The 55,916-nt window shown below is 61.0% G+C and carries 56 protein-coding genes (2 of these 56 running past the window's edge); 21 read left to right on the plus strand and 35 right to left on the minus strand.

What is annotated here, in order from left to right; translation table 11 throughout:
* The 5 genes from egtB to ACFOW7_RS03305 all read right to left on the minus strand — a co-directional run.
* Positions 1-806 carry the 5' portion of an ergothioneine biosynthesis protein EgtB gene (gene egtB / locus ACFOW7_RS03285; protein WP_378160983.1) on the minus strand. Its footprint begins 481 nt before the window's first position, so only the first 806 of its 1,287 coding nucleotides appear in the window; its start codon is at positions 804-806; the stop codon falls past the left edge of the window.
* Positions 803-1,837 (minus strand): L-histidine N(alpha)-methyltransferase, encoded by a 1,035-nt coding sequence (gene egtD, locus ACFOW7_RS03290; RefSeq protein ID WP_378160985.1) that lies wholly within the window; start codon positions 1,835-1,837, stop codon positions 803-805. The genes egtB and egtD overlap by 4 nt, the downstream gene beginning before the upstream one ends.
* Before the next feature lie 153 nt (positions 1,838-1,990).
* Positions 1,991-2,548 (minus strand): type 1 glutamine amidotransferase domain-containing protein, encoded by a 558-nt coding sequence (locus ACFOW7_RS03295; RefSeq protein ID WP_378160987.1) that lies wholly within the window; start codon positions 2,546-2,548, stop codon positions 1,991-1,993.
* Positions 2,549-2,573: 25 nt separating this feature from the next.
* Positions 2,574-3,458 (minus strand): SDR family oxidoreductase, encoded by an 885-nt coding sequence (locus tag ACFOW7_RS03300; RefSeq protein WP_378160989.1) that lies wholly within the window; start codon positions 3,456-3,458, stop codon positions 2,574-2,576.
* Positions 3,459-3,551: 93 nt separating this feature from the next.
* On the minus strand, positions 3,552-3,977 hold the full coding sequence (locus tag ACFOW7_RS03305; RefSeq protein WP_378160991.1) for a PRC-barrel domain-containing protein: 426 nt from the start codon (positions 3,975-3,977) through the stop codon (positions 3,552-3,554).
* Positions 3,978-4,333: 356 nt separating this feature from the next.
* Here ACFOW7_RS03305 and ACFOW7_RS03310 point away from each other — a divergent pair, with 356 nt between their 5' ends.
* Positions 4,334-5,158 carry a hypothetical protein gene (locus ACFOW7_RS03310; protein WP_378160993.1) on the plus strand — a complete coding sequence of 275 codons (825 nt, stop codon included), beginning with the start codon at positions 4,334-4,336 and terminating at the stop codon, positions 5,156-5,158.
* 131 nt (positions 5,159-5,289) lie between these two features.
* On the opposite strand, the gene ACFOW7_RS03315 is transcribed toward ACFOW7_RS03310, so the two are convergent.
* The 5 genes from ACFOW7_RS03315 to ACFOW7_RS03335 form a co-directional block, all read right to left on the minus strand.
* Positions 5,290-5,922 (minus strand): response regulator, encoded by a 633-nt coding sequence (locus ACFOW7_RS03315; protein WP_378160995.1) that lies wholly within the window; start codon positions 5,920-5,922, stop codon positions 5,290-5,292.
* Between the two features lie 82 nt (positions 5,923-6,004).
* Positions 6,005-7,105 carry a sigma-54 interaction domain-containing protein gene (locus ACFOW7_RS03320; protein ID WP_378160997.1) on the minus strand — a complete coding sequence of 367 codons (1,101 nt, stop codon included), beginning with the start codon at positions 7,103-7,105 and terminating at the stop codon, positions 6,005-6,007.
* Between the two features lie 254 nt (positions 7,106-7,359).
* Positions 7,360-7,722 carry a hypothetical protein gene (locus tag ACFOW7_RS03325; RefSeq protein WP_378160999.1) on the minus strand — a complete coding sequence of 121 codons (363 nt, stop codon included), beginning with the start codon at positions 7,720-7,722 and terminating at the stop codon, positions 7,360-7,362.
* The gene (locus ACFOW7_RS03330) at positions 7,719-8,120 is read right to left on the minus strand and encodes a phage holin family protein (RefSeq protein ID WP_378161001.1); all 402 of its coding nucleotides are present in this window, start codon (positions 8,118-8,120) and stop codon (positions 7,719-7,721) included. Before ACFOW7_RS03330 ends, ACFOW7_RS03325 begins: the two co-directional genes overlap by 4 nt.
* Positions 8,121-8,388: 268 nt before the next feature.
* Positions 8,389-9,768, minus strand: a complete 1,380-nt coding sequence (locus ACFOW7_RS03335) for a sensor histidine kinase (protein ID WP_378161003.1) — start codon at positions 9,766-9,768, stop codon at positions 8,389-8,391.
* A 526-nt stretch (positions 9,769-10,294) separates the two neighbouring features.
* On the opposite strand from ACFOW7_RS03335, the gene ACFOW7_RS03340 reads away from it, so the two are divergent.
* Positions 10,295-10,843, plus strand: coding sequence for a DUF883 family protein (locus tag ACFOW7_RS03340; protein WP_378161005.1), 549 nt, complete (start codon positions 10,295-10,297; stop codon positions 10,841-10,843).
* Between the two features lie 106 nt (positions 10,844-10,949).
* Positions 10,950-12,896 carry an AsmA family protein gene (locus tag ACFOW7_RS03345; protein ID WP_378161007.1) on the plus strand — a complete coding sequence of 649 codons (1,947 nt, stop codon included), beginning with the start codon at positions 10,950-10,952 and terminating at the stop codon, positions 12,894-12,896.
* 246 nt (positions 12,897-13,142) lie between these two features.
* On the opposite strand, the gene ACFOW7_RS03350 is transcribed toward ACFOW7_RS03345, so the two are convergent.
* Positions 13,143-13,391: a hypothetical protein gene (locus ACFOW7_RS03350; RefSeq protein ID WP_378161009.1), complete on the minus strand. Its 249-nt coding sequence runs from the start codon at positions 13,389-13,391 to the stop codon at positions 13,143-13,145.
* Between the two features lie 683 nt (positions 13,392-14,074).
* Here ACFOW7_RS03350 and ACFOW7_RS03355 point away from each other — a divergent pair.
* Both ACFOW7_RS03355 and ACFOW7_RS03360 read left to right on the plus strand, forming a co-directional pair.
* Complete coding sequence (locus ACFOW7_RS03355) at positions 14,075-14,515, plus strand: glycine zipper 2TM domain-containing protein (RefSeq protein ID WP_378161011.1); 441 nt, start codon at positions 14,075-14,077, stop codon at positions 14,513-14,515.
* A 66-nt stretch (positions 14,516-14,581) separates the two neighbouring features.
* Entirely contained in the window at positions 14,582-14,836 is a 255-nt protein-coding gene (locus ACFOW7_RS03360; RefSeq protein ID WP_378161013.1) for a hypothetical protein, read from the plus strand.
* A gap of 251 nt (positions 14,837-15,087) precedes the next feature.
* Here ACFOW7_RS03360 and ACFOW7_RS03365 read toward each other — a convergent pair whose 3' ends face one another.
* The 12 genes from ACFOW7_RS03365 to ACFOW7_RS03420 all read right to left on the minus strand — a co-directional run bounded on the left by ACFOW7_RS03365 (position 15,088) and on the right by ACFOW7_RS03420 (position 23,369).
* Positions 15,088-17,757: a cation-transporting P-type ATPase gene (locus ACFOW7_RS03365; protein WP_378161015.1), complete on the minus strand. Its 2,670-nt coding sequence runs from the start codon at positions 17,755-17,757 to the stop codon at positions 15,088-15,090.
* Between the two features lie 187 nt (positions 17,758-17,944).
* Positions 17,945-18,244: a hypothetical protein gene (locus tag ACFOW7_RS03370; RefSeq protein ID WP_378161017.1), complete on the minus strand. Its 300-nt coding sequence runs from the start codon at positions 18,242-18,244 to the stop codon at positions 17,945-17,947.
* Positions 18,231-18,815 carry a ferritin-like domain-containing protein gene (locus ACFOW7_RS03375; protein WP_378161019.1) on the minus strand — a complete coding sequence of 195 codons (585 nt, stop codon included), beginning with the start codon at positions 18,813-18,815 and terminating at the stop codon, positions 18,231-18,233. Before ACFOW7_RS03375 ends, ACFOW7_RS03370 begins: the two co-directional genes overlap by 14 nt.
* Before the next feature lie 24 nt (positions 18,816-18,839).
* Positions 18,840-19,115, minus strand: coding sequence for a hypothetical protein (locus ACFOW7_RS03380; protein WP_378161021.1), 276 nt, complete (start codon positions 19,113-19,115; stop codon positions 18,840-18,842).
* A 41-nt stretch (positions 19,116-19,156) separates the two neighbouring features.
* On the minus strand, positions 19,157-19,318 hold the full coding sequence (locus ACFOW7_RS03385) for a DUF1328 family protein (protein WP_378161023.1): 162 nt from the start codon (positions 19,316-19,318) through the stop codon (positions 19,157-19,159).
* Positions 19,319-19,348: 30 nt separating this feature from the next.
* On the minus strand, positions 19,349-19,528 hold the full coding sequence (locus ACFOW7_RS03390) for a hypothetical protein (protein WP_378161026.1): 180 nt from the start codon (positions 19,526-19,528) through the stop codon (positions 19,349-19,351).
* Between the two features lie 19 nt (positions 19,529-19,547).
* Entirely contained in the window at positions 19,548-19,871 is a 324-nt protein-coding gene (locus ACFOW7_RS03395) for a BON domain-containing protein (RefSeq protein ID WP_378161029.1), read from the minus strand.
* A 90-nt stretch (positions 19,872-19,961) separates the two neighbouring features.
* Positions 19,962-20,162, minus strand: coding sequence for a CsbD family protein (locus tag ACFOW7_RS03400; RefSeq protein ID WP_378161031.1), 201 nt, complete (start codon positions 20,160-20,162; stop codon positions 19,962-19,964).
* 198 nt (positions 20,163-20,360) lie between these two features.
* The gene (cls, locus tag ACFOW7_RS03405; RefSeq protein WP_378161033.1) at positions 20,361-21,770 is read right to left on the minus strand and encodes a cardiolipin synthase; all 1,410 of its coding nucleotides are present in this window, start codon (positions 21,768-21,770) and stop codon (positions 20,361-20,363) included.
* Positions 21,771-22,111: 341 nt separating this feature from the next.
* Positions 22,112-22,348 (minus strand): putative cation transport regulator ChaB, encoded by a 237-nt coding sequence (gene chaB, locus ACFOW7_RS03410; RefSeq protein WP_378161035.1) that lies wholly within the window; start codon positions 22,346-22,348, stop codon positions 22,112-22,114.
* A gap of 30 nt (positions 22,349-22,378) precedes the next feature.
* Positions 22,379-22,891 carry a BON domain-containing protein gene (locus ACFOW7_RS03415; protein ID WP_378161037.1) on the minus strand — a complete coding sequence of 171 codons (513 nt, stop codon included), beginning with the start codon at positions 22,889-22,891 and terminating at the stop codon, positions 22,379-22,381.
* A gap of 181 nt (positions 22,892-23,072) precedes the next feature.
* Positions 23,073-23,369: a hypothetical protein gene (locus tag ACFOW7_RS03420; protein WP_378161039.1), complete on the minus strand. Its 297-nt coding sequence runs from the start codon at positions 23,367-23,369 to the stop codon at positions 23,073-23,075.
* 665 nt (positions 23,370-24,034) lie between these two features.
* Between ACFOW7_RS03420 and ACFOW7_RS03425 the strand changes: the two genes are divergently transcribed.
* Positions 24,035-25,342: a hypothetical protein gene (locus tag ACFOW7_RS03425; protein ID WP_378161041.1), complete on the plus strand. Its 1,308-nt coding sequence runs from the start codon at positions 24,035-24,037 to the stop codon at positions 25,340-25,342.
* A gap of 160 nt (positions 25,343-25,502) precedes the next feature.
* Here the strand turns inward: ACFOW7_RS03425 and ACFOW7_RS03430 are convergent, their stop codons facing one another.
* The 3 genes from ACFOW7_RS03430 to ACFOW7_RS03440 all read right to left on the minus strand — a co-directional run bounded on the left by ACFOW7_RS03430 (position 25,503) and on the right by ACFOW7_RS03440 (position 28,734).
* Positions 25,503-26,147 (minus strand): BRCT domain-containing protein, encoded by a 645-nt coding sequence (locus tag ACFOW7_RS03430; protein ID WP_378161043.1) that lies wholly within the window; start codon positions 26,145-26,147, stop codon positions 25,503-25,505.
* Positions 26,148-26,308: 161 nt separating this feature from the next.
* On the minus strand, positions 26,309-27,808 hold the full coding sequence (gene rpoN / locus ACFOW7_RS03435; RefSeq protein ID WP_378161045.1) for an RNA polymerase factor sigma-54: 1,500 nt from the start codon (positions 27,806-27,808) through the stop codon (positions 26,309-26,311).
* Between the two features lie 653 nt (positions 27,809-28,461).
* A complete protein-coding gene (locus tag ACFOW7_RS03440) occupies positions 28,462-28,734 on the minus strand; it encodes a hypothetical protein (protein ID WP_378161047.1) in 273 nt (90 codons plus the stop codon).
* 172 nt (positions 28,735-28,906) lie between these two features.
* Between ACFOW7_RS03440 and ACFOW7_RS03445 the strand changes: the two genes are divergently transcribed.
* The 7 genes from ACFOW7_RS03445 (at position 28,907) to ACFOW7_RS03475 (ending at position 36,750) form a co-directional block, all read left to right on the plus strand.
* A complete protein-coding gene (locus ACFOW7_RS03445; RefSeq protein ID WP_378161049.1) occupies positions 28,907-29,383 on the plus strand; it encodes a hemerythrin domain-containing protein in 477 nt (158 codons plus the stop codon).
* Positions 29,384-29,468: 85 nt separating this feature from the next.
* Positions 29,469-29,789, plus strand: coding sequence for a BON domain-containing protein (locus ACFOW7_RS03450; protein ID WP_378161051.1), 321 nt, complete (start codon positions 29,469-29,471; stop codon positions 29,787-29,789).
* A 337-nt stretch (positions 29,790-30,126) separates the two neighbouring features.
* Entirely contained in the window at positions 30,127-31,308 is a 1,182-nt protein-coding gene (locus ACFOW7_RS03455) for an AI-2E family transporter (RefSeq protein ID WP_378161053.1), read from the plus strand.
* A 78-nt stretch (positions 31,309-31,386) separates the two neighbouring features.
* Positions 31,387-32,316, plus strand: a complete 930-nt coding sequence (locus ACFOW7_RS03460) for a hypothetical protein (RefSeq protein ID WP_378161055.1) — start codon at positions 31,387-31,389, stop codon at positions 32,314-32,316.
* A gap of 272 nt (positions 32,317-32,588) precedes the next feature.
* Positions 32,589-32,978: a hypothetical protein gene (locus ACFOW7_RS03465; protein WP_378161057.1), complete on the plus strand. Its 390-nt coding sequence runs from the start codon at positions 32,589-32,591 to the stop codon at positions 32,976-32,978.
* 288 nt (positions 32,979-33,266) lie between these two features.
* The gene (locus ACFOW7_RS03470; RefSeq protein WP_378161059.1) at positions 33,267-35,231 is read left to right on the plus strand and encodes a B12-binding domain-containing radical SAM protein; all 1,965 of its coding nucleotides are present in this window, start codon (positions 33,267-33,269) and stop codon (positions 35,229-35,231) included.
* 424 nt (positions 35,232-35,655) lie between these two features.
* Positions 35,656-36,750 (plus strand): sigma-54 interaction domain-containing protein, encoded by a 1,095-nt coding sequence (locus ACFOW7_RS03475; protein WP_378161061.1) that lies wholly within the window; start codon positions 35,656-35,658, stop codon positions 36,748-36,750.
* Between the two features lie 184 nt (positions 36,751-36,934).
* Here the strand turns inward: ACFOW7_RS03475 and ACFOW7_RS03480 are convergent, their stop codons facing one another.
* The 4 genes from ACFOW7_RS03480 to ACFOW7_RS03495 form a co-directional block, all read right to left on the minus strand.
* Positions 36,935-38,245, minus strand: coding sequence for a cation:proton antiporter (locus ACFOW7_RS03480; RefSeq protein ID WP_378161063.1), 1,311 nt, complete (start codon positions 38,243-38,245; stop codon positions 36,935-36,937).
* Positions 38,246-38,318: 73 nt separating this feature from the next.
* The gene (locus ACFOW7_RS03485) at positions 38,319-38,897 is read right to left on the minus strand and encodes a nucleotidyltransferase family protein (protein WP_378161066.1); all 579 of its coding nucleotides are present in this window, start codon (positions 38,895-38,897) and stop codon (positions 38,319-38,321) included.
* The gene (gene trpE, locus ACFOW7_RS03490) at positions 38,897-40,360 is read right to left on the minus strand and encodes an anthranilate synthase component I (protein WP_378161068.1); all 1,464 of its coding nucleotides are present in this window, start codon (positions 40,358-40,360) and stop codon (positions 38,897-38,899) included. Before trpE ends, ACFOW7_RS03485 begins: the two co-directional genes overlap by 1 nt.
* Positions 40,361-40,485: 125 nt before the next feature.
* Complete coding sequence (locus tag ACFOW7_RS03495; protein WP_378161070.1) at positions 40,486-41,151, minus strand: phosphoglycolate phosphatase; 666 nt, start codon at positions 41,149-41,151, stop codon at positions 40,486-40,488.
* 175 nt (positions 41,152-41,326) lie between these two features.
* On the opposite strand from ACFOW7_RS03495, the gene ACFOW7_RS03500 reads away from it, so the two are divergent.
* Positions 41,327-41,995 carry a hypothetical protein gene (locus tag ACFOW7_RS03500; protein WP_378161072.1) on the plus strand — a complete coding sequence of 223 codons (669 nt, stop codon included), beginning with the start codon at positions 41,327-41,329 and terminating at the stop codon, positions 41,993-41,995.
* A 5-nt stretch (positions 41,996-42,000) separates the two neighbouring features.
* Here ACFOW7_RS03500 and ACFOW7_RS03505 read toward each other — a convergent pair whose 3' ends face one another.
* The 3 genes from ACFOW7_RS03505 to rpe form a co-directional block, all read right to left on the minus strand.
* Complete coding sequence (locus ACFOW7_RS03505; protein ID WP_378161074.1) at positions 42,001-42,909, minus strand: DUF6999 family protein; 909 nt, start codon at positions 42,907-42,909, stop codon at positions 42,001-42,003.
* A gap of 103 nt (positions 42,910-43,012) precedes the next feature.
* A complete protein-coding gene (locus ACFOW7_RS03510) occupies positions 43,013-44,902 on the minus strand; it encodes an iron-containing redox enzyme family protein (protein WP_378161076.1) in 1,890 nt (629 codons plus the stop codon).
* 109 nt (positions 44,903-45,011) lie between these two features.
* Positions 45,012-45,701, minus strand: a complete 690-nt coding sequence (rpe, locus tag ACFOW7_RS03515; protein ID WP_378161079.1) for a ribulose-phosphate 3-epimerase — start codon at positions 45,699-45,701, stop codon at positions 45,012-45,014.
* 168 nt (positions 45,702-45,869) lie between these two features.
* On the opposite strand from rpe, the gene apaG reads away from it, so the two are divergent.
* The 3 genes from apaG to ACFOW7_RS03530 all read left to right on the plus strand — a co-directional run bounded on the left by apaG (position 45,870) and on the right by ACFOW7_RS03530 (position 50,127).
* The gene (gene apaG, locus ACFOW7_RS03520; protein ID WP_378161081.1) at positions 45,870-46,253 is read left to right on the plus strand and encodes a Co2+/Mg2+ efflux protein ApaG; all 384 of its coding nucleotides are present in this window, start codon (positions 45,870-45,872) and stop codon (positions 46,251-46,253) included.
* Positions 46,254-46,919: 666 nt separating this feature from the next.
* Positions 46,920-48,647 (plus strand): DUF1800 domain-containing protein, encoded by a 1,728-nt coding sequence (locus ACFOW7_RS03525; RefSeq protein ID WP_378161083.1) that lies wholly within the window; start codon positions 46,920-46,922, stop codon positions 48,645-48,647.
* 10 nt (positions 48,648-48,657) lie between these two features.
* Positions 48,658-50,127 (plus strand): DUF1501 domain-containing protein, encoded by a 1,470-nt coding sequence (locus ACFOW7_RS03530; RefSeq protein ID WP_378161085.1) that lies wholly within the window; start codon positions 48,658-48,660, stop codon positions 50,125-50,127.
* A 211-nt stretch (positions 50,128-50,338) separates the two neighbouring features.
* Here ACFOW7_RS03530 and ACFOW7_RS03535 read toward each other — a convergent pair whose 3' ends face one another.
* A complete protein-coding gene (locus ACFOW7_RS03535; RefSeq protein ID WP_378161087.1) occupies positions 50,339-51,247 on the minus strand; it encodes a recombination-associated protein RdgC in 909 nt (302 codons plus the stop codon).
* 202 nt (positions 51,248-51,449) lie between these two features.
* On the opposite strand from ACFOW7_RS03535, the gene ACFOW7_RS03540 reads away from it, so the two are divergent.
* The 4 genes from ACFOW7_RS03540 to ACFOW7_RS03555 all read left to right on the plus strand — a co-directional run bounded on the left by ACFOW7_RS03540 (position 51,450) and on the right by ACFOW7_RS03555 (position 55,607).
* A complete protein-coding gene (locus tag ACFOW7_RS03540; protein WP_378161089.1) occupies positions 51,450-52,439 on the plus strand; it encodes a Fe(3+) ABC transporter substrate-binding protein in 990 nt (329 codons plus the stop codon).
* Between the two features lie 82 nt (positions 52,440-52,521).
* Positions 52,522-54,147: an ABC transporter permease gene (locus ACFOW7_RS03545; RefSeq protein WP_378161091.1), complete on the plus strand. Its 1,626-nt coding sequence runs from the start codon at positions 52,522-52,524 to the stop codon at positions 54,145-54,147.
* A complete protein-coding gene (locus ACFOW7_RS03550) occupies positions 54,144-55,190 on the plus strand; it encodes an ABC transporter ATP-binding protein (RefSeq protein WP_378161093.1) in 1,047 nt (348 codons plus the stop codon). Before ACFOW7_RS03545 ends, ACFOW7_RS03550 begins: the two co-directional genes overlap by 4 nt.
* Before the next feature lie 291 nt (positions 55,191-55,481).
* Positions 55,482-55,607 (plus strand): DUF4276 family protein, encoded by a 126-nt coding sequence (locus ACFOW7_RS03555; RefSeq protein ID WP_378161095.1) that lies wholly within the window; start codon positions 55,482-55,484, stop codon positions 55,605-55,607.
* 22 nt (positions 55,608-55,629) lie between these two features.
* Here the strand turns inward: ACFOW7_RS03555 and ACFOW7_RS03560 are convergent, their stop codons facing one another.
* A protein-coding gene (locus ACFOW7_RS03560; protein WP_449252212.1) for a YnfA family protein crosses the window boundary here: on the minus strand, positions 55,630-55,916 show its 3' portion. The gene runs 82 nt beyond the window's last position; 287 of the gene's 369 nt are visible here — the last part of the coding sequence; the start codon falls outside the window, past its right edge; the stop codon is at positions 55,630-55,632.

Raw genomic sequence — 55,916 nt, forward strand, 5'->3', positions numbered from 1 at the left:
TTGCTCGAAGCAGTCGGCCGGCAGTACAGCGGCGCCTGCCAGTTTTCGCGGCAACGTTGCTCCCAGCCATCGGACAGCCACAGCTCGGGCCGTTGATAGCCGCCGTCACGGATGAATTCCAGATACTCGGCATTGCTGACCAGCCGCGAGGCCAGCGAATAGGGTTGCAGCCAGACCCGATGGGTCGGCGTCTCGTTGTCGAAGGCAAAATCCCGGCCGCTGTAGCCGATATCGACCAGTCCGCCCGGGTAGTCGAAATAGCGCAGCGGCGCCAGTACCCGTTCGAGCGGTTCGGGTGGCGAAGGCCGGTAGGCCGGATGAAGTGGATTGCTCCAGAAGTGATGCTTGAGGTCGGTCAGGATCAATTCCTGATGCTGCTCTTCGTGCTGAATGCCCAGTTCGATCAACTCAAGCCAGCGCGGCTCGCAGATCGGCGATTCGAGCAGAGCCAGAATCTGCTTGTCGACCGTCTCGCGATACACCATCACCTGGCTCAGCGTCGGCCGCGACAGCATGCCGCGCTCGGGCCGTGGCATCCGCTCGCCCACGCCGACGTAATAGGAGTTGAACAGCATGCGGAACTGTCTATCGAATGGCTGAAAACCCGGCACCGCCGCTTCGAGCACAAAGGTCTCGAAGAACCAGGTGACATGGGCCAGATGCCATTTGACCGGGCTGGCATCGGGCATCGACTGCACCATGCAATCTTCGGCGCTCAGGCCGCTCACCAGGGCTTCGGTACGCTGGCGCACGGCCAGGAACGCAGTCCGCAGCGCAAACACGCGCGCATCGACCGGGATATTCATTGCGGGTCTCCTTCGAGCGGCGCAGCCACATAGAGATGGAACCAACCGCGCTCGTCGCTCCAGCGCCGCAGCATCGCAAAGCCGGCCTGGGCGAGCAGGGCTTCAAAGCGCGCAGGCGTGTATTTATAGGAATACTCGGTAATGATGGCGTCGCCCGGGGCGAAATCGCGCAGACGCGAGCCGATCCGCACATGCTGCAAGCGATCGGCCACCAGCAGCATCTCGACCCGGCTTTCGGCTTCGTTGAACCAGGCGCGGTGACGGAAATGGCGTGGCTCGAAGTCACAGTCGAGTGCGCGATTGACCACCCGCAGCACATTGCGGTTGAACGCGGCGGTGACGCCCAGGGCATCGTCGTAGGCCGCTTCGAGGATGGCTGGGTCTTTCGGCGCATCCACCCCGATCAGCAGACGGCCCTCGCGCCCCAGATGGCCACGGATGCTGGTCAGCAGCGCCAGCGCGGCGGCAGGCTCGAAATTGCCGATCGAGGAACCCGGGTAGAAGAACACCGGTGGCAATCCGCTGTTAGAGCGCAGGATGGCCTGTAGATGAAGCGGCCGGGTGAAGTCGGTGACGATGCCGAGAAACTCGACCTGCGGAAACTGGCGCATCCCGCTGCGCAGCGTCTGGCGCAGCCATTCGGGCGCGATATCGACCCCGACATAGCGGGTGGCCATGGTCACGCCCAGCCACGGCCAGGATTTGTGTCCATCGCCACAACCCAGATCGACCCATTGCCCGGCGCTGGGCAGATAGCTGGCAATCTCGGCGCGATGGGTGGCGCAAATGGCGTTTTCCAGCCGGGTCGGGTAGTACTCCGCCAACTGGCAGATGGCGTTATAGAGCGCGCAGCCCTGTTCGTCGTAGAAGAATTTGGGGGAGATCCAGGCCGGCTGTGCCAATAGTCCCGCTTCCAACCCGGCCAGCCGCTCCTCGACCGGCTCCAGGGCTTCGACCACCACCCGAGGTCGGGCCTGGGTACCCGTGGCCGGCCGGGTGGCAAGAGAAGAGGGAGAGAGATCCGCCAACATGGTATTTCCTTTCCAGGCAAGAAAGAGCGGCCGCACGGACGCTCTGGAACGACAAGGCAAGGGAATGCGGAGTAAGAAGATTTATTTTTCTTTTGGCTTGGCTCCTATATTGGCAGTAAATTTCCTGATTTTTTCTATTTGTACTCAGGCCGCTCAAGTCGGCTCGACCCTCGCCAAGGCATTGAGCAGGGCAGCATTGAAGGCCGGCAGATCGTCGGGGCGGCGGCTGCTGATCAGCGGGCCGTCGCACACCACTTCCCGGTCGACCCAATGGCCACCGGCGTTGCGAATATCGTCCTGCAAGGAAGGCCAGCTGGTCAGGGTGCGGTCGGCGACCAGGCCGGCCGAGACCAACAGCCAGGCGCCATGGCAGATCACCGCGATCGGCTTATGGGCCGCCGCCATCGCCACGGCCAGCGACCGCGCCTGGGGCAGCAGGCGCAGGGCATCGCTATTGACCACGCCGCCCGGCAGCACCAGGGCGTCGTAGCGGTCGGCCCGGGCTTGGTCGAGTGCGCAATCGACCGTCACCTGACGGCCTGGCTCGGTATGCTGAAAGCCCTGCACTTGAACGGGGCGGTCCGACACCACATCGACGGTGACGCCCCGGGCTTCGAGCGCGGCTTTGGGGGAAAGCAGTTCGGATTCCTCGAATCCATCGGTGACAAGAATGGCGACGCGCCGGTGCGCCAGAGGAGTCGCAGTGTTCATGGGCAGCTCCTGAGGTGGGTCATGCTCAGCCATTGACCACTTCGCCACCGTTGGGGTGGATCACCTGACCGGCGATATAGGAAGAGTCGCGACTGGCCAGAAACACGAAGGCCGGGGCAATCTCATCGGGCTGGCCGGGTCGTTTCATCGGCACATCGTCGCCGAAATGGCTGACTTTCTCGGCATCGAAGGTCGAGGGAATCAGCGGCGTCCAGACCGGTCCCGGTGCCACGGCATTGACTCGGATATCCTCCTTGATCAGCGCCTTGGCCAGGGAACGGGTAAAGGCCACGATGGCGCCCTTGCTGGCCGAGTAATCGAGCAGTTTGGGACTGCCACGGTAGGCGGTGATCGAGGCGGTATTGATGATCCGGCCGCCGCCCTTGAGATAGGGCAGGGCCGCCTTGACCAGATAGAACATGGAAAACAGATTGGTGCGGAAGGTCTTTTCGAGCTGTTCGGCCGAAATATCGCCGATGCTGTCCTGCGGATGCTGTTCGGCCGCGTTGTTGACCAGGATATCGAGCCGCTCGAAGCGGTCGATGGTCTGCTCCACGGCATCGGCGCAGAACTGCTCGTCGCCGATGTCGCCTGCGAGCAGCAGGCAGCGCTGACCGGTCGCTTCGATCAGTTCACGGGTACGCTGGGCGTCTTCCTCTTCGTCGAGATAGACCACCACGATATCGGCGCCTTCCTTGGCATAGGCCACCGCCACTGCCCGCCCGATACCGCTGTCGCCGCCGGTGATCAGGGCCACCTGGCCTTGCAGTCGGCCGCTGCCGACGTAGTCCTGCATTTCCGATTGCGGCGGCGGATTCATCAGGGTTTCCAGGCCAGGCTGGATGGTCTGATGCTGGGGCGGCAGGGTGGTGGATTTATCCGTCTGGGCTTCGTTCAAGGTGACGCTCATCGGTGTTTCTCCTCACATCGACGACGCCGGCATCATCGATGCCGGCGCCTGGGACGCACGGTTGCTCAGGCCCCGAAGGCCCGCTGGCCGGACTTATTCCCAATAAGGACGGACGTCGTAGTAGGTGTGCACCTGATCGGCCCAGCGCGTATCGGCCATGCTCGGCCAGTGGTCCTTGTCAAAGCCCGGTGCGTTTTCCAGCACTTCCTTGCTGGCATTGAGGATGAACTGCTTTTGATCGATATCAAGCGTCAGCGCTGCCCACGGCAGGGCGAACAAACGGTCGCCCATGCCGAGGAAACCGCCGACCGACAGCACGGCATAGGCAATTCGGCCGCGTTGTACATCGAGCATGATGCCCTTGATATCGCCGAGCTTCTCGCCCGCCGGATTGACCACGTCGTTGCCGGTCAGCGTGTCGGCCAGCATCAGATAAGGGCCGGGGCCATCGGCACTGCTGAGCGAATGTTGCGAACCGACGATACGGGCGCCACCCGTATTACTGGATTGTTGAAGCATGATGGGCCTCCTGTAGCGATAGAAAGAAAACACCGCCTGTTGACCGACGCATTGAGGCGTCGGGGCTGGCTGTCCGTTTCCTGGCAAGTGCCATGCCTTGTCGATTCGCAGCAGGCCCAATAAGTGGAATAAAATTAATTGGGTGGGAATTTCGGTAAGAATTGCACGAAAAATGTAATTTTTATATGAAATGTTTTTGTTGAAATAATTGATATTTAGTTCAATTTAAAGAATCGCTATTGAGGATTTGCCGCGCCGATTATCCGCATCAACACAAAAACTTTTCTGTTCAATCGGGTCAAAATGCGGTTTGCCGCATCTTCTTGGCGGAAAAAATAATCAGGAGGATCACGCAGATGAACAGCGATTCGGCAAAATCACTTGCCGTGCCACCGACCCGGATGCGCTTGCGCTGGGGGGCCATCAGCGCCGGTCTGATCGTCGCCTTGGCCTTGCAACTGCTGCTCACGGTGATGGGCATGGTGGCCGGGCTGGCGATTGGCCGGGTGGAAAGCGAACAGGTCGAATCTATCGTGCTGCCCTTGTCGGTATCGGTCTGGCAGGGTTTCAGCATGTTGGTGGCGGTATTTCTGGGCAGCTATATCGCTGCCCGCACCGCCGGCCCGTTGCGCCGCACCGAGGGCATGATGCATGGCTTCATCAGCTGGGCCGCCACCGTGGTGGCACTGGCCTGGCTGGCCTGCACGCCGGCCAGTCTGTTGCTGGGCGGGGTATTTCACAATGTCGCGACATTTACCGCCCAGGCCAATGTATTCGAGAAAGCGCCGCCCGATAGCGGGGTACTGGCGACCGAGCTGGAAAATCTGCTGCGGCAGAATGCCCGCAGTCTGGTGCTCAATACCGTCACCCCGCATGGCATCAAGGAGTGGCAGATCCAGATCAAATCGGGCGAGCGTGAACAGGCGATTGCCTATCTGGTACGCAATATGGGCTTTCCTCAGCTCCGCGCCACAGTGCTGGTTGACCAGGCATTGATTCTGTCGGGCAACCCCGAACGCGCTTCGCGTGAGGCACGCCAGGGGGCGGAACGGACCCTGGCCAATCTGACGCAACTGGGGCAGACCATGTTGCTGGCAGTTGGGTGCTCCTTGCTGCTGGCGCTGCTGGGCGGCCTGTTCGGTGCCCTCGATGGCCGCCGTTTGACGCCACCTGGGAGATGACAGCGCTGCGGAGTCTGTTGGTATCCGGTCGACAGTTCGGGAGCGAGAGCAGCAGCGGCCTACTGACCAATGAAGACGGCGTCTGAGGACGCCGTTTTGTCATGGGAGACCGGATTCAATCGATCAGGCCATCAATCGATCAGCTTGTTCTTCAAGGCATAGGCCGTGACATCGGCATTGCTGGTAAAGCCCATCTTCTCGAACAGCCGGGTGCGGTAGGTACTGATGGTCTTGACGCTCAGCGACAGCGTCTGGGCAATGCTGGTGATCGATTCGCCCTTGGCGAGCTTGCACAGGATCTGGAATTCCCGCTGCGACAGCGCGTCGTGCGGGTTTTCCACGGCTGGGGCGCCGATCTGGTCGAGCAGTTTCTGGGCGACGGCCGGGCTGACATAACGTTTGCCGGCAGCCAGTGTGCGCACTGCGCTGATCAGGTCTTCCGGTACGCATTCCTTGTTGAGGTAGCCGCTGGCGCCGGCCTTGATCAGGTTGAGGGCGTATTGCTCCTCGGGGTAGCCGCTCAGCATCAGGATCGGCAGATTAGGTCGCAGCGCCTTGATCTGCCTTAGCGCATCGATGCCGGTTTTCTTGGGCATCGAAATATCGAGCAGGACCACATCGAGTTCTTCCTCGCGCACGCATTGCACGGCGTCGGCCCCGTTGTTGGCCATCCGGACGACCAGCATTTCCGGGTCTTCGGCCAGAAACTGTTTCAGTCCGGCGCAAACGATGGCGTGATCGTCTGCGATCAGGATTCTTATCATTAAGCGTCACCTCAATACGCGCAGGCAATCCGACGCCCCGTCCGGACTGCCAATCTTGTTTACCGCTTGGTTTTTACCCATCTCAACTCGGATAGCACGCCTCGGAGGGCAATCCCAGGTTGTCCGCTTCACCGGGCTTGCTGGCGTCGTAGCCGTTGAGCCGGTTGTAAATCGTTTTCAGGCTGACCCCGAGGATTTCCGCCGCCCGCCGTTTATTGCCCTGGCAACAATCGAGCGTGGCGAAGATCAGGCGGCGTTCCACCTCTTCAAGCGTGGTGCCCACCTCGAACTGCATCATCTTGCCAAAGCCGCTGCGTGATTCCGTCTGCAAGGGGGTTGGGGTGTCGATATCGAGCTGATCCTCGGCCAGGATATAGGCGCGATGGATACAGTTTTTCAATTCTCGCACATTGCCCGGCCAATGATGGCGGCGCAGCTTGTCTTCGATACCCGGGGCAAAGGTTTTGCAGGTGTTGTGCTTGCGGTTGCGCTCTTCAAGAAAATGCTGGGCCAGCAGCACCACATCGTCGCCGCGCTCGCGCAGCGGCGGCAGCACGATGGGGAAGACGGCGAGCCGGTACAGCAGATCCTGGCGCAGCATGCCGCTGCGTACCGCTTCGAGCGGATCACGATTGGTGGCGGCCAGCACCCGTACATCGCAGGCAATCTCGCGGTCGCCGCCGACCCGCACCAGTTGGCCGGTTTCGAGTACCCGCAGCAGGCGGACCTGCAAGTCAAGCGGCATCTCGGTGATTTCATCCAGAAACAGCGTGCCGCCCTGGGCACGCTCGAAAAAGCCCTGATGGGTGCGGATCGCCCCGGTAAAGGCGCCTTTCTCGTAACCGAATAATTCCGATTCGATCAGATTGGCGGGCAGTGCGCCGCAGTTGATGGCGACAAACGGTTGTTCGGCGCAGGCGCTCTGTTCGTGGATGGTGCGGGCGACCAATTCCTTACCGCAGCCGCTTTCACCGATGATCATCACCGACACATCGCTCGGGGCCACCCGCTCGATCAGGCGAAACACCTCAAGGAGCGCTGGTGAATTACCGTGCAGCAGGCCGAATTTGCGCGGTGGTTCGGCCGGTGGACGGAGATGACGGTCAGGGATGAGGTAGGGAGGGGAACGGGTGGGCGAATGGCCGGTAGGCGGGACAGTCTCGTAGTGGATAGACTCGAACATGCGCTTCACTCCTTCCTGAGGCCCCAGGCGGGGCTAATTGGCTTGCTTGTTATGCTTGCCATCTTAGCCCCTCACCGGGGTGGATCAAGTAAACAATGGCGCATTCTCGTGTAGGAAAATTCCTACATGCCGCAAACCGGCCATGGATGAGCCGGACGATGTCAGATGTCCGCTCCTTTGTGGGAAAAATGTCAATAATCAGTCAATTACCCGATCTGACGAACGGCGGCGGCGGTTTGCTCGGGTGCCTGCACTCAGACTGGCAAAGCGCCATTGGCGCTGGCGGCCTCTTCGGCCGCCTTGGCCGCCGCGGCCGCCTCGCTGGCCTGACGGGCCGACCACAGCAGCATCGCCACCCGGCCCAGTGCCGGCCAGCCCGGCCAGAGCCGGGCAAATAGAGGACGGCGCCGCAGGCCGATCAACAGGCCAGTGCCGGCGGCAATGCCGATCAGCACGGGCGGCGAGCTGATCCGGGCACTGACCTGATGCTTGATTTCGCACCAGCTATGAGTCACCACCTGTTCGCGTTCATGCACACTCAGGCTCAGTCTGTCGCATTCCTGACGCAACAGCGCCCGACGCTGGCGCGAACTGAGCGATTCGGTCTCGGGCGTCATGGCTGGCCTCCGAGCAGACGACGTGTTCGGGTAAAGCGCATATCGCCAAAGCAGCGGGTGGCCAGGACATAGGCATACCAGGCCAGCACCGCATCGAGCACGCTGACGATCAGCGCGGCGGCCGGCAGCGGCATGTCGATCGAGACCAGCAGGGCAATCAGGGCCACATTGAGGCCGAACCAGCAGGTAATGGCCGCCACCGCCGCCAGGGTCAGCCAGCGGCCGGCTTCCATGCTGCTGACCAGGGCCAGCCGTGTTTCCTGTCGCATCAGGTCGGCCGATTCCTCCACGATATGGCTAAGCTGCTTGAGCAGGGTTTCGCCGTGACCGACCAGCGCTGCCAGCGAGTCGGGTGCCGGCGCTGCGGGCTCCGACGGGGCTGAGTTGTTGTGATCCATGTCGAACACTCCGGGAACAGGGTGGCTGATTTGCGCTCGACTCAGCAATCGTTATGCCCGGGAGTGGAGATTGGAGAGGAAAGGGGGAGGGAGGGAAAAGGAAAATTTTATGAAAAACCTTTGCTAGGCAACGGTAATATATAATCTGAATATATTGAAATGTGACAAATATTCTATTCCCCTGTCCGAACCCCTCCCAATCACCCCCTCGCGCTTACCTTGCCACCTGCACAAGCCTACTGGTCGTTTTTACAGTGCCATGACGGACTCAAGCCGGCTGATCGCTCACCATGGCCATCGCGCTGGTGGCCTGGGCGGGCACTTCGACCATGATGGTGGTGCCGCTGCCGGGCGTGCTGGTGATGGAGAAGCTGCCGCGCAGGCCGACCACACGCTGGCGCATGCCGGCGATGCCATGCGACAGCGGGCTGTTGATGGCGTCGTCGGTGAGTCCGATGCCGTTGTCGCGGATGGTGAGCTGGTAGCCGCCATCGGGGTTGGCATCGAGCGTGACCGCCACGTCGGTGGCCTTGGCGTATTTGACGATATTGGTCAGGGCTTCCTGGGTGATACGGAACAGGGCGATGGCCACCTGTTCGCTGGGCTCATGCATTTCTTCGGGTAGATCGAGCCGGGCAGTCAGTCCGGCCCGTTCGCACACCTGCTGCACCTGCCACTCGATGGCCGGGGCCAGACCCAGGGTGTCGAGTGCCGAGGGGCGCAGTTCCTCGATGATGCGCCGTTTGATATCCACGCTGGCGTCGAGGCTCTGGATGGCCCGTTCGAGCTTCTCGGCCAGGACGGTGTCGAGCTTGCGCAGCTTGAACAGCACATAGGTGACGTCCATCCGGGCCGAAATCACCAGGCTGCCCAGTTCATCGTGGATATCGTGGGCGATCTTGGCCTTTTCGCGCTCCTGTTCGATTTGCAGGTCCGACGACAGCTCGGACAGCACCGCAGTGCGTTCTTCGACCAGCCGTTCGAGCTCATGCTGGCGTGCCTCGTTGGTGGTGTCCTCGATTTCCTTGCGGCGCAGTTCCTGTTGGGCGCGGCTGTAGAGCAGCACCAGCAATACCAGGTTGACCACGGTCAGGATGCCGATGCCCATCCGGGTCAGCGAGGCATCGGCTTTCCACTGCGCCATGCCGGTCTGGTAGCGCTGGTTTTCCTTGCCCAGCACGATTTGCAGTTGCTGCTTGAGCCGGGCGGTCTCTTCCTGACCGAGTCCTGCCCGTACGCTGGCCGGCTGGCCGGGCCGATAGCGGGCCAGATTGTCGCGCAGACCGCGCAGACGGGCCTCGACGCCAGCATTGATCGGCCGCAGCAAGGCAAGCCGCTCGGGGTCGTCGGCCCACAGCTCGTGCAGGCGGCTTTGCAGATTGTTCAGTTTGTCGGGAATGGTTTGCCAGGTTTGCAGATATTCCTGGCGGCCACTGAGAAAGTAGCCGCGATGGGCTGCCTCGGCCTCGCTGATCGCCGCGCCGATCTCGCGCAGCAGACTGCGCGCTTCGAGCGAGCGGGCGAAGTCCTGAGTGGCATCGGCCAGCCGGCGCTGGGCCAGCTCGGACACGATCAGAAAAGTCAGGGAAAAGCACACACCCAGGGCGAGGAAGACCGCCGTATTGAAACTGCGCCGTAACCGGTTCATGGGATACCTTGGATTTCTTGTTCTCGGAGCGGGACAGTGCCATGGCGACGGCCCCATGGTCGAACCATGGGGCCGCAGTGTAGCGCCGCCATTCTGCGGCTTTCAAGCTGCCGACGGCCTAGCTGCGAGCGCCTTCCCTGCCGCTGACCGGGCAGTTTTCCAGTTGTCCCTTGGCGGCCAGACACTTGACCCCGTATACCACGGCCGCGATGGCCGCTGCCCAGATGATCCGTTTCATAAGCTACCTCCTTGCTTGATGGGTCGAAAAGCGATGCCGCATCGCTTGGACACGGCCTGCACAGGCCATTGGAGGCAGGAAATGTGCCCTCGGGCGACTACAGCAGCGTTTACATCCTGCGATGTAAATCCTCTATGCCAAACAGGGTTCTGGGCGGTTTTTTCGGGGGGATCAGGCCGATATGGCTGGGCACGGTATATGCCGGATAGGGGCGAGGACCGCTCGGTCCTTGGCAATGAAAACTTCGATTTTGTTCGACTTTCGCCTTCCCTTACCGGAGAACTCACCATGAACGACACCAATATGACGGGCAGCAATGACAAGAGGTCCAGCGCTTCGAACGGGGCCGGTATGCCATCGCAAAATGCGCCGCTCCACTCGACTACCGATCAGGAAAAGCGCGCCCACCATGCCCCGGAAAACGCTGGCGCCCGCAAAGAAGGCTCTTCCCAGGGCTCGTCGCACGGCTCGCAGGGTAATCAGTCGGGCAACCGCTCGGGTCAGATGCAGCACACCCAGGAACGCGACAAGTTCCAGGCCGATTTCAGCAGCTTCATGAGCGATGTGGAAAACCTGCTGAGCCGTGGCAGCACGCTGTCGGGTGAGGCGCTCGACGCCTCCAAGGCCGAGTTGAGCGCCCGCCTACAGAGCTTCAAGAACCAATGGAGCGATCTGAGCGAGAAGACCAGCGAGAACGCGACCCATGTGGTAGCCGTCTGCCAGGACTATGTCCGCGCCCGGCCGCTGCAATCGGTGGGGATCGCACTCGGTGTTGGCGCCCTGATCGGCTTCCTGTTGCGTGGTAACGGCGGTCGGCGTGAAACCGACGAAATGTAAGAAAGGTGCAAAAGCCGTCCATTATGTGGGGCGGCTTTTGCTTTAAATGGAAATAACTGATCAAAAGGGGCGCTGGCGCCCATGGGCCAGGCAGGCCACGGGCAAGGTGGCTCGGACCTCGAATGGCCGTCGGAAATGGCTGATTGCAGCGGCGATCGTCACGGCGCTGATTGCACTGGCGGTCTATCTGTTTTCCTGGAATATGCTGCGGCCCTATATCGAACGCCGGGTCGAGGCAGCCACCGGCCGCTCGTTCGAAATGCGTGGCGATCTCGATGTCAGCCTGTCGCTGCAACCGCGTATCACGGCGCGCGATCTGGTGCTCGGCAATACGCCGTGGAGCGACGCCGACGCCATGGGCCGGATAGGCCAACTCGACTTTACCCTCGATCTGCCGGCGCTCTTCAGCCGCCGGGTCGAGCTGTTGCGCTTGGAGCTGGCCGGTGCCCAGCTGCTGCTGGAGCAGAATGCCCGCCATGGCAATAACTGGCAGTTTCCCGCCAACGATCCGTCTCCCTCGCCGTGGCAGTTCGATATTGCCGAACTTCATCTGCAGGATAGCGAAGTGCGTTTTCGCGATCCGTCCACCGACACCTATCTGCTGATCGATCTGATGACCGTCGCCGATGGCGGCAAGCTGCCCGTGCGTGCGGCGATCAGCGGGAGTTTCCATGGGCTCGACAGCCGGATCAGCATGCAGGGCGCGCCCTTGCTCCGGCTGCGTGATACACGGCGTGCCTATCCCTTGCAGGGCGAAGGGCAGATGGGCAGTACCCGTTTCGAAGCACAAGGCACCGTGACCGATCCGGTCCGGCTCAGTGGCCTGGCGGTCAATTTCAGGCTTGCGGGGCGCAGTCTCGATGAGCTGTACCGCATTCTCAACCTGCCGCTGCCGCCGACCCCGGCCTACGAGCTGGCCGGGAGCCTGCGTCATAGCAATGCGCTGTGGGCGCTACAGAATTTCCAGGGGCGGGTCGGCAAGAGTGATCTGGGCGGCGATTTCAGCGTCGATAAAGGCCGGCAGCCACAATTCATCAAGGCCGATCTGCATTCGCGCTCGCTCGATCTGAAAGACCTGTCGGGCTTTCTGGGCGGCCGTGAGGAAAACGACCAGCCGCCGGCCCAGCCTGCCGGCAAGGTGCTGCCTTATACCGAATTCAATCTGGACAAGCTGCGTGCGGCCGATGCCGATGTGCGCTTTCGCGGTCAGCGCATCATTACCGAGAGCTGGCCGTTCGATGGTCTCAATGTCCATCTGCGCAGCGAAAAGCAGCGTCTGCGGCTTGATCCGCTCGACTTTGGCTTTGCTGGGGGCAATATCGTCTCGACTATCGATATCGATGCCAACAGCCCCAATCTGACTACCCGGGCCGATATCACCCTGAAGCGGCTGCAATGGCAGAAGCTGTTCCCCAAGTTCAAGTTTCAGCAGGCCAGCATCGGTCTGATCGGCGGACGCGCCCAGCTGGCGATGCGTGGCAATTCAATGGCCAAGATGCTGGGCGGCGCCAATGGCAATGTAACGGTGCTGATGAACGGCGGGGAGGTCAGCAAGCTGCTGCTGCGGCTGTCCAATCTCGATATTGCCAATACCCTGGCGACCCTGCTGACCGGCGATGAGCAGGTGCCGGTGCGCTGCATGGTGGGCGATATGGAGGTCAAGGACGGCGATATGCGCGTCCGCACCCTGATCCTCGATACCGACAAGCAATTCATCAGCGGCTCGGGCGGTGTCGATTTGGGCAAGGAGCAGTTCGACCTCAAACTGCGTTCGCGGCCACGCAATCTGAGTCTGGCGGCGCTGCGCGGGCCGATCCTGATCGAAGGCACCTTTGCCCAGCCGGCGGTGCGGCCTGATCTGAAACAGGCGGCGGGCCGGGTGACGCTGTCGGCACTCCTGGGCGGGGTATCGGGACCGCTGGCCATCCTGCCGCTGCTGCAATTGGGCGAGAAGGACGGCGCCGATCAATGCAGTCGGCTGGTGGCCGATGCCAAGGACCACAGCGACGATAGGCCCAAGCTGCCAAGCAAGCCCGGCAAGCCCGGGAAATAGCCCACAGCGCGTCAGCTTCGCCGCGTCCCTTGCTCTCTGTCTATCTCGCCCCCTGTGTCCAGTTCCTCTACGGCGCGACTGATGAACGATGCAATGGTGGGTCAGCGCTGAGGCCGTGGGCGCGAAGCCGGAGACGCGTCGAGGTAGGAGCGGCTTGGTGGGCTTGAGGAGCGGCGGATCGGTTGTGGCGCCACCAAAAGAAATACCCGTCCGGGCGACGGGTATTTCTGGATGCCTGGCGTGGTTCTAGCGGAACGCCGGAACCGGGGCTGGCGAGCCAGGGCGGGGAGGAGGTTCAAACGGCGGATGTTGCGGGCAATGGTAAGGCGGGTCGCCTATCGGCCGGTGATAGTGCTCCAGCTCCGGATCGGGCACATGGATGGGCTCGATATCGCGGGTCGGCAGGGGCTCGTCCGGCCAGGTCGCGGGTGGCAGTCCGGGGGAAGCATGCCAGGCGGTCGACGGACGGTCTTGGCATGAATCGGGGTTGTACATAGTCGGCTTCCTTTCGGCTGCGGCGGTTTCGCCAAAGCGGCAGGGCGGTGTTGAATCGAATCGCCCTGTCGGAACAAGTTCTCTTGCCCTGATAAAGCAAAAGCGGTTCCTGCATCGTCGTACCACCTAGTAAAAACCCTTGGAAGCAGCTTGCCGGCTTGAACTCGGCAATTTTCCCGCTCGCAACGTCTGGCCGCAAAAAAGCCCGTGTTTTGCAAATTTTGCAAAATCCGACTTGTAAGAAATACAAAACCCTGAGGAAGCTCGACGCTTCGGGTGGGATGCCCGGCTGAGCCTGTGCCATGAAGGCAGAAAGGTGCGGGGCCAGGAGAGGGAGGAGAAGCGGAAAGGAATGGATTTAAAATATCAAGCAAAACCTTTTCAATCTCTGGCGCAGCTTTTAAATAAAAAGGAAAAATTTTAGATTTCAGTAAGGGAGAGTGCGGGCAGTGTCCGTCTGGCTCGGCAGAAACGCTGATGTTTCCAGAATTTGCAAAACCCCAGCAGGCCATCTCAGACAAACCGCCCCATCGAGCAGGGGGGGTAGCCAGATCGTGCAAAATCCGCTCCAGCTTGCGGCATAAATCCTGCGAAGACCTTGGGTATCGGTGCGCGTCCAGCAGGGATGCGTTGACTTTCCGTCCCGTTCTGCACTGAGCGGAACCTTCGAAGGAGTATCCATCATGAAAGCGCTTATCGCCGCTCTGGCGGCGCTTCCCTTATTGCTGGCCAGTGGCTGTTCCACGCCACGCGCCAGCGACTCCAATATCATCGCCAGTCAACGTCTGTCGCAGCAGTATGGAGTGGTGACTGCCGTGTCCGAAGTCGAGGCACCCAAGCGTAGCGGGATCGGCGCAGGGGCCGTGATCGGCGGGGTGGTCGGCGGCGTGCTGGGCAACCAGGTCGGCGAAGGCCGTGGCAATACGCTTGCCACCATCGCCGGTACGGTTGGCGGGGCGGTGGTCGGTGACAAGATCCAGCGCAATAACGAAGCCAACCGGTTGGCCTATCGGGTCGAAGTCCGCTTCGAGAACGGCAACCGCGAGGCGTTCATCCTTGATGACGACGATTTCCGGGTCGGCGACCGGGTTGTCCTGAGCGAGGGGATATTGCGTCGGCGCTGATCCGGACTGCTGTCCGGCCCTGTCCCGGCCATCCGGCCGGGACTGATCCTGCCAAGGAGACCCATCATGGATCGTTGTGAGAAGTGTGGTAACAGTTACAAGAAATGTTTCGCCGTGGAAATCGATGGCCAGCGCCATCTCTTCGACAGCTTCGAATGCGCCATCTCGGCCCTGGCGCCGACCTGTGCCCATTGCCAGTGCCGGATCATCGGCCACGGCGTCGAAGGCCCGGACGGCAACGACTACTGCTGCGAACACTGCGCCAAGGGCATGCAACAAGGTCTGGGCAATACGCAGCAACAGCAAGTGCAAGCTCATTGAATGAAGCCGAACGTTGGTGCCAGCGGCCATGAAAACCGGGACCCAAGGGTCCAGGCTGACCGAAGAAGCAACCTCATCTCCGGTTGATCCACCAGCCTCATGAAGCGCCGCTGCACCAGCCATCAGACAGTGCAAGGCACCGTCTGGGTCCCCATGCCAGACGGCCACCCTGGTGGGTTACGGTCCTTGGCCTAACCCACCTTTCTGCTCTGGGTCACTCGGACGTCTTATCCAGAACGCAACGAAACGGTTCAGCGGGCGGCCGACTTGGGCTGCCAGCGCTTGTCGATTTCCACCAGCAACAGGCAGAACAGGCCGAACAGGACGATATGCAGCCAGTCCTGTGCGTTGATGGCTGCGCTGTGAAAAACCTGCTGGAAGGCTGGCAGATAGGTGAAGGCCAGTTGCAGCGCCAGCATGGCCGCGCTGCCGACCCAGACCCAGGGGTTGTTGAACCAGCCACAGCGCCAGAACGGCCGATAGAGCGAACGGCAGTTGAACAGATAGAAAGTCTCGACCAGCACAAACAGATTGGTCGCCACCGTGCGCGCCTCGGCCAGGGTGCGTCCCTGGCTCAGCATCAGCTCGAACAGGCCAAATGTACCGGCCAGCAGCAACAGGCTGACCAGGACGATGCGCCGCAGCAGCATCCGATCGAGCAAAGGGGCGGTTGGCGGTCGTGGCGGCCGCTGCATGATGCCGCGCTCGGTTGGTTCGAACGCCAGCATCATGCCAAGCAGAATGGCGGTGGTCATATTGATCCACAGAATCTGCAACGGGGTGATGGGCAAGGTGGTGCCAGCCAGGATGGCTGCCAGAATCACCAGACCTTCGCCGCCATTGGTCGGAATGGTCCAGGTGATGAATTTGACCAGATTGTCGTAGACGCCGCGTCCTTCCTCGACTGCCGCTTCGATGGTGGCGAAATTGTCATCGGTCAGCACCATATCGGCCGCTTCCTTGGCCACATCGGTACCGCCCAGCCCCATCGCCACACCAATATCGGCCTGCTTGAGCGCTGGGGCATCGTTGACCCCGTCACCGGTCATCGCCACCACCTCGCCATTGGCTTGCAAGGCTTTGACCAATCGCAGCTTCTGTTCCGGCTCGACCCGGGCGAACACATCGGTATCGGCTGCAACCCGGCCCAGTTCCGCCTCATCGAGTTCGGCCAGTTCGCGTCCGGTCAGCGCCCGGGCATGGTCGTGGGCGATACCGAGTTGCCGGGCGATGGCCAGTGCCGTGCCGGGATGGTCACCGGTAATCATCTTGACCCGGATCCCGGCTGCATGGCAGGTCCGCACGGCAGCAACCGCGTGAGGACGTGGGGGGTCGATCATGCCGATCAGGCCGAGAAACACCAGATCGTGGGTGAGATGGTCATGCGCCAGGGTCTGGCCTGGACTGAGGGCGGAGCGGGCCAGCGCCAGCACGCGCAGCCCGGCTTCGGTCATCCGGGCTGCTGCGTCCTGGACCGACTCCAGATCGAGCTGCCGCTCCCGGCCGTGCCGGTCCAGCGTCGCGCGGCAGGCCGGCAACAGCCGCTCCAGTGCGCCTTTGACATGGACGATGGCCGCGCCTTCGATCTGGTTGAAGGTGGCCATATATTGGCGGTTGGCGTCGAAAGGCAGTTCGTCTTCGCGTGTCAGGACCCGCTGTAGCGTCGCCGGATCGAGACCGCCCTTTTGCGCGGCAACCAGCAAAGCCGCTTCGGTCGGGTCGCCGACGATGTCCCAGTGATGGCCTTCACGTACCAGACGGGCATCGTTGCACAGCACGCCGGCCAGCAGGGTTTCGCGCAGGGCGCCACTGGTTTCGGCCGGGAGATCGTCACGCCGGATATCGCCGCTTGGCGCATAGCCTTGGCCCGACACCACAAAGCGCTCGCCGCCTGCCCAGATCTCCCGCACCGTCATCGCGTTCTCGGTCAGGGTGCCGGTCTTGTCCGAACAGATCACCGTGGTGCCGCCCAGCGTCTCCACCGCGGGCAGCTTGCGGATAATGGCGCGACGCCGGGCCATCCGGGCAACGCCGATGGCCAGCGTCACCGTCATCGCAGCGGGCAGGCCCTCGGGAATCGCCCCGACGGCCAGTGCGACCGCTGCCATGAACATGGCGAACGCCGATTCGCCGCGTAATACGCCGACCACGAAGGTCACGCCCGCCAACAGCAGAATGATGATCAGGAGCCGCTGGGCAAAGTCAGCCAGCTTGCGGGTCATCGGGGTCATCAGCGAGGGAGCGGCGGCGATCAGCTGGGAAATCCGTCCGGTTTCGGTCGCGTTGCCGGTGGCGACGGTGACGCCGATGCCTTGGCCACTGAGGACCAGGGTGCCGGCATAGGCCATATTGGCGCGCTCGGCGAGCACGGTTTCCTGTGCCAGTGTCGCGACGGTCTTCTGCACGGGCAGCGATTCGCCGGTAAGGGCGGCTTCGCCGGTCTGGAGTTCCTTGCTGCTCAACAGGCGCAGGTCGGCCGGCACCTTGTCGCCGCTGGCCAGCACCACCACGTCGCCGGGCACCAGTTCGGCTGCATCGAGCCGGCGCCGGTTGCCGGCACGCAGCACGGTGGCCTCGGTCGCCACGGCGCGGGTCAGTGCCGCCAGCGCCGCTTCGGCTTTGCCTTCCTGGATGAAACCGACCAGTGCATTGATCAGCACCACCCCAAAGATCACCCCGGCATCGATCCATTCACCCAGCAGGGCGGTGACGGTGCCGGCGATCAGCAGGACCAGGACCAGCGGCTGGATCAGCTGGTCCATGAACCGCGCCAGTACGCTGCGCCCTGGCGGAGCGCTGGGGCGGTTGGGGCCGTGGCGTTGCAGCCGTTCGGCGGCTTCGGTCTCGCTAAGTCCGGCGGCCGGGTCCACGGCGATCTGCTCGGTGACCTGGGACGGCGCCATGGCGTGCCAGTGCTGCATGGTGGGAGCGCTCCTCCGGTAATGGGGAAAACCGGTCTGCCGCCCCTTGTACCGGGCAAGGTCAATGGCTGCCTTGCGCCTGATCAAAGGTCGACGTGGCCGCTCCGTTATAGACGGCAGAACCGGACAGCAAAAAAGACGGTCCGTACTGCGACCGCCAAGCCTGCTTCCCGGCAGTTATCAAAAGTCAGTGAATGCTGTTTTTAGGTCCGGCCCAGTCGGAGCTGGCCGGCATTGCAGATGAAGAGGGTGCCCGGGAAGCAAGGGGTGCCTCCGCCGGTCGCGGCGTCGACACTTCGGGGACGTTGCCGCCTTCGCCTTCCCAGGTCTGCAACTGCTGCGGCTCGACCTTCTTGGGCGGACGGGGCCGGTTCTGTTCGGCCAGCCGACGCCGTTCGGCATACCAGACGCTGCCGAGAAACAGCGCCAGACCGGTACCGAGGGCGATGGCGAGGCCTGTGCGGGTGGGAAGTCTATTGCGGTTCATAGTAGCGCTCCTTTTCACTGGCGCCTGTAGGGCCGGCCGGCAGATTGCCCAGCAGACCCGCCATATCGTCGGCGTGTTCTTCCTCGACAGCCAGGATGTCCTCCAGCAGACGCCGGGTGGTCGGGTCGTTGTTGCCGATGAAATTGATCATTTCACGATAGCTGTCGATGGCGATCCGCTCGGCCACCAGATTCTCGCGGATCATGTCGTAGAGCGAATCGCACTCGACATATTCGGCATGACTCTGGCTCGACAGCCGGTCAGGGCAGAGATCGGGCTTGCCGCCCAGTTGCACGATGCGGCGCGACAGGGCGTCGGCATGTTCCATTTCCTGCTGGGCGTGTTCGAGAAACTCGGCCGACACGCTTTCGGCATTGAGGCCGGAGGCCAGGAAGTAATGCTGTTTATAGCGCAGAACGCAGACCAGCTCGGTGGCCAGCGCCTCGTTGAGCAGACCGATCAGCCGCTGGCGGTCGCCGCGATAGTTCTCGGTGACCGCACCGCGTTCGATATGCTGCCGCGCCTGACGTCGCAAGGTGGCGACGTCGCTGAGCTGCGGGGATTGGGTCATGGTCGGTTCTCCAGGGCTGACGGGCTAGGACTGCTGGGGCTGCGGCCGGCGCGGGCTGCCCAGCAGATAACCGACCGCGAAGCTGGCGCCAGCCACCAGCAGCAGGGTCAGTCCCGGCCGTCTGATCACGGTGTTGTAGCTGGCGTCGGCAATCGACTGACAGTGACCTTGCAACTGCTGCGGGGTGCAGCCCAGCCGCTCGGCGGTGGAGTGGGCGGTCCGCATCACCGCCGCCTGTGCCTCACGCGCGGCCTGGCTGAGATCGCGTTTGAGGTTTTCCTTCAGGTTGACATCACTCATGTTGGCGTCTCCTTGTGTACGACGGGAAGCGCGGCCCTGGCCTACCTTCGGATCAGTCCCATGATCAGCGTCACCACGAACACGATCAGAAACACAAAGAACAGCACCTTGGCGATCTCGGCGGCGCCGGCGGCGATGCCGGTGAAACCGAGCACGGCGGCGATCAGCGCGATCACGAAAAATACAGCGGCATAGTGCAGCATGATGTAGCTCCTTATCCTGAACCGGCCAGATCAAGGCCCGGCCGGGCTGTGCGAGGCGGGCAAGGCGGGAAGGACCACAGCAACCGTCACCACCTGGCCGGTCTTGGGCTTCGGTGGTTGGGCCGGTTGCCGTTCGACACGGTCACAGCCGCTCAGCACGCAGCCGATCAGACCGATCAGCGCCATCTGTACGGCTATGCCCGTGTCCATGTCCGCGCTCCATGCCGGCTTATTTCTTGACTTGAAGGTCGTTCTTGATCGATTTGACCCCCTTGACGGTGCTGGCGACATCAGCCGCCCGGCTGACGGTCTGGGGATCGTCCACGAAACCGCTCAACTGCACCGTGCCGCGATAGGTCTCCACATTGATCTCGTTGGCCTTGAGATTGGTATCACCGATCAGTGCCGCCTTGACTTTGGTGGTGATCACCGCGTCATCAAGGTATTGGCCGGGAGTTTCTTCGGTCCGGGGCGGGTCATCGGCCAGTACCGGGGCGCCGGCCGTGGCCAGGGCGAACAGAAGGTAATAGATGCCTTGTTTGAGGAATTTCATGATGGACTCCTTGCGGCTTTATTGGGATGGCTGTACCGGGAAGTGGATGGGACGACCCGGAACGAGTCGTCACTACGCAATGACACGAAATCAGTGCAAGGTCGATTCCCAGTCCTTGATCTGCTTTTCTGCTTCGTCCTTGCCGATGCCGTAGCTCTCCTGGATACGCCCGGCCAGTTGATCGCGACGACCGGCGATCTGATCGAGATGGTCGTCGGTGATCTTGCCCCAGCGTTCTTTGACCTTGCCGGCGAACTGCTTCCAGTTGCCTTCAACGATGTCCCAGTTCATGGCTATCTCCTTGATTAAATGCTGGAAGTTGCTTGTCTCAACGCTCAGGCGTTGTGCCTTTACTTCCGCAATGGGCGTGCCAACACCGGAAATTCCTTGCAATTCATTAAAAATCAATAACTTGCGTTTTTTGCAAAAAGTCCTGTGCCGAAACAATACGGCGTAAGACTTGCCAAGCGCTGCTGTAAAAACTGCGCGCTATAGCCAATACGACCATAGCTGCGAGGCCCATTCTTTGAAGCGTTGCCACGGCGAGCGTCTGGCCCAGTTGGCGGGCTCGATCCGATCGGACGCGGCCTGGTCGTCGGCGAACATCGCCAGCATCTGGCGGGCAAAGTCGCGCCCGAGCACTTCGGCATTGAGTTCGTCGTTATGCAGAAAGCTGCGCCAGTCCAGATTGGTTGACCCGACCGTCGACCAGACCCCGTCGATCACCGCGTATTTGGCATGCAGCAGGGCACCGCGCCGCTCGTATATCTTGACCCCGGCGTCGAGCAAGGTGGCGTAATGGGCCCGACCCGCTTGCAGCGTCACCCAGGAGTCGGTGCTGCCAGGCAGGATCAATCTGACATCGACCCCGCGGCGGGCAGCGCTACAGAGCATCTCGACCAGTTGCGGGTCAGGGACGAAATAGGCATTGGTCAGATAGATCTGCTGCTCGGCGTGCTGTACCGCAGACAGCAGGGTCAGATAGATCGGGCTGTGTGGCTGCTCCGACGTGCTGGCCAGCGCGCGCACCAGCTCATTGCCCTGCCGTGGCAGCGGCGGGAAATAATCACGCGGCGGCAGCGGCTCGCCGGCCTGGCGCTGCCAGGTGTCGAGAAAGCTGCGCTGGAAGTCGGCTACCACCGGACCTTCGATGCGGATATGGGTATCGCGCCATGGAATCGGCTCGCGCCTGCGGCTCAGATTGAACGAGAAGGGGCGCGAGCCGCGCGAATACACCTCGCTGATATTGATGCCGCCCAGAAGGGCCAGCCGGCCGTCCACCACCATCAGCTTTCGATGATCGCGGTTATTGAGCAGCCATTCACCGCGCGTCTGCAAGGGGTTGATCGGATTGAATTCAAGCACCCGCACCCCCGCTGCCCGCAGCCGCTCGAAGAAGCTGCGCGGGGTCTTGAGCGAACCGACGCTGTCGTAGATCAGATTGACCTGAACGCCCTGGGCCTGCTTTTCCAGCAACTTGGCGGCAAAGCGCTGGCCGACTTCGTCGTCTTCGTAGATATAGGTTTCCAGGTTGATATGGTCGCGCGCCTGTTCGATCGCGCTGAACATGGCGCTATAGGTGGCGCTGCCGTCAAGCAGCAGACCGACCCGGTTGCCGGTCACCAGCGGCGTGTCGAGCAGCGCCTCTTCAAAGGCAATATGGCGGTCGAGAATATCGGTGTCGCCGCGCCGACGCAGCGTTTCCAGAATGGCTTCGCTCTTGGCGGCGGTAAGCAGGCCATTGCGGCCCTGGATGCGGGTCTGGACCTGCGGTGTCTGTTCGGCGGTTTGCTGGAAATCGGGCAGGGTACGGCAGGACAGCAGACAGGCAATCGAAGCCAGCAGGGCCAGGAGCAACAGATACAGGGCAAGCCGGCGGAGAGGAAAAGTCGATTTCATCGGCAGTAACCGGAAAACAGCAGGTCTTGCCTGGAAATCGATCCGCAGCGCAGTGAGCGATTCCGGCTCAACCGGTCTGATCGGCCTTGTCCCACCTGAGCGGGAAAGGGTAATCCCCGTTCTGTTTCAGCCTGAGGTCCGGCCAGGCTGGCAGCCACGGAGGGATCGGGCTGCGGATGATCGGTCCCTCTGCATGGCTGACGAGATCGGAAGCAAAAGAGCGAGGTTGCCGCTGATCTTCCGGATCTGGACGCCGTTTCTGAGCAGAGTAGGGAGAAGGCGGGATCGTTCTCAGCGAGACGATCCCGCCAGGTCGGCTGGTCTGGCCGTGTTGCCTGTCCTCAGTCGGAACGCGGCTCCCAGTTGCCGGAGCGTTCGTCCTTCTGATAGCGATGCTTGACCGCTCCCCAAGCCACCTTATGGGCGGTTTCCTCGCGGCTGGCATCGCCACGGCGGTCGTCCGGGTCCTTGTATTGGTCCCAGGCATGATTGAACGCTTCGCGATAGATGCGTTGCGCCGGCTCGGGCAGGACGTTGCGGACGTTATCAGGCAGGTCTTTCAGGGTGGAGTAGGGCATCTCGGCCTCCTGCGCTACGTCAGGCGGTCTTCAGGGCCGGACCGTGACGTTGTTCTGCACCGAACGGACCCCTTCCACTCCGCGCACGACCTGGTTCACGCTGTCGCTCATCTGCTGCGAGGGCACGGTACCGGAAACGGTCACCACGCCATCGTTGCTATCGACGTTGAGGGTCAGGGTTTTCAGGCCGGCGTCGCTGGCCAGGGCTGCCTTGACCTTGCCGGTCAGGGTGGCGTTGTCGATGGCTTGGCCGGTGGTGCGTCCAGCGGTGTCGGCGTTACGGTTGGTATCGGCCTGGCTGGTCGCGTCGGTGGTCGAGGTGGTGCCGCTCGTGCTGGTGGTCCCGGTGGTATTGCTGGTCGTGTTATTGGTGTCGGGAGTCGTAGCCGGCGGTGTGGTAGTGGTGGTATCAGGGGCAGTCGTCGAAGTCGGGCTATTCGGCTCAGGGACTGCGATCGAGTTGGTGTCTTCCCGGCTGCATGCAGCCAAGCCGGTGGCAAGCAGAACGGCCAGCAGGCCACTGGTAAGAAGGGGGCGTTTCATCAGGATTCTCCTTTGAGGGTTCAAGGGGAACTACGAACGATCCGGTGGATTCGATAGGGCAACGGCTGCCCCGGGCAGACCGATCACCGGACCCGTCTGCCGATGCAACCGTCGTGCCTGACAGACACGCTGGCAGGGCACCGCGCTGTGGAATCACTCGTCCCGCGCTGGTCGGGACAAATCATTTATTCCGGTTGACCTGGGGGTTTTCCGACAAGGTCTGGTTGCTCTGCGAGGGGCCGGCGCCTTTGGCATTGGTGGCCTGGGCATTGGGTCTGCGCATACCGTGGTTGTCTTCGTTCTCCAGATCCTGTTCGAGCCGGGTGCGTTTTTCCTCGGGATTACCCGGGTCATTGCCCCGTCCAACCGAGCTGCGTTCACGCCCATCCACAGCCTGGCTGGTCTGCTGGCGCTTTTGCCCTTCGCGGTTGTTGTCCTGGTTCTCCTGTTTGCTGTCCTGCTGTTTATCGCGGTTCATGACGCTTTCCTTTTGCCTTCGGGCCGGCCCAACGCCGGCAGAGCCGATGTACTGCTTCGGGCAATCGCCGTGCCGACAAAACCTGCAAAAGTCAATTTTTCGATTCATATCGAGTGGACGCTTGTGCTGACAAACAAATCGATTTCCTTATCAGGCACTGAGATCGGTCAAATCTCCCGGAGTTTTTGCCGGAATTAAATGCTTTGTGAAAATTTCATGATTTTATAAAAAATGTGCATTATATGTGTCGGATGTGGGGTGTGATTTAATTAAAAAAGAAATATTTAGGATATTTTCCGATGGATGTTGCGGGGTTGAATATCCTGGCGGCGCCAATGGTTTCCTTATGTAATTTTTTCCGTCGGGAAGTAATTTCTACGCGGCAGCCGCCGGCTTTCATTCAAATGAAAAAGGGCCAGCTCAGCCGTTTAAATCAGACGGGCTCGGCATGATTTTTTGCAAGTCGGCTTTACGGCAAGCTCTAGCGGTCAAATATCATGACGGAGGGTGAAAAATACCGAAGTGGGAATACGCTTTGCTGAGTCGTTCGGGCTGGTTTCCCAAGCAATCGTTTCGGGGCATGACGGCGGGAAACCCTCCCAGGCCCCGTTCAAACTAAAACGTGCAACCGTGTGTTTTCTTCTCTCCAATGAAAGGAAAGTACGATGAATCAGCAAAACGAACGCAATAGCGCACGCCAGCAAAGTGATGACTACGGTCCGGACAATCCCAACCAACATGTGCGGCAATGGGCGTCCGACGAAGGGCGCAGCGGCTATGGCCAAGAACAGGGCGGCTATGAATCGGGCCGCAGCGCACGTCAACAGGGACAAGGCTACAACGAAGACTATGGCTATGGTTCCAACCGGGCCAGCCAAGGTCAGGGTCAAGGTGGTTTCCAAGGTTCGTATCAGTCGTCGCAAGGCGGCTATCGCGACCAGGATCAGCAGAATTTCCGCAGCAATAACGAACGCAATACCCGCAATCCTTATCAGGAACATCAGTACATGGACGAAGGCTATCGGCAGAACCGGCCGATGCGTCAGAGCTTCCAGAACGAGTTCCAGGGCCATCAAAGCGGCTACGAAGGTGGCGGCCGCAGCCAAGGCGGCTACTATCCGCAAGCGCAAGGCCGCGACTATGCAGACCAGTACAGCCAGCAATACGGCTATGGCCAATCAGGTGGTCAGAACCTGTACGGCCGGCAGGACCAGTATGGCCGGCAGGATATGTACGGTTCGAGCGGACAGCAGCAATTCCGCGACTTCCCCGAGCATGGCGGCCAGCAAGGCGGCCGTCATTTGGGCTCGCAGGGCGGCTTTGGCCAACAAGGCATGTACGGCAGCCAACAAGGCCAAGGGATGTACGGCGGCCAACAAGGCCAGGGTGGGATGTACGGCAGCCAGCAAGGTCAGGGCGGCATGTATGGCAGTCAGCAAGGCCAGGGCATGTATGGCTCGCAAGGCGGCTATAGCGGCCAAGGCCAATATGGCAGCCAGGGCGGTCAGTTCGGCAGCCAAGGCATGTTCGGTTCCCACCAAGGTGGCCATATGCAAGGTAGCCAAGGCAGCCAGTTCGGCAGCTATGGCGATACCTACGGTCCGCATCAAGGCCAGCAGGGCCAATACGGCAGCCAAAGCCATCTGAGCGGTCAACATGGTCATCAAGGCGGCCAATATGGCGCCTCGGAACATGGCCATCATCTGGACCCCAACTATCGTCAGTGGCGCGATGAGCAAATCCGCCGCCTTGACGAGGACTATCACAACTACAGCCAAGAGCGTTACAACAAGTTCTCCGATGAGTTCAACGAGTGGCGCCAGAAGCGCAATGCTTCATCGTCGTCGCAGCAAGGCAGCTCCCCGCAAGGCAGCTCGTCGAACGAACGCGGCGATCGCACCACCGGCGAACGCGGCGACAACGACAATCGGAGCAGCGGCCAGCAACAGGCCAGCAGCAACAAAAATAAATAAGTCGTAGCACCGACCACTTCCCTCAACATGGAAACACGCCGGATCACTCCGGCGTGTTTTTACTTGAGTAAGGGAAATAGGAAATCTGGAGATGGTTGTTGGGGCATCAATTCTGATCTGCCAAGAGACAGCCGCCGAGCCTGCAAAAATTAAGTGGCGATCAGTCTTCTCCTGTTGCCTGGCTGGTTTGGGTTTCTTCGATTCGTCGCCAGAATTCGGCCGCGTCCAAGGTGGGGATGCCTAATTCAGTGGCTTTGTCCAGTTTTGAGCGGCCGGGTTTGCTGCCGACGATTAACAATGTCGTTTTGCCGTTTACTGCTTGTTGCACTTTACCGCCGTTGGCGGTGACCAAGGTTTCAATTGCTGCACGGTCGTGTTCGGCAAAGGTGCCTGTAACGACGACGGTCTGGTCGAAAAAGGCCTGCGACGGGTCTTTGAGGTAATGCCATTGCGTTTCGTGGTAGCGATCGAGCAGTTCTCCATTCTGCATGAAAAAATATTCGCCGACCTGGGTGGAAAACCCCAGCATTTCTATTTCTTCCGCCCCAAGATTCTGTAGAAACGCATGCAGCCCCTCCAGCTCAAAAGAGGGGGCCGTGTCGAGCTTGAGGCAAAGCAGATTGTCCGGCAGCGCTTGATGATGCAGCAGTACGACGTCTTCGATATCAAACAGGACTGCAGCCTCATCTATCGCCTCGATGGCCTCGTAATTTTCCTCTTCCAGCAAGGCCATAAACTTCTTGATCTGTCTGAGATGACCGGGTTCTGTCACCTTGCAATAGAGCGTAATGAGATGGGATGACATGGGAATTCCTTGGGGGACGACGGTTGCGTAGCGAGTTCAAGGGGGAGCAGGCAGCTTACCGAAGAAGCGAAGGACTGATCTGTTGGCTTGATAAAAAACGGGTCCGACAAGGCGGACCCGACATTGATTACTGAGACGAGATAAGAAAGCAGTAGGCCGGTTCAAGCGTGTTGCCTGCGCATATCCACCGGCGGGATATGCATCATCTGGCGATATTTGGTGACGGTACGACGGGCCACCTGGAGACCCTGCTTGGTCAGGCGGCGGGTGATTTCGGCATCGGACAGCGGGGCATGGCCATTTTCGGCCTGGATCATTTCCTTGATTGCGCCCCGGATGGCGGTGGTGGAGCAACTGCTGCCCTGATCGGTCGCCAGGGCACGCGAGAAGAAATACTTGAGTTCGAATACCCCAGCCGGTGTCGCCATGTATTTATTGCTGGTGGCACGCGAGACGGTGGATTCATGCAGATCAAGTTCTTCGGCAATGTCCTTGAGCCCCAGCGGCTGCATGGCAAGCGTGCCATATTCAAAAAAGTGCCATTGACGTTCTACAACAGCCTGAGCTACACGCAAAATGGTATTGAAACGTTGCTCGACATTGCGCACCGTCCAACGGGCTTCCTGTAGATGGGAAGCGAGTTCGCTGTGGTGCGATTCGCGGTGGCTCTGGAACAGCTCGGCGTAGACCTGGTTGAGACGGATTTTCGGCACTGCGCTGGGGTTGAGCATGGCGGTCCATTCGCCGCGCACCTTGCGCACAATCACATCGGGGGTCAGATAGCTGGCCGATTGATTGCCGAAGCGCCAGCCCGGGCGCGGGTCGAGTCGGCGGATATAGTTGCATACCCGCTCGATCACCACCGGCTTGCAGCCGTAGAGATGGGCCAGGCCATTGATATCGCGCTGCGACAGCCGCTTGAATTCCTCTGCGGCGATCCTCAGGGCCAATTCACGTTCTTCGCACGGCTCCAGCGCCTCGAGTTGCAGAAGAATGCATTCCTGCACATCACGACAGCCCACGCCGGCCGGCTCCATCGATTGCACCAGCTTGAGCGCGAATTGCATTTCCGCCGCCTCGACCGCCGGTTCCATGCCTTCCTGTTCGGTAATCACGCGCAGCTCTTCGAGATCGACGCGCAGATAGCCGTCCTCGTCCAATGCCTCGATCACCAGCGCAGCCAGAATCTGGTCACGCTCGGACAGACGCAAGGTATTGATCTGACTGTGCAGATGCTCGTGCAGACTTTGCTCGGCCGGTGCCAGATCGAGCAGGTCGAGTTCGCTGTCGCCGCCATGGCGCTGTTCGCCGTGCTGGCCCCACGGCTCGGTATCGGGGAAGGGGTCGAGCACTTCATCGTGCTCGTGGGTGTCGCTGATGGTTTCCAGCACATCGTGCTGGGGAGGGTCGAGTTCGAATTCCGCCGGTTCCTGCTCAGCCGCGTTCTCCTCGGGGGTGGTGAAAGCATCGTCTTCGTTGAACTCCTCGCCGTAGTCGTCGAGGTTGTCATCCATTTCCAGGAAGGGATTGATGCTGAGCGTCTGCTGCAATTCTTGGGCGAAATCGAGCGAAGAAAGCTGTAGTAGGCGAACCGCCTGTTGCAGACGGGGTGTGAGAACCTGGTTCTGCCGATGTTCCAGCTTGAATGCCGGGGCGTTCATAAGTGGGAGCCTCCTGGTTTCTGTCCAACGATCCAAGGACAGGCAAGTCGTTTATTCGAACGGCCGCGCGACACGGGGCGGGCCTTTATCTCATACGCCGAAAACCCTTTTCGGCGCCGACGATGAAAACGGACGGCTCTGGGCCGTGATGGGATGACAGGAATAATCACTCTGCCAACCTCGCCAATCAGACAGCATGGGCGTGAGCAAACAGCGTGCCTGGCTTGGCAGCAGGCTTTGCAAAGGGTGGGCTGGGCAGGGCCGAGCCATGACTCAAGCACCGGAATATGGCAGGAAACTGGTAGGTGGCAGTACGGATGTTCTCCCGGCCAAGCCGTCTGCCAGCTGGGACGAGCTGGCGGATTGCAGAAACTTTGCGGCTTGGCCAGAGCGGGAAACGGTCGAGCTGGCTAAGGCTGAAAAGGCCGAGAGTGGCTGGAGGTTAGCTGGCAGGAGACGGAGTGGGAAAAGGACGAGGCGGAGATGGAGAGGCAATGTTGATGTGAAGAAGTATAGGGAGAAATTATTCAATTACTCATGCACAACTTTCCGAATCTTGCATTTGTTTTTCCTGAAGTTTTCCATTTTCTGATGGCTCTGCCGGCTGAAGGCAAGGGGAGCGCTTTCCCCTGCTGGGCGTCCCCTTGCGGCGGCTATTCGACGCCTTCGTTGGTTTTACGTTGATTGAGACCCTCATCCTCCCCCAGACCGTAGGCGCTGCGACGGTCGGTGTCCTCGACGCCGCGTTCCACATCGTCGAGTGCCTGCTTGATGACCTTGCGTGGCTGATCCTGGGTGAATTCTGGCGATTCGTCGTGTTCGTGGGGCAGCTTGGGGGTGGCACCTGGCGCATTATCGTTACGCGACTGGCTGGTATCGACCGTGCGTTTGCCACGGCGACGTAGCCAGGAATTGGGGACGGGCATGCTGTTCTCCTTCGATGAATGCTTGTTCACCGGGCCCGTGCAAGCCGCGTTCCCGTCCGTCCGAAATTACATCGCCGATTGCAAAGTCTGCATTACCCAGCCACTTCGGCATGACCTCAGGTATGGCGCTTGCGAAGGGCGCCGGTCAGTTTGGTTGATCCGGAGTGGTGCCATGTCGTCCCCTATCCCTGCTTGCGATAAACCCATCGACTATCTGCGTCGGGAACACCGCCGCCTGGAAAAGGCTTTCCACGACTTCGAGCGACTTGATCCCGAACGCGAACGCGCCGCCATGGTCGCGCTGGTGGCCCAGACCTGTACGGCGCTCGACCGTCTGGCGCGGCTCGAATGTGAGCTGTTCTATCCCGCCCTGCGGGCTGCCCTGTGGGAAGAAGATCGGCTCGACGAAGCCGAGATCGAGCACGCGACTTTCCGGCTGCTGATTGCCGGCCTGCGCCGGATGTCACCTGATCATGTGAAATACGCCGCCACCTTCCGGGTACTCGGCCGCTATGTCGGCCAGCATATCCGCGCTCAGGAAAGCCATCTGTTCCAGCCGCTGCGCGAGGGTGGACTTGACTGGCGTGAGCTGTTGCAGACGCTGCGGCGGCAGCTCGGCGAAGACGCGCCGGAGCCGGTTCAGGCATAGGGCTTGCCAGAAGCCTAGCGTGCCCCCGGCGCGTTTTTAGGATGACCGGTTTCTTACTTAACAACCGACAAAAGAGGAATCCACCATGAAACAACTGCTTCTCGCCTTGAGTCTGGCGTTAGGCGCCTCGATGGGTCTTGGCGCCTGTGCGGTTACTAGCGGTCAGAGTACCGTCGGCCAGTATGTCGACGACGCCACCATCACCACCCGGGTAAAAGCCCGTTTTGCTGACGACCCGCAGGTCAATGCCATGCGTATCAAGGTGGAAACCCTGAATGGTGTGGTGGAACTGTCGGGCTTTGCCGTCAGCGATGAGGAAAAAGAGCGTGCCGCCCAGATTGCACGCCAGGTGCCCGAAGTGAACCAGGTCCGCAATGCGATTCTGGTGCGTCCCCCCAATAACTGATCACTGAGTCTTGCAGGCTCCGCCTGCAACGCGGCGTGCTCTCCTCCACTCCAGGAGGGCACGCCGTGCCTTATCTGACCGGCCCTTGGCCGGTTTTTTCTTCGGCATGAAAGCTGCTCGACGAGGAACAGCGCATTTGCCGACATCTCTCTGGAGGTTCTCTTATGCATCCCTCAAGTGGTCTGTATGGCGTGTTGGTCGAGCCGCTCCCGTTTTCGGACGGCGCTCCCCTTCACCCGCCGGCACCGCCTCCCAGCGAGCACCAAACGGCAGTCATGCCGGCTGACGACCAGCAGACCGCGACGCTCGATGAATCTCCTATACGCGGAAACCCTGCATGAACGAACAGATCCCCAGCGCCTGGCGCCAGTTGAATTCGCCCAACTGGGTGGGGAAATCGCTATTGCTGATCGCAGCGGTCTTTCTATTGCAGGCCGCCCGGGTGGTGGCGATCCCGATTGCCCTGGCGCTGGTTCTGGTGTTTACCTTGTCCTGGCCGGTTCGTTGGCTGCGGCGTTATGGCATTCCGCGTCCGCTGAGCGCCTGTATCGTGCTGGTCAGCCTGTTGGGCAGCGTGATGCTGGCGGGCACCTTGTTGATGCGGCCTGCGGTCGACTGGTGGGAGAGGGCGCCGGCCAATATGGAGCAGTTATTGGCCTCGATCGACCGTCTGCGGGCCGCAGTGCCGATCCTGGCGCCACCGGCGCCGAGCGGCCGCCAGGTGGTGACGCCTGCCAGCGATCCGCTCAAGGAAAAGATCGCCAGTGAAGGGGTGGCCTTCACCGGGGTGCTGCTGCGCAATTTCGGCACACTGGCTGTCACGGCCTCGGCCACGCTGATCCTGGCCTATCTGTTATTGATCTACGAGCGCTGGATCATTTCGCATATGGTCGAAGCGCTGTCCAAGCGCCGGCAGCGCGCCATGGTGCTAGGCAGCCTGCGTCATGCCCAGCGCCAGATCGCCCGTTTCCTGTCGACCATGACCCTGGTCAATATCGGCCTTGGTGTTACCACCGGCATCGCCATGACCCTGGTGGGCGTGCCCAATCCCTTTCTTTGGGGTGCGGTGGCGGGCGTGCTCAACTTCATTCCCTATTTCGGCCCCTTCGTGACCATGGTCCTGCTGACCCTGACTGGGGTCTCGACCTTCGATTCACTCGGCATGATGCTGGCGCCGCCAGCGGCCTATGCCCTGATCCATGCCGTGGAGGCCAATATCTTTACGCCCCTGATCGTGGGGCGGCGATTGCAACTGAGCCAATTGGCGATTTTCGCGTCGGTACTGTTCTGGGGCTGGCTATGGGGGGTGGCCGGGGCGTTTCTGGCTGTGCCGATTCTGATCGGCATCCGCTGTGTCTGCCGCCGACGCCGGATCAAGCTGCTCTGCATCTTCCTGGCCCCCAACGACCGGGCCCATCCTTCCTTGAGCGCCCTGCTGGCGGTAAAGCGCAAACACCAGCAGCGCCGCCAGGCTCCACTGCCCCCGCAGCCCACGCTTGACCACGAACGCCAGCGCTGAGACGCGGCGCATTCGCCCTATCGGCGCAAAGGTCGGGCGCCGGTTCTGTTAGCCCATCCGACCGGGAGGAAAGCCATCATGGAGCATGACTATGCCGGACAAGGTCCGATCGACACCAAGTGGTGTTACCACCTGACCAGCCGGGAAGCGGCGCTGCAAATCCGGCAGGGCGGTCTGAGCAGTGCTTATGAACGCAGCAACAAGACTTCCGCCAAAGCCGATCCACGAGGTGCCTTTGCCCAGGACCGCCTGCTCAAAGAGGCTGACAAGGCACAGGGAAAGCTGATCGCCCTGTTGGTGGATATGTGCATGCGGCTGGAAGCTCAGGCGCGAATGAGCGATCGCGCCAAGGTCATCGACGAGGTCAGCAAGCTGGTGAAGGAGGTCGATGTCCATTATGAGCCTTGGCATTACGCCATCAGTGGCGATAGCAGACTCGATTACGACAAAACGATCGAGTTGGAGAAAAGCCGGATGAATAGCTACTGGCAGGCACTCACCCAGGGTCTGCCGTTGCCGGAGCCGACTGCGCCGCAGGGAGCCGGTTGGGCCAGCGGGGCAAGCCGCCATTACCGGATGCACCGGAAGATCAAGGCGCTGGCGGCTGAACTGCTGGGTCGGCAGCATGAGAGCTTCCCTGTGCGCTTCGGTCGTGAGGCGGCGCAATACCACTACGACATCGAAGAGAAAGTGACGGCGCACTATGTGTATTTCTTCTCGGAAGATCAGCACACCCAGCAATGCTATGAGGACTACCGCAAGAAGTTGAATACGGCCGCTCTGGTGATGTTACGTGTCCGTGAGGCCGATCTGGGTACGCAGGACACAGGTAAGGACAAGAGCACGGACAAGGGCGTAGAACAGGATATGGCCGAATTTCGGGGCAAGAAGACCGATAAGACCGTTCCGGCGGAATTGCTGCAATACCTGCTCGACCATAGCCGATTCATCGATCCGCATTACCGGAGCCACCCCGCCAACTGGCGGCCATTGAGTGAGTTGAGCTGAGCCGGGGCTGGCTGTGGTCCGGCTTATCCGGTGTGCATATCCTGGGCTGTTGCCGTGCAGGTTTTACATGGGTCAATTTCCTCTGTTTTTGGAAAGATCAATAAAAACAAATATTTGCTGGATGGCATGGCCGTTGCTGAGTTCATGGCGGCAGTAATGCTGACGAGGCGGAGTCGCCAGACTGCTCACCGGATGACCCCGCCCACGATTCGAACAAGGCTTATTTGCCTCGCTTCTCGCTACCAAACCAAGAAATTGAAAAGGAAACGACCATGAAAACCATCACCCTTCTGCTCGCTGGTCTGCTCGGTATGGCACTGCCGGTCTACGCCGACGATATCGCCCGTGCCAACAAGAACACGGCCGATGCCAACCTCGACCATAGCGAAGAGGTCGCCGAAGCCCAGTACGAACAGGACAAGAAAGCCTGTGACGCACTGCGCGGCAACGACAAGGATGTCTGCATGAAGAAGGCCAAGGCCGACATGAAGGCGGCCAAGGCCCAGGCCAAGGCCAATAACAAGGCTTCCAAGGCTCAGGCCGACGCCGACGAGGACGCCCGCGAGGCGGCCTATAAGGTCGCCAAGGAAAAATGCGACGCGCTGTCTGGTGATGCCAAGGATGCTTGTGTTTCCAAGGCCAAGGTGCAGTACAACCAGTAAGCGTATCGAGACGGGCTCTGTTCCGTCTTCCGACTCGACGGCACGAGCAATCGTGCCGTTTTGCTTGATGGGCGGACAGGCGGTGGCAAAAGAATCGGTTGAAGAAGCGAGAGATACTGCTGCGGCCAGATTCAGGTTTACAAAAAGTCTGTCCGGCTTTTGTCCTGTGCTGACTCGCGGACAGGGCTTTTCCGCTGTCCAGCCATCGCCGCCTTGAGCGTGCTCCGTTATCATTGCCGCCCGTTCGCGCCGGGTTGGTCGGCGCGGCAATCGAAACAGGTGTGGTGCATGACAGCGATACAGTGGAGCCTTGCGCGGCGCGACGAGGAAAGTGCGAAAACGGCAGCGGCGCCGATCCGGGTATTGTCGCTGATCCCGCCGATGACCCAGCTCAACACGCCTTATCCCTCGACGGCCTATCTGACCGGTTTCCTGCGTTCGCGCGGTGTGGTGGCGATGCAGGAGGATCTGGCGCTGGCGCTGGTGCTCGAACTGTTTTCCCGCCCCGGCCTGCTGGCCATCCGCGAACGGATCGACGCCTTGCCGCCACGGCAGCGTTCCGACCAGGTCGATAGCTTCATGGTCCAGTTCGAGCGCTATCTCGGCACCATCGATGCGACCATCGCCTTCTTGCAGGGCCGTGACCCGACCCTGGCACATCGGATCGGCAGTCGCCGTTTCCTGCCTGAAGGGGCCCGCTTCCAGTCGCTCGATGTCTATATCGACCCCGATGACCCCGAAGGCGGCGACCCGCTGGCCTGGGCGTTCGGGGCGCTCGGGGCACAGGACCGGGCGCGCCATCTGGCCACCCTTTACCTCAACGATATTTCCGATGTGCTGCGCGATGCAGTGGACCCGCGCTTTGAATTCGTCCGCTATGCCGAATCGCTGGCCCAGGCCCAGCCGACCTTCGAGCCGCTGGCCAAGGCGCTGGCCGCGCCACGCAATCTGGTCGACGACACCCTGCATCGCCTGACGCTGGCGGCGCTTGAGCGGCATCAGCCGCAGCTTGTCCTGCTGTCCGTGCCGTTCCCCGGTGCCGTCTACGCTGCGTTCCGAATTGCCCAGACCATCAAATCGCACGACCCGTCGATCGTGGTCGCGCTGGGCGGCGGCTTCGTCAATACCGAGCTGCGCGAATTGAGCGAGCCACGGGTCTTCGACTATTTCGACCAGGTGACCCTCGACGATGGCGAGCGACCCTTGCTGGCGCTGCTGGACCATCTGGCCGGGCGTCGTCCGCTGGAGCGGCTGGTGCGGACCTTTGTGCGGGAAGATGGCCGGGTGCGCTATATCAATTTTCCCGAGGCCGATGTGCCGTTCAGCGAGGTCGGCACGCCGACCTGGGACGGTCTGCCGCTCGACCGCTATCTGTCGCTGCTCGATATGCTCAACCCGATGCACCGGCTATGGTCGGACGGGCGCTGGAACAAGCTGACCGTGGCGCATGGCTGCTATTGGAAGAAATGCAGTTTTTGCGATGTCAGCCTCGACTATATCTCACGCTACGAGACTGCCTCGGCCGAGCTGCTGGTCGATCGGATCGAGGCCATCGTGGCCGAGACCGGCCAGACCGGTTTTCATTTCGTCGATGAGGCCGCGCCGCCCAAGGCGCTCAAGGCGCTGGCGCAGGAGCTGATCCGGCGCAATCTGTCGATTTCCTGGTGGGGCAATATCCGCTTCGAGAAATCGTTTACGCCGGAGCTGTGCCAGTTGCTGGCCGACAGCGGTTGCATCGCCATTTCGGGCGGGCTCGAGGTGGCGTCGGATCGGCTGCTCAAACTGATGAAGAAAGGCGTGTCGGTCGATCAGGTGGCGCGGGTGACGCGCGGCTTTACCGATGCGGGCATTCTGGTCCATGCCTATCTGATGTATGGCTTTCCGACCCAGACGGTGCAGGACACCGTCGATGCCCTGGAATATGTGCGGCAATTATTCGAGGCCGGCTGCATTCAATCGGGTTATTTCCATCGCTTTGTCTGCACCGTGCATTCACCGGTCGGTCAGCATCCCGAGGAATACGGCGTGACGCTGGCACCGCTGCCACCGATCTCGTTTGCCAAAAACGATGTAGGGTTTATCGACCCCACGGGCGTCGATCACGATACCCTGGGCGTGGCACTCAATAAGGCGCTGTATAACTTTATGCATGGCATCGGTCTCGATGAGCCGGTACGGCGCTGGTTCCATGGCCGGGTACCCAAGCCCCGGGTGGCACCTGATTTTATCGAACGAGCGCTGTACTCGATATAGACCGCAGAAACCGTTGAGCTGACCACATAGGGTGCTTTTAAGCACCCTATGTCTTTTTTGAATACTTTATTTTTAATTCTCGCTCCATTTCTTGCAGATATTTTTCCTGATATTTTACTTTTGTTCGATGAGGCTTGTTGCGGTGCCCCGTTGGTGGAGAATGTCGCGACCGCTTCCGACAAGGCATCGAGGCGGTTCCGTACTGCCTGATTCGAATCGGCGCTGTGGAACTTTTCAAATCAATGGATTATCTGTGCCTGTAGGAATCCGCTGACACAACAGCGCGGAAATTCCCTACAGAAGAGTCGGCATTGCATAAATTGCCGTGGTGGAAAGTAGGAACGACAATAGGCTCACAAACAATCAACACGACCAACTGCCTTGGATTTCCCGGCTGTTGCGTCGATTGCAAGGAGTCACAGTCATGTTCGATGCCATTCGTCACGAATCCGATGATCCTGCTCTGAGCGCGGTTTTTTCCTTTGCCAAGCCTGGTACCCCGAAGCGGGCCATGGTGGCTGAACTGCCTCCCGTCCAGGCGGACGAACATCGTTTCGGCCGGCTCTACGGTGCCTCGCCGGCAATGTTGCAGGTCTTCAAGCTGATCGAGCGGGTTGCACCGTCTGATGCCTCGGTGATGATCGTAGGTGAGAGCGGTTGCGGCAAGGAACTGGTGGCCCAGACGATCCATGAAATGAGCCAGCGTGCCAACCGGCCCTTTGTGGCCCTCAACTGCGGCGCGCTGCCGGCCAATCTGATCGAAGCCGAACTGTTCGGTTATGAAAAAGGCGCATTTACCGGCGCCAACAAGACCCATCAGGGCTTCTTCGAGCGCGCCGAGGGCGGCACGCTGTTTCTCGATGAAATCACCGAAATGCCGCTGGAGATGCAGGTAAGGCTGCTACGGGTGCTGGAAACCGGCCGTTTCAACCGCGTCGGCGGTGATCGCGAGATCGCTTGCGATGTACGGGTGGTGGCCGCGACCAACCGTGAGCCGCTCCAGGCCGTCCATGATGGCCATCTGCGCGAGGATGTGCTGTACCGGCTGGCAGTGTTCCCGATCGAGCTGCCACCGCTGCGCGAACGTGGCGACGATGTGGTTCTGCTGGCCAATCGCTTCCTGGAAATGTTCAACCAGCAGTACGGCACCGACAAATACTTCGCCCCCGATGTCGAGGAGCTGCTTGCCGAGCATCGCTGGCCGGGCAATGTGCGCGAGCTGAAAAACTGCATCCAGCGCGCCTATATCATGGCCGAGGACGAAGTCCATATCGACACCCTGACCCCGCTGCGCCCGGCGCCGTGTGCCAGCAGCCGCAACGCCAATGTGCTCGAATTCGAAGTCGGGGTGTCGATCGAGGAAGCCGAACGGCGCCTGATCTTCGCCACGCTCGACCGCTTCCAGGGCAATAAGCGCCGTACCGCCCAGGTGCTCGGAGTCAGCCTGAAAACCCTTTACAACCGTCTCAATGAATACGCCAGCCGAGGTCTGTTGGAAAACGAAGCCTACCTCGCCTGAATACCGTTTATCCCTGTGAGTTGTACGCTTTGCGGGACGTCCTGATCGGCGTCCCGTTTTTTCTTGCTTCTTCCTCTGCTCCGCCCGCGCTGCCGACACGGCATGTCCGACGCCTCTTGCGAGAGGGAACCGCCGGACAGATTGGGTGGAGCGGAAGAGGTCGTGGGAATTCTGGCCGGGGTTACTACGGCAACAGCTTCTTGCCAGCAGGTTTGCCCATGCCTTTGAGGTACAGGTAGTACTTCATCAAGGGCAGGGCAGTCATGCCGTGCAGCACGATGGAAAAGGCCACGGTCAGCAAGGTAAAGGAGATCAGCCGCTGGCTGTCCGGTCCTGCCACGCCATGGTCGAGCACATAGAGCAGATAGAACACCGAGCCGATGCCGCGAATGCCAAACCAACTGATCAACTCGCGCTGACGCGGCTTGGTTGGCATGCCAGCAATACCGACCACCACAGCGATTGGACGCAGTATCAGAAATAGGACGGGAACGAACCACCAGATTGCCGGCTCGGGTTTGGTGTAGTAGAGCATGGCGCCGACGAGCAGCACCGCGGCTAATTCGGCCAGCTTTTCGAGTTGTTCGTTGAATTCCTGGATGGCTGAGTTCATTACGGTTCCGGCGTGGGCCGGATGGGTTGCCAGCTCTGCGCTGTCGGTGGACCCGATGGTCGCCCGTGTAGTGGGCTGGGTTCCCATCTGACGCAGTGCATAGCCTGCGGCAAAAACGGCGAGAAAACCCGAAGTCAGACAGATCTGTGCCACGCCATAAGCCACGGCGATCAGACCGATGGCCAGGAATTCATCGAGGCCGACGGCCGATTGGTGACGGGTGCGTAGATGCAGCACGATCCAACCGACAAACGTCCCGAGCGCTCCACCGATCAGTAGCCCGCCCAGCGGCGCCCACAGCAGGTCGACTACCCACCAGCGCCAACCATAGTCGCCCATCTCGTGAAGGCCCATCCAGCCCAGACCCAGCATGATCAATGGAAAGGTCGTGCCATCATTGAGCCCACCTTCTCCGGCCAGACTGACGCCCACTCGGTCGGGCTGGTCTCCTAGTTCCGATTGGATATCGGAGGCCAGTACCGGATCAGTTGGCGCCAGAATCGCACCAAGCAGCACGGCTGGGCCAATCGGCAACCCGAGAAAGAAGACACCGATCAGGGCAATCAGCGCTGTGGTAATGATCATCGAGAACACGGCGAGCCGGATCGGCATCAGCCAGCGTGGATCGCGCAGCGATAGGCGGGTCTTGAGTCCAACGGCGAACAGGGACACCAGCAGCACCACTTCGGTCGCGACTTCAAGCGCGCCCGTGTAGCGCATCGGATTGGGATCGAACAAGCCAAGCCAGGCCGGCCCCATGGCGTAACCGATCGCCAGGTAAATCATGGCGCTGCTGAGCGGCAGCCGCTCAAGCAGGGTCTGCACCAGGACCATGGTGATAAACAGCAACCCGAGAATCAGTGCCCAATCAGGAAAGGACATGGCATGGCTTAGCAGTGGTCGGTCTGACACCGCGATAGCGCAAACGGTATGCCTGAGGGGAAGAAGGTTCGATTCAGGACTGCGGGCTGTTTTCTTCCACTACTTTCAACCACGGCCAGCGCTCGATATAGCTGGCAGCCTTGGCTTGAAAGCGCGGGAAGGACGAGTCGGGCAGCAGGGTGTTGCGTACCAGTCGTCCCTGGTACAGCTCGTCGAGTCCGAAGGGCGCGTAGACCTGCTGGTCGGCGTCGATGCCGACGCAGGTGCCACGGATCAGAAAACGGTCGATGCCGTCTTCGCAGCGGTGCAACTGCGGGTAGTCGCTGCCAAAGCGCTCGGGATACCACAGATGGACGCGCGCCTGATTGCGTACTTCCACCGTGACGGGCAGATCGGCAAACAGTGCGTTGGCGCGGCGGATAACCTGGTCTTCGGCTTCCCACGACAGATCGCTGCCGTCGAAATAGAACAGATCATAGTCCTTGATCGAGGCTGTGGGCTCTTGCTGGCTTTGCAAATTCCACACGGTCTGGAACAGGCAGCCCGCCACCAGCCGGGCCCCGGGCGCACCTAATTTGGGCAGGCGGGCCAGGATGGTCCGGTTGTGGCGGTTTTGCAGGACATCGGCCAGGAAGGCGGCCGTGGTGGCCATCAGGATTCGAGCCCCTTCTGCGCCAGCTCGGCGGCGCGCAGGACGGCGCGGGCCTTGTTCTGGGTTTCCTGCCATTCCGATTGCGGCACCGAATCGGCAACGATGCCGGCACCGGCCTGAACGAACAGGGTCTTGTCCTTGATCACGGCGGTACGAATGGCAATGGCGAGGTCCATATCGCCATTGAAGCCGAGATACCCCACGGCACCCGAGTAGATGCCGCGTTTGGTGGGCTCCAGCTCGTCGATGATCTCCATCGCCCGCACCTTGGGCGCGCCCGACACCGTGCCGGCCGGAAAGGTGGCCTTGAGAATGTCGAGATTGCTGCAACCGGGCCGCAACCTGGCTTCGACACTCGACACGATATGCATCACATGGGAATAGCGCTCGACCACCCGATCGTCGGTGATCTTGACCGAGCCGATCTGAGCCACCCGGCCAATATCGTTGCGGCCCAGGTCCATCAGCATCACATGCTCGGCGACTTCCTTGGGGTCGGCCAGCAGCTCTTGCTCCAGGGCCAGGTCTTCTTCCCGGGTCTTGCCGCGCGGGCGCGTGCCGGCGATCGGCCGTACCGTGACGGTGCCAGCTTCGTGGCGGACCAGGATTTCCGGCGAGGCCCCGACGATATGCAGATCGTCGAGGTGGTAATAGAACATATAGGGCGAAGGATTGAGCGTGCGCAGCGCCCGGTACAGCGTCAGCGGCGGCTGCTCGAAGCGCATCTGCATACGCTGGCTCAGCACCACCTGCATGATGTCGCCATCGACGATGTATTCCTTGGCTTTCTCGACCGCGCCCTTGAAGGCGGCTTCGCCGAACTCGGATTTGGCGACGGTCAGCGGCGTGGCTTCGGTACGTGGAATCTGCACCGGTTCACGCAGCTTGAGCTTGAGTTCATGGAGCCGCGAATGGGCCTTGGCGAAGGCGTTGCTGTGGGCCGGGTCGGCGTAGACCACGAAATACAGCTTTCCCGACAGATTGTCGAAGATCGCGATTTCTTCGGACAACAGCAGTTGGATATCGGGCGCCCCCAGCACATCGGGCTTGACGGTCTCAGCCAGCTTCTTCTCGATCAGCCGGATCGTCTCGTAGCCGAAGTAGCCCACCAGACCGCCGACGAAACGCGGCAGATTGGGCAGCGCCGGCACCTTGTAGCGTGCCTGGAAGGCTTCGATAAAGGTCAGCGGGTCGCCTTCATGCTGCTCGATCGTCTCGCCATCGCGCACCACTTCAACCCGGCGTCCCCATACCTTGAGCACCGTGCGCGCCGGCAGGCCGATAAACGAGTAGCGGCCGAAACGTTCGGCGCTGACCACCGATTCGAGCAGATAGGAGTAGGGAGCGTCAGCCAGGCGCAGATAGACGCCAAGCGGGGTGTACAGGTCGGCCAGACCTTCCTGGACCACGGGGATGCGGTTATAGCCTTGACGCGCAAGGGCGTCGAATTCGAGTTCGGTCATGGCGAGCTTTCTTACGAAGGGTTGATGAAAAAGACCAGCAGCGACGCGATCAGCGCCATCGCCAGGTCAGCCCGTTGCGTAAGTTAGCGGTCGTCATAGAGAGGAAGTCGTTCAGGCGGGAAAAATCAGGGCGCATTGTTCACCAAATCCGCTACCTCGACAAGATTGTCGAAAATCCAGTCGGCACCAAGCGGCGCGACCGCTTCGTAACCATAGCTCAGCAAAGCCACCGGACATCCCGCCGCCCGCGCCGCTTCGAGGTCATAGCGCGAATCGCCCACCATCAGCATCCGATGTGCTTCGATACCGAAGCGCTCGCAGACATGGCGTAGTGGCAAGGGGCTGGGCTTTTTCTCGGGCAGGCTGTCACCACCCAGTGTCAGCTCGAAATATTGAGCCAGATCGAGCCGTTGCAGGATGGCTTCAGAAAAACTGAAGGGCTTGTTGGTCACACAGGCGAGGCGAATGCCCTGGGAGTGCAATGCGGCCAGACCCTCCACCACCCCCGGATAAGGCCGGGTCAGGTCAGTCAGCATCGCAGCGTAATGGCGCTCAAAGCTCGTCAGGCCGCGTTCGAACGAGTCGGTCTGGGCGCGGCCGTCACGGTCGTCGGTGAGTGCCCGATGGACCAGCAGGGCCATGCCGCCGCCAACGAACGATTGCAACCGTTCCTGCGCCAATGCGGCCAGGCCGAGTTCTTCCCGCATGGCGTTGGCGGCGCGGGCGAGGTCGGCGATGGAATCGACCAGCGTACCGTCGAGATCAAGCGAAACTGCGCTAATCGATGTCATTATTCTTTTTTCCATAAAAGAAAATACTTTTTTAACTGTTTTCTGTCGTCGATTTTTTGTGGTGGTATCTGGGCAGATTTCCAAGAAAAACATCCGTTTAACCAAGAAAATATTTTTTCTGGCTTAGAATGTCCCCGCGTCAACCGACGCTGGAAAATTCAGGAGGAGATATTCATTGAAAAAGCATCTAATTGCCATCTTGGCCTGCTGTCCTCTGGCTTACGCTGAAGTCATCCCGGGTACCCATCTGTCGATCGAATTTCAGGCGGCACAGATTCAGGGCACCGGCCGCAATATCCATATGTACCGCATCCCGGTCAAAAACGTTAACACCGGCGTGGTGACGTTTTATAACGCTGAGTTCGAATTCGGCATCCAGAGCGACGGCTCGGTCGGTTTTACCCGGGTCAAGTCGGCCATCATTGCCGACTGGCTGCTTGGCGTGGCGGACAACTTCAATCCCGGCACTTATCAAGATACGGCTGGCAATCTCTACACCCTATCCGGCCCGGCACTGCTCAACGGGGGGCGACATAGCTACACCCTGTCGGCCCAGGGTAGCGGGAAGGTCTGGAATGCCACCTGGGTCACTGGCCCTCTGCTCAATCACCCGCTGCTCAGCAGCGGCGCCACGCCCAAGGACGGCTCGGCTGCTGCGTTCGGGGTCATGGGGTCGGTTGGCTTCGATATCGGTTCGACCAGCACCACCACCAAATGGTGCAGCGGCGGCAATATCGGGGCAAGCCAGCAAGCGGCCAATCTGCTGTTGATTGCACGCTTTCACAATGAGTGCCCCATCAGCGCTTCGTCCCCCTATCAAACCGTGGTCCTGACCCGGCAATAAGCGCGTCAGCCGGTAGTGGAACAACGTGTCGAGGCGCCAGCCAAGTGCTGGCGCTTCGATGTCACCAGCACCCCATGCAGCATCTCAGTCGCCAGTCCATGCAACACCAGCCGGTAGCCGGCCCGCAGCGTGGACATCAATACCAGCGGATGCTTGTTGTTGATCAACACCAAGCGCTCGGGCATCCCGAGCAGCGTCGCTGCGTAAATCCCTATCGTCTCGTCCAGTTGCAAGGAGTTGGTCGCCCGCCAGAAATCGTTGTCAGTCATCAATAACTGATAGATCGGGGTAAACAGCTCGATGGCCGATTGCAGATCGAGAAAATTGCTCCAGCGGTTCGGCATCGCTTCGACAGGAAACTGGTCGTCATCTCCCACCATCGAAAAATCGAGATGCTCAGGCTTCGTGAGCGTCCGTCCCTGCGCGTCCAGCCGCTGGTTCAGCTCGATGATGAAGTTGTAGAGATTCAGATCGTGCTGCAAAAACGCCAGGTCCTTCAGGTCGTCGAGGGCTTGGGGGCGCAAGGGGACTGTGTCGATCGGGCCAACGCCGGCATTGTTGCCGATGAATCGGAGAATGACCGAGCCGGCATGGAAGTGACGCAGAATCAATAGATTGGCTTCCGGACTGACCCAGGTCTTCAAGCCCCAGACCAGCAGTCGATGCAGCAGATAGGGCCGGTTGAAGCTCCGTGGCAGCAGGATTTTCAATAGCTGGAATAGGACGATCAGACCACGAGCCAGCGGCCGCAGCAGCGGCAGCACGAATTGGCGTGAACGCGAGCTGCAATCCTTGAGCCATGCGGCTTTTACGCTGTCGGGCAGCGGCGTGCTGCGGTCGAGATAGAGCGCCAGCCATGGACTGGGGTCACGCGGGTCATGCTCGGCCGGCAGGAAATCGGGCAGGGGACGCATAAGGCTCCTGGACGACTAAAAAAGAAAATATTCAGCAATATGTCTGCAAGATAGATGGCGACAAACGAACAAAAATAAATATATTATCGTCCTTCACCTCCACTTATCCCAACATATCCTCCCACTGCATGAGATATAGCTCAGCGGTCCGGCGCGCCACGCCGACGATTGCCTCGGCCGCCGTCGGATCGGCCTCCAGCGTCAGTTTCACCGCTTCCAGCCAACGCGCCAGATGATGCTCGTCGTTGGCGCCGTGGTAGTCGAGAAAGCGGAACGCCTTGGCCGGCAGGCCGTCGAGCTGGCGCTTGAGGCGCGGCAGCAGCAAGGGCACGATGCGCTGCCCCGTGCCTTCGATCAGGTAGATGGCGCCGAGCAGACCCACCGGGTCAGGACTGTCGGCCACGCGATGTAGATAGGCATTGAGCGCCTCACCGCCCGGATTGCGCCGCAACTGGTCGATCTGCTCGACCGGACCACCGGCCAGACGGTAATCCTGGAACAGGACATCGAAATCGAACTGCTCTTCGGCGGCATGCGTGCCGATCAGTGCGACCAGGGCGTGGTGGCGCGATCCCATATTGGCGATGGCGCAACGCATCCAGCGACTGCCTTCGCGGACTTGCGGAATCCAGCAGGCCATCCAGCGCTGGTAATCCGTGCAGCTGAAGCGTCCGGCGAGAATGCGCCGTACCGGTTCGCTGCGCCAGACGCGGGAGCGGTAGTCGTGCCAGACGCCCGCCAGGCGCCGCAACAACTCGGCAAGCTGCGGGTCCGCGGCCTCGGGAGCGTGCGGCGGATCAACCGGTTCCAGCGCGATTTCCGGTTCCACTCTGTCCAGCGCGCCCCTAGGACGCACCGGTTGCCAGCCCGATTGCGGCGTGACCACTTCAAACAGCATAAACGCCACGGTGAAGCGACCTGATTCGGGGACGAAGCAGAGTATCTGCTGACCCGGCTTGGCGCGGTCGCTGCGCAGGAATTCGGTCAGCATCGCGAAGATCGAAGCCGCACCGGTGTTGCCGCGCCAGGTCAGATTGCTGTACCAGCGCTCGCGTGGGATGGACAGGCCGGCGTCGCTCATCAGCTTTTCCACCAGCGGGGCGAATTTCTCCGAGGAGTAGTGGCAGAGGAAATGGTCGATGGCGGCCGGGTCGAACTGGCCGTCGTGGATCAGGCGGACGTATTCGTGGATGCCGACATCGAACAGATTGGGCAACAGGCGGATGTCCTGCCGCAGTGCCAGCGCGCCGTCGGCCTCGGCTTCGGCGGCGGACGGGTAGTCGAGGTAGGAGCGGCCCGGGGCTTCCGGATAGCCGAGCTGCATGCAGACCGGGAAGTCACCGCTGAAGGAGCGGCAATGGCTCCAGCGCAGCCGCAGCGACAGGCCGTCGGCTCGCGCGGCATCGGCCAGCAGCCAGGCGCCTGCGCCGTCCGACAGCATCCAGCGCAGGAAATGGGCGTTGAAGTCGCTATCGAATCCTCGCGGAGCAAAGCGCGAGCGTTTGAACAGCCGTGAAGGCAACTCCGCTGCCGCCACCAGCGCAAGACGATGACGTCCACGCTCGATCGCCTCGGCGGCGTATTGCAGGGCCGTGACGCCGGCCGCGCAGACGCCTTGGCTGCTCAGTGTCTCCAGTGGCGGCGCGCCCAGCTCGCCCTGGAGCATATTGGCAAAGCCCGGCAGGATGGTGTCGCCGCCTGAGGAACCGGTGCACAGCAGGCTGATGTCGGTGAGCGGGACCGAGGCATTGTCGAGGCAGTCGCGTACGGCCGCTGCGGCGAGCTGCCAGCTGTTGCAGGCGGTCGAGCCGTCGGGGTTGAGGGCGTAGTGGCGGGTGAGAATGCCATTCTCGGCCAGGATGCGCCGCTTGATGCGGCCGGAGGTGCGGTTGAGCGGGGCGATATAGCCATCCATCGCCTCGTTGTCGATTGGTGGGCCAGGGTAGTGCATGCCACTGCCGACCAGAAAAACCCTGTCGTAATACGCGACCATTTTGCGGCTCCCAGCTTGAGCGCAGCCCTGACCGCCGCGCAGGCATCATCGGAATGGACCAGGCAAGAGAAGGGAAACCCCGCCGTCGGTCGGGACGACGGGGCAGGGGTCAGACGGAGACTTGGGCCAGCTCGGCACGCATCGCGGCGATGGTGGCGGCATAGTCGGGGGTGTTGTAGATGGCGGAACCGGCCACGAAGGTGTCGGCGCCGGCGCGGGCGATTTCGGCGATATTGTCGACCTTCACGCCGCCATCGATTTCCAGCCAGATTTCCTGGCCGCCCGCTTCACGGTGGGCGTCGATACGGCGGCGGGCTTCGCGCAGCTTGTCGAGGGTGGCCGGGATGAACTTCTGCCCGCCAAAGCCCGGGTTGACCGACATCAGCAGGATCATATCGACCTTGTCCATCACATAGTCGAGATAGGACAGCGGGGTGGCCGGATTGAAGACCAGACCGGCCTTGCAGCCGTGTTCACGGATCAGGCTCAGGGTGCGGTCGATATGGTCGCTGGCTTCGGGATGGAAGGTGATCAGATTGGCGCCGGCCTTGGCGAAGTCGGGCACGATGCGGTCCACCGGTTTGACCATCAGATGAACATCGATCGGCGCCTGGGTCAGCGGGCGGATCGCTTCGCAGACCATCGGGCCGATGGTGAGATTGGGGACGTAGTGGTTGTCCATCACGTCGAAGTGGATGATGTCGGCGCCGGCGGCGATCACCGCCTGGACTTCCTCGCCGAGCTTGGCGAAATTGGCGGACAGGATGGACGGGGCGATACGGAAATCGGCAGCGGACATGGCGGCAACTCTCGGGAGGATCGGATACGGCGCGGATTGTAACGCCGGCCCGGCGGCCTTGTCCTTTGGGCGCGAATGTCGTGTAATCCGCCTCCTGCCGGTACGCGCTGCGATACCGCCCCCAGGGCGATCCGCCCGCCTTTTCCACCCCTTCGCTGACTCTTCGCTATGGCTGAATCCAAGAAGTACGACATCTCGGTCACAGTGCATTCGCACTATATCCCCGAACAATCAGACGAGCAGGCGGCCCGCTATGTGTTCGCCTACGAGGTGACCATCATCAATACCGGCACGGTGACCGCCCAACTGCTGAGCCGGCACTGGATCATCACCGACGCCGACAATCAGGTGCAGGAAGTGCGCGGCATGGGCGTGGTGGGCGAACAGCCGACGCTGCGGCCGGGGCAGGCCTTCCAATACGTCAGCGGCACCTCGCTGACTTCGCCGGTCGGCACCATGGAAGGCAGCTACCAATTCATGGCCGAAGACGGCCAAGCCTTCGAGGCACCGATTCCGAGCTTCGTGCTGGCGATTCCGCGTGTGTTGCATTGAGGGCGACAGACAATGCGCTAAAACGGAGCTGCGGCTCCGTTTTTTATTTTTTATCGAAAATGTCTATTTGTCTTGCAATGATTTTGCTGAAAATTTTCTGTTGAATGTCCAAGCCAGCAAAGTCATCAACCAAGCGAGCGCCAAAGCGCTGGCAGTCCTCCGGTTTCCGGCTGCATGGGTGATGGTTGTGGACGGGACACGCTGGCGGCTTAGGCGCTTTGCTCTCAACTGCTTGGACGCCGATCTCGATGTCCAGCCTTACGGCCACCCCAGTCAATCGACCTTCAGCAGCCAATCGCCGAACCCAAGGGTAAATTAAATATTATATTTTTATGTGGTTTGAATAGATCAATTCAAATTGCAAGGCAAATAAATTGATCGGAATGTTTCCCGGGGGGCGATCAATAGGTCATCTGATGTCGATATTTCCCGGGCTTGTCGATTGGAATATTCAATATCGACCTGGTTGAAAATTTACCCTGCTGCTTTCTCGCAATCCTCCTCCTTATTTCGTAGTCTTTTTTGGACTCGCCCTGTACAGGGGTTCCCGGTTTCGTCGGGTGAAAACCCCGATGATTCAAACCCTTTGTCAGGCCGAGAAAACCGGCCTCCGCCGCTCCGGCGTGAGGAAGGCCGGTCATTGATATGGACGAAAGGAGAGAGGACATGCCGGAACAGATTCGTTCGAGCCGGAAAGTAGCAGGGGTGGGGAGTAGTCTGGTCAGGCGCGGCACGATAGGGCTGTTGTTGTTCAGCCTGCTGCCAGCCATGGCCGCCGAGGATATGGGGGCTGTCCATGCGGCGCGCCTGCTGGAGCAGGCCAGCTTCGGGCCGACGATGGAAAGCATCGCCGAGGTACGCCAGCTTGGGCTGGACGCTTATCTCGACCGGCAATTTGCCTTGCCGCCCACCGGGTATGCCAATGTCAGCCGTGACAAGCAGTGTGCCGGCAAGGATTCCGCCCTATGCCACCAGACCCTGGGGATCTCCTCGATTGCCCCGTTGCAATGGCAGTTCTTCCAGAATGCCGTGCATGGCCCGGACCAGTTGCGCCAGCGGGTGGCCTTTGCGCTGTCACAGATCTTTGTGGTGTCGGCCAACGTGGTCAACGAGAACCGCCGGATGGCGCCCTACCAGCAGATGCTGCTTGACCGGGCCTTTGGCAACTTCCGCGATATTCTCTACCACGTCACCTTGAGCCCGGCCATGGGGCAGTATCTCAATATGGTCAACAGCGCCAAGGGGGATCTGGTGGCCGGGACCAAGGCCAACGAGAACTACGCCCGCGAGCTGTTGCAGTTGTTCTCGATCGGTCTGTGGCATCTCAATCCCGACGGGACGCAGCGGCTCGATACGCTGGGTCGGCCCATCCCGACCTACGAGCAGCCCGCGATACAGGAATTCGCCCGCGCGCTCACCGGCTGGACCTATGCCTCGAAGGATCGCTACCAGGCCTACGAGCTCAATATGATCGCGGTGCAGTCGCGTCATGACACCCAGGCCAAGACCTTGCTGAGCTATCAGCCCGGCATGCCTCCAGTGGTCCTGCCGGCCGGACAGACTGCCGAGGCCGATCTGAACGCGGTGATCGACCATATCTTCCATCATCCCAATGTCGGCCCGTTTATCTGCCGACGCTTGATTCAGCATCTGGTCACGGGCAATCCCTCGCCGCAGTATGTGCGCGATGTGGTCGCCGTCTTCAATGGCGAAACGCGCGAGAACAGCGTGCGTGGCGATATGAAGGCAGTGCTGCGCAAGATATTGAGTCATCCCGAGGCTCGTGGGATTTCCCTGAGCGGCACCCCGCTCAACGCTCCGCACTACGGCAAACTGCGCGAGCCCGTGGTATTGCTGGCGCAGATAATGCGCGCACTGGGCATTCGCACCGACGGCATCGCGCCGGCGGTGGTCAGCGGCAATATGGCGCAGAGCGTGTTCAGGGCGCCGTCGGTATTCAATTTCTATCCGCCCGACCATCCGCTTTCGAGCCATCCCAGCGACAGCAAGGTCGATGCGCCGACCTTCGATATCCATACCAGCGCCACTGCCTATGTCCGGCTTAACTTCTTCAACAGCCTGCTGATCTACCAGAGCGACCTCAAAGCCATCGGTTTTCGCCCCGAGAGTCCGGACCAGGTGACCAACGCGCTGGGCACCTTGCTGCCAGTCGAGCAATCGGAGTGGATCAAGCTCGGTGGCGATATCGATAGCCTGCTCGACCGTCTCAATCTCCTGCTGCTGCACGGCAGCATGAGCGCGCAGATGCGCGCCATCATCAAAGGTGTCCTGCAACAGGGCACCGTTGCCGATCCGACCCTGGAAAGCATCCGCCGCCTGCGGGTTGCCACCTACCTGATCGGTACTTCCCCCCAATTCCAGATCCAGCGCTGAGGGCCAAGCGATGACGACGCGTAGAAATTTTCTGAAGAGCGCCGCCGGCGCTTTGTTGCTGCAACAGTTCAGTCAGGTTTCCGCCTGGGCCAATACGGTTGCCGATGGCGAATATCGGGCGCTGGTCTGTGTCTTTCTGATGGGCGGCAACGACGCCAACAATATGCTGGTGCCACTCGATGACGCCCGCTACAAGGCCTATGCCACGGCGCGCCAGCCGGTCTGCTCGGGCGGGCTGACGCTGGAGCGGGCAGGGCTGGTCGGGCTGGATCGGAGCCTCGGCCTCCATCCACGGCTGGCCCCGCTCAAGCCGCTGTGGGATCGCGGCCAGATGGCGGCGCTGTTCAATGTCGGGACACTGACCAATCCGCTGACCAAGGATGAATTCAACAAGAAGGGCCGCCCCGACAATCTGTTTTCCCATGCCGAGCAGCAGTCGCAATGGCAGAGCTGCGTCAGTCGCGGCCCGACCCTGACCGGCTGGGGCGGCGGCATCGCCCAATGGATGCCGCCGCCCGATGGCTTGCCGCTGGTGGTATCGACCGGCGGCAACGTCCTGCTCGGCCGAGGCCCGACCGACAGCAATCTGGTTGTGCCGACCGACCCGGGCAAGGTCGGCATCCATCTGAGCGGCATGGGCTCGGTCAACGTGATTGCCCAGGCGATGCGCGCTTTGCGTGGCGATGCGGAAGTGGGTCAGCAGCGGCTGATGCGGGTCTATGCCGAAACCCTCGATCGCACCGACCGGCTGAGCCAGCGCTTCAATCCTTCGCTGACCTCGCCGCGCTGCGAGCGACCCAAGGCGACCCCGGGGCCCGATATGTACGACGTGATGTGCCTCGGCAAACAGCCGCTGCCGCCTGGGAATCCCCCGCCAGTCCGGGCCGATCCCTGCGGCGAGATGGCGCCGCTCGATATGCTGCCGGCAGTCGGTTCGCTGGCGACCCAGCTGGGTTCAGTGGCGCGCATTATCAAGGACCACGCGACCCTGGGCAGCAATCGGCAGATCTTCTTCGTCCTTCATGACGGCTATGACACCCATGTCGATCAAATCCGGCGACAGGACAAGCTGTATGGCGAGCTTGGGGCCGCGCTGGCGGGATTTCAGCAGGTGCTGGAGAGCCTGGGCATGGCCAATCAGGTGACGACCTTCACCGCCTCGGAATTCGGTCGCACCTTGAAACCGGCCTCGGGCGGCGGCAGCGACCACGGTTGGGGTTCGCACCATATCGTGCTCGGGGGCGCGGTCAATGGCGGCAAGTACGGCGACTTCCCCAATCTGACCCTGGCCGGCCCCGATGACATCAGCGACGCCGGCCGCTGGCTGCCGCATTTCTCGGTCGACCAGTACAGCGCCACCCTGGCGCGGTGGCTGGGTCTGCCCGAGCAGCACATCAATACGGTGTTTCCGTTCTTCACCAACGAGGAGGTCAAACGGCTTGGCTGGCCAAGCGATATGGGCTTTATGAAGAAGGTCTGATCGGGGCGTGATCGGCTGGTTTGGAGCAGCGGGAAAGCGGAGGGATCGCTTTCCCGCGCTGGGTCCACTTGCCGCGTCCGCCCCCAAAAACAAAAACCTGCCGATCAGGGTGGCGGGTTTCTGATGAAGTGGAGGCCGGAAAAGTTAAATATTTGTGCAAAACCGTCTCTATGATTGGGACGAATAATATTTATAAATAAAAAAATCCAGTCTAATCGCGCTTAAGTTCCCCACCGAGCGCTTCCACCACCGCCTCCACCAATCCGCGACCTTCACGGGTCAGCAGGGTCAGCGAGGTATCGAACATTGCTGCGGCGTCGACGGCGTCGGCTTCCTTGATCTGGTCTTCCAGCAGATCGAGGAAGGCCAGCCGCTTGATCTGCAATTTGTCGTTGAGCACGAAGGACAGCCGGTCGGCCCAGCTCAGCGCCAGTTGCGTCACCAGCTTGCCGGCCTTGAGATGCTGGATGATCTCATCGGCGCTCAGGTCATGGCGGCGGCAGGTCACCTGGGCGCCGCCATCGCCCGGGGCCTTGAGGGTGCAGTCGGCGTCGAGGCTGAAGGGTTCGGGCGCGCCGTGTTCGAGCCAGGTGGTCATGGCAGTGACGGGGTCCATCTGGGTATCGACCAGCCGGGTGGGCAGGCTGCCCAGGGTTTCGCGCAGCATCTGTAGCACCAGCTCGGCGCGGCTGGCGGTCGAGGTATCGACCCAGACCCAGCCGCCTTCGAGATCGATCAGCGCCCGCACCACGCGCGAACGCGAAAAGGCGCGCGGCAGCAGTTCTTCGGCGACCCGCTCGCGAATTTCACGGGCTTCCTTCTTGCCGACTTTGCGGGCTTCCTTCTCTTCGATATCGGCAATCCGCTCGGCGGCGAAGTCTTTGACCACGCTCGAAGGCAGCAGCTTTTCTTCGGTCTTGAGGGCGACCAGAAAGGTGGAACCGCAGGGATAGGCGAACAGATCGGGCGCATGCGGAGCCGGGGCGATCCAGCCGGCCGACAGGCGGTCGAGCTGGCCGGCGGGGACAAAAGCGCGCTGGCTCAGGCTGTCGCCGAGCTTGGCGGTGTCCACGGCGCTGGCGTCGGTCAGGCGGTAGAGTTGCAGATTCTTGAACCACATGGCGGTCGGCTCCGGTTGGCGGGGATGGATCGGGCGCCGATTGTAGTCGAAAAAGCCGGCATGGCGTTCGATCGTTCTCCATTGCGCCAAAAAATTCATACTTCAGTACCAGTACAGCCCTGCCATGCATTGATAACCATTCTCATCGAAGGCTATACTCGATACTCTTTTCGCAGTGCGATCCTTACCTGGAGCCCCACCGATGAAATTCCCTCCGCTCGTCATCGCCGCCGCCCTGTTGGCTGCGCCCGCCTTTGCCGAGGAAGTAACCGTCTATAGCGCCCGGATCGAACAGCTGGTCAAGCCGCTGTTTGATGCCTTTACCAAAGAAACCGGCGTCCAGGTCCGTTTCGTCACCGACAAGGAAGGCCCGCTGATGGAGCGGATCAAGGCCGAAGGCCCGAATACGGCTGCCGACCTGTTGCTGACCGTCGATGCAGGCAATCTGTGGCAAGCCCAGCAGATGGATCTGCTGCAAGCGGTCAAATCGCCGGTGCTCGAAGCCAATATCCCGGCCCATCTGCGCGAACCGCAGGGTTACTGGTACGGCCTGTCGGTGCGGGCCCGCTCGATGTTCTACAACCCGCAACGGGTCAAGGCGGGTGAGCTGTCGAGCTACGAAGATCTGGCCGACCCGAAATGGAAAGGCCGCCTGTGCCTGCGCACCTCGAAGAAGGTGTACAACCAGTCGCTGGTCGCCACCATGATTGCGCGGCTGGGCGAGGCCAAGACCGAACAGATCGTGCGCGGCTGGGTCGCCAATCTGGCGACCGATCCGTTTGCCGACGACACCATGATGCTCAAGGCCATCGCGGCCGGACAGTGTGATGTCGGCATCGCCAACACCTACTATTACGGCCGTCTGATCGAGAAGGAACCGAAGCTGCCGCTGATGGTGTTCTGGCCCAACCAGAAATCCTCGGGCACCCACGTCAATATCTCGGGCGCCGGCATCACCAAGCACGCCAAGAATCCAAAGGCCGCCCAGCGTCTGCTTGAGTGGATGTCGTCCGACAAGGCACAGAACCTGGTGGCCGACATCAATATGGAGTACCCGGCCAACCCCAAGGTCAAGCCTGACCGGGTGGTGGCCTCGTGGGGCGACTTCAAGCACGACTACATCAACGTGGCCAAGGCCGGCGAGTTGCAGACGGCGGCAGTCAAGCTGATGGATCGCGCCGGCTACCGTTAAGACGGCGTTTCCCGCGTTCTTTTGCCCCGCCTTGTCCGCAAGGCGGGGTATTCGTTTTTGAGGGCAGGTGAGATTGAAGTCCGTGCAACGCCATCCCGGCCTGGCCGGTCGACTCGAATCATTGGGCGCCTGGCTGATCGCCCTGTTGACCCTGGTCCCGCTGGGCGTGGTACTCGCCAGTCTGGCGCAGCCGCAGGCCGAGATCTGGGGCCATCTGGGCCGCTATGTGCTGCCCGATCTACTGATCAATACCGCCAGCATGCTGGTGGGGGTGGCGATCGGGACATTGCTGCTGGGCGTCTCCACCGCCTGGCTCACCTCGGTCTACGATTTCCCCGGCCGACGCCATTTCGCCTGGGCGCTGGCCTTGCCGCTGGCGATGCCAGCTTATGTGCTCGCCTTTGTGCAGATCGGCCTGTATGACTTCACCGGGCCGCTGCAAAGCCTGATCCGTGAACTGACCGGTGATTCGCGCTGGTTCCCGTCGATCCGCTCGCGCGGCGGCGTGATTCTGACGCTGACGCTGGCGCTCTACCCCTATGTCTATCTGCTGGCGCGCAATGCCTTTCTGACCCAGGGCCGCCGGGCGCTCGAAGCGGCGCAGTCGCTAGGTCTGTCGCGCCGAGGCGGCTTCTGGCGGGTGGCCTTGCCGATGGCGCGGCCGTGGCTGGTGGCCGGGCTGTCCCTGACCTTGATGGAATGCCTGGCCGATTTCGGCACCGTCGCTACCTTCAACTACGACACCTTCACCACGGCGATCTATAAGTCGTGGTTCTCGCTGTTCAATCTGACGGCTGCCTCGCAGCTGGCTTCATTGCTGGTCCTGGGCGTATTGGCCCTGGCGCTGGTCGAGCAGCGGATACGCGGCGATAAGCGCTACACCCAAAGTGGCCGTGCCGGCCGCCTGCCGCCCGAACCGCTGCGGGGCTGGCGCGGTTGGGCGGCGGCGCTGGCTTGTCTGGCGGTGTTGACGGTGGCGTTTCTGGGGCCGCTGGTCCAACTGCTGATCTGGGCCCACACCGCAGCGGCCACCGATCTCGACCAACGCTATATCGGCTTTGTGTTGCGCTCGCTCGGTCTGTCGGCGCTCGCGGCGGGCAGCATCGCCTTGCTGGCGCTGCTGCTGGCTTATGCGGTGCGACGCCGGACCGACTGGTCGGCGCGATTGGCCGCACGACTGGCGACATTGGGCTATGCGGTGCCGGGGACGGTGCTGGCGGTTGGTGTGTTCATCCCGATCGCCTGGCTCGACAACCGCCTGATCGAAGCCGCGACAGCGCTTGGCTGGACGGCGCCATCGGCCTTGATCAAAGGCACGCTCTTGGCGATGTTGCTGGCCTATGCCGCCCGGTTCATGGCGGTGGCGGCTGAACCGGTGCAGGCGGCCATGCAGCGCATCACCCCCAGTCAGGAAGACGCCGCTGCCTCGTTCGGACTTGGGCGGACGGCCGTGTTATGGCGGCTCCATCTGCCGCTGCTGAGGGGCGGCCTGTTCACGGCGCTGTTGATGACCTTTGTCGATGTGATGAAGGAAATGCCCATTACCCTGATGACCCGGCCTTTTGGCTGGGACACGCTGGCAGTCCGGGTCTACGAGATGACCTCGGAAGGCAATTGGGAACTGGCCGCCTTGCCGGCCGTGGCCATTGTGGCGGCCGGTCTGGTGCCGGTCGTGCTGTTGGCGCTGGAAACGGAGAAGAACTCGTGAACGGCAAACCTCTGTTGACGCTCGATTCGGTGCAGGTGCGCTATCGCGAGCGGGTGGTTCTGGACGGCCTGTCGTTGACGCTGGCCGCTGGTGAAATCGGCTGTCTGTTGGGCCCATCGGGCTGCGGCAAGACCACGGCCTTGCGGGCGATTGCCGGCTTTGAGCCGATCACCGGTGGCAGCATCCACCTCAATGGCGACACGGTGGCCGGAGAAACCGGTCATTGGCCGCCGCAGCGACGTGGCATCGGCATGGTGTTTCAGGACTATGCGCTGTTTCCGCATCTCGACGTCGCCGGCAACGTCGGCTTCGGACTCGATCGGCTGTCAAAGCCCGAGCGCAAGCGCCGGGTCGAGGAACTGCTGGCCGTGGTTGGCCTGGCTGACCTGTCTCATGCCTATCCGCATGCGCTGTCAGGCGGTCAGCAACAGCGGGTGGCCCTGGCCCGCGCTCTGGCCCCGGCGCCCCGGCTGCTGCTGCTCGATGAGCCGTTTTCCAATCTCGATGTGGAATTGCGCGAAAAGCTGTCGTTCGAGGTGCGCGAGATTCTCAAGGTACGCGGCATCACTGCCTTGCTGGTGACCCATGACCAGCACGAAGCCTTTGCACTGGCCGACCGGATCGGCGTCATGCACCAAGGCCGCCTGTGTCAGTGGGACAGCGCCTATCGGCTCTATCACGAACCGGCCAACCGCTTTGTGGCCGATTTTGTGGGCGAGGGCACATTTCTGCCCGGGACGGTGGTCGAAGCGGGCCAGATCGAGTTCGAGCTGGGACGGCGTACCTGCCCCGTATCGTGCTGCGGCATCGGTGGCCAGGTCGCAGTGCTGTTGCGGCCCGATGATATTCAACATGACGATGCCAGTCCGATGCGGGCGCAGGTGGTCAAGAAGGCATTCCGGGGTGCCGAGTTTCTCTACACGCTGGCGCTGCCATCAGGTCATAAAGTGCTGAGCCTCGTGCCCAGCCATCATGACCATGCGATTGGCGAGATGATCGGTATCCGTCTGGAAATCGATCATGTGATTGCGTTCTGTGAGTAAGCGCGGCGCACGAGAGTCGTAGTAGGGGTGGAGACAGAGAGTGCTTGCCTCTCGATCTCATCGACTTACCAATCCCCACTCCTCTCATCGAGCCAACTGGATCAAGCACTGCAAGTACGGTCGTCGCTGATCAGTTCAGTACAATACTTGCCACGCCACAGAGAATAGGTGAGTCGTTCCAGCCGCCACCGAATAGATAAAGGCATCAAGATGATCAAGCAGGTCAACAAGCCCAGCCAAATCTCGCGGCTCGTATTACGAGGCTATAAGTGGCGAATTCAAATTTGAAGCATGCCCAACTATCAGAAAACTGTCCATGGGCCACTGATCGCTTGCGATATCGGATTGGATGCCATCCGTCGAGCCTGTCCGCATTTCAATGGATGGCTACAAGCCATGGAAGCGCTCGCCAGATAGACGCCCCTATTCTCCGGGCAGCTCACCCTCCCTCACGCCACCCCAGCACCATAATCGCCATCCCCAACAACGCCACGCCGGCGCCGAGCCAGTCGAGCGGGGAGGGTTTGATCCCGTCCACCACCCTGAGCCATACCAGCGCGCTGGCGACATAGACGCCACCGTAGGCAGCATAGACCCGGCCGCTTGGGGCCGGATGCAGGCTCAGCAGCCAGACAAAGAGCGTCAGACCGGCGGCCGCCGGCACCAGCAGCCAGGCGGAGCCGCCTTTGCGCAACCATAGATAGGGCAGGAAGCAGCCGACGATCT

This window comes from Chitinimonas lacunae (assembly GCF_042650885.1).
GTDB lineage: Bacteria > Pseudomonadota > Gammaproteobacteria > Burkholderiales > Chitinimonadaceae > Chitinimonas_A > Chitinimonas_A lacunae.

Bases quoted from the DNA above. Each gene is read 5' to 3' on its own strand.
- egtD (WP_378160985.1), bottom strand. From the start codon at position 1,837: ATGTTGGCGGATCTCTCTCCCTCTTCTCTTGCCACCCGGCCGGCCACG.
- ACFOW7_RS03295 (WP_378160987.1), bottom strand. From the start codon at position 2,548: ATGAACACTGCGACTCCTCTGGCGCACCGGCGCGTCGCCATTCTTGTC.
- ACFOW7_RS03300 (WP_378160989.1), bottom strand. From the start codon at position 3,458: ATGAGCGTCACCTTGAACGAAGCCCAGACGGATAAATCCACCACCCTG.
- ACFOW7_RS03305 (WP_378160991.1), bottom strand. From the start codon at position 3,977: ATGCTTCAACAATCCAGTAATACGGGTGGCGCCCGTATCGTCGGTTCG.
- ACFOW7_RS03310 (WP_378160993.1), top strand. From the start codon at position 4,334: ATGAACAGCGATTCGGCAAAATCACTTGCCGTGCCACCGACCCGGATG.
- ACFOW7_RS03315 (WP_378160995.1), bottom strand. From the start codon at position 5,922: ATGATAAGAATCCTGATCGCAGACGATCACGCCATCGTTTGCGCCGGA.
- ACFOW7_RS03320 (WP_378160997.1), bottom strand. From the start codon at position 7,105: ATGTTCGAGTCTATCCACTACGAGACTGTCCCGCCTACCGGCCATTCG.
- ACFOW7_RS03325 (WP_378160999.1), bottom strand. From the start codon at position 7,722: ATGACGCCCGAGACCGAATCGCTCAGTTCGCGCCAGCGTCGGGCGCTG.
- ACFOW7_RS03330 (WP_378161001.1), bottom strand. From the start codon at position 8,120: ATGGATCACAACAACTCAGCCCCGTCGGAGCCCGCAGCGCCGGCACCC.
- ACFOW7_RS03335 (WP_378161003.1), bottom strand. From the start codon at position 9,768: ATGAACCGGTTACGGCGCAGTTTCAATACGGCGGTCTTCCTCGCCCTG.
- ACFOW7_RS03340 (WP_378161005.1), top strand. From the start codon at position 10,295: ATGAACGACACCAATATGACGGGCAGCAATGACAAGAGGTCCAGCGCT.
- ACFOW7_RS03350 (WP_378161009.1), bottom strand. From the start codon at position 13,391: ATGTACAACCCCGATTCATGCCAAGACCGTCCGTCGACCGCCTGGCAT.
- ACFOW7_RS03355 (WP_378161011.1), top strand. From the start codon at position 14,075: ATGAAAGCGCTTATCGCCGCTCTGGCGGCGCTTCCCTTATTGCTGGCC.
- ACFOW7_RS03360 (WP_378161013.1), top strand. From the start codon at position 14,582: ATGGATCGTTGTGAGAAGTGTGGTAACAGTTACAAGAAATGTTTCGCC.
- ACFOW7_RS03365 (WP_378161015.1), bottom strand. From the start codon at position 17,757: ATGCAGCACTGGCACGCCATGGCGCCGTCCCAGGTCACCGAGCAGATC.
- ACFOW7_RS03370 (WP_378161017.1), bottom strand. From the start codon at position 18,244: ATGAACCGCAATAGACTTCCCACCCGCACAGGCCTCGCCATCGCCCTC.
- ACFOW7_RS03375 (WP_378161019.1), bottom strand. From the start codon at position 18,815: ATGACCCAATCCCCGCAGCTCAGCGACGTCGCCACCTTGCGACGTCAG.
- ACFOW7_RS03380 (WP_378161021.1), bottom strand. From the start codon at position 19,115: ATGAGTGATGTCAACCTGAAGGAAAACCTCAAACGCGATCTCAGCCAG.
- ACFOW7_RS03385 (WP_378161023.1), bottom strand. From the start codon at position 19,318: ATGCTGCACTATGCCGCTGTATTTTTCGTGATCGCGCTGATCGCCGCC.
- ACFOW7_RS03390 (WP_378161026.1), bottom strand. From the start codon at position 19,528: ATGGACACGGGCATAGCCGTACAGATGGCGCTGATCGGTCTGATCGGC.
- ACFOW7_RS03395 (WP_378161029.1), bottom strand. From the start codon at position 19,871: ATGAAATTCCTCAAACAAGGCATCTATTACCTTCTGTTCGCCCTGGCC.
- ACFOW7_RS03400 (WP_378161031.1), bottom strand. From the start codon at position 20,162: ATGAACTGGGACATCGTTGAAGGCAACTGGAAGCAGTTCGCCGGCAAG.
- cls (WP_378161033.1), bottom strand. From the start codon at position 21,770: ATGAAATCGACTTTTCCTCTCCGCCGGCTTGCCCTGTATCTGTTGCTC.
- chaB (WP_378161035.1), bottom strand. From the start codon at position 22,348: ATGCCCTACTCCACCCTGAAAGACCTGCCTGATAACGTCCGCAACGTC.
- ACFOW7_RS03415 (WP_378161037.1), bottom strand. From the start codon at position 22,891: ATGAAACGCCCCCTTCTTACCAGTGGCCTGCTGGCCGTTCTGCTTGCC.
- ACFOW7_RS03420 (WP_378161039.1), bottom strand. From the start codon at position 23,369: ATGAACCGCGATAAACAGCAGGACAGCAAACAGGAGAACCAGGACAAC.
- ACFOW7_RS03425 (WP_378161041.1), top strand. From the start codon at position 24,035: ATGAATCAGCAAAACGAACGCAATAGCGCACGCCAGCAAAGTGATGAC.
- ACFOW7_RS03430 (WP_378161043.1), bottom strand. From the start codon at position 26,147: ATGTCATCCCATCTCATTACGCTCTATTGCAAGGTGACAGAACCCGGT.
- rpoN (WP_378161045.1), bottom strand. From the start codon at position 27,808: ATGAACGCCCCGGCATTCAAGCTGGAACATCGGCAGAACCAGGTTCTC.
- ACFOW7_RS03440 (WP_378161047.1), bottom strand. From the start codon at position 28,734: ATGCCCGTCCCCAATTCCTGGCTACGTCGCCGTGGCAAACGCACGGTC.
- ACFOW7_RS03445 (WP_378161049.1), top strand. From the start codon at position 28,907: ATGTCGTCCCCTATCCCTGCTTGCGATAAACCCATCGACTATCTGCGT.
- ACFOW7_RS03450 (WP_378161051.1), top strand. From the start codon at position 29,469: ATGAAACAACTGCTTCTCGCCTTGAGTCTGGCGTTAGGCGCCTCGATG.
- ACFOW7_RS03455 (WP_378161053.1), top strand. From the start codon at position 30,127: ATGAACGAACAGATCCCCAGCGCCTGGCGCCAGTTGAATTCGCCCAAC.
- ACFOW7_RS03460 (WP_378161055.1), top strand. From the start codon at position 31,387: ATGGAGCATGACTATGCCGGACAAGGTCCGATCGACACCAAGTGGTGT.
- ACFOW7_RS03465 (WP_378161057.1), top strand. From the start codon at position 32,589: ATGAAAACCATCACCCTTCTGCTCGCTGGTCTGCTCGGTATGGCACTG.
- ACFOW7_RS03470 (WP_378161059.1), top strand. From the start codon at position 33,267: ATGACAGCGATACAGTGGAGCCTTGCGCGGCGCGACGAGGAAAGTGCG.
- ACFOW7_RS03475 (WP_378161061.1), top strand. From the start codon at position 35,656: ATGTTCGATGCCATTCGTCACGAATCCGATGATCCTGCTCTGAGCGCG.
- ACFOW7_RS03480 (WP_378161063.1), bottom strand. From the start codon at position 38,245: ATGTCCTTTCCTGATTGGGCACTGATTCTCGGGTTGCTGTTTATCACC.
- ACFOW7_RS03485 (WP_378161066.1), bottom strand. From the start codon at position 38,897: ATGGCCACCACGGCCGCCTTCCTGGCCGATGTCCTGCAAAACCGCCAC.
- trpE (WP_378161068.1), bottom strand. From the start codon at position 40,360: ATGACCGAACTCGAATTCGACGCCCTTGCGCGTCAAGGCTATAACCGC.
- ACFOW7_RS03495 (WP_378161070.1), bottom strand. From the start codon at position 41,151: ATGACATCGATTAGCGCAGTTTCGCTTGATCTCGACGGTACGCTGGTC.
- ACFOW7_RS03505 (WP_378161074.1), bottom strand. From the start codon at position 42,909: ATGCGTCCCCTGCCCGATTTCCTGCCGGCCGAGCATGACCCGCGTGAC.
- ACFOW7_RS03510 (WP_378161076.1), bottom strand. From the start codon at position 44,902: ATGGTCGCGTATTACGACAGGGTTTTTCTGGTCGGCAGTGGCATGCAC.
- rpe (WP_378161079.1), bottom strand. From the start codon at position 45,701: ATGTCCGCTGCCGATTTCCGTATCGCCCCGTCCATCCTGTCCGCCAAT.
- apaG (WP_378161081.1), top strand. From the start codon at position 45,870: ATGGCTGAATCCAAGAAGTACGACATCTCGGTCACAGTGCATTCGCAC.
- ACFOW7_RS03525 (WP_378161083.1), top strand. From the start codon at position 46,920: ATGCCGGAACAGATTCGTTCGAGCCGGAAAGTAGCAGGGGTGGGGAGT.
- ACFOW7_RS03530 (WP_378161085.1), top strand. From the start codon at position 48,658: ATGACGACGCGTAGAAATTTTCTGAAGAGCGCCGCCGGCGCTTTGTTG.
- ACFOW7_RS03535 (WP_378161087.1), bottom strand. From the start codon at position 51,247: ATGTGGTTCAAGAATCTGCAACTCTACCGCCTGACCGACGCCAGCGCC.
- ACFOW7_RS03540 (WP_378161089.1), top strand. From the start codon at position 51,450: ATGAAATTCCCTCCGCTCGTCATCGCCGCCGCCCTGTTGGCTGCGCCC.
- ACFOW7_RS03555 (WP_378161095.1), top strand. From the start codon at position 55,482: ATGCCCAACTATCAGAAAACTGTCCATGGGCCACTGATCGCTTGCGAT.